This window comes from Rhizobium sp. TBD182, assembly GCF_001950375.1.
GTDB classification, from domain to species: Bacteria; Pseudomonadota; Alphaproteobacteria; order Rhizobiales; family Rhizobiaceae; genus Agrobacterium; species Agrobacterium tumefaciens.
The window spans coordinates 1,180,976-1,228,045 of the sequence record NZ_BDLN01000001.1 but is presented as its reverse complement, the minus strand read 5'-3'; the positions used below and the strand labels follow the sequence as shown (position 1 = coordinate 1,228,045).

42 protein-coding genes and 1 pseudogene are annotated in these 47,070 nt (G+C 59.4%); 22 read left to right on the top strand and 21 right to left on the bottom strand.

Going from position 1 to position 47,070, the window contains the following annotated elements; translation table 11 throughout:
* The 4 genes and pseudogenes from T18_RS06195 to ubiA all read left to right on the top strand — a co-directional run.
* Nucleotides 1-1,781 (top strand): annotated as a pseudogene (locus tag T18_RS06195) (Tex family protein); the annotation flags it as partial.
* Between the two features lie 292 nt (nucleotides 1,782-2,073).
* Nucleotides 2,074-3,330 (top strand): SAM-dependent methyltransferase, encoded by a 1,257-nt coding sequence (locus T18_RS06190; protein WP_038489921.1) that lies wholly within the window; start codon nucleotides 2,074-2,076, stop codon nucleotides 3,328-3,330.
* A gap of 233 nt (nucleotides 3,331-3,563) precedes the next feature.
* On the top strand, nucleotides 3,564-4,364 hold the full coding sequence (locus T18_RS06185; RefSeq protein ID WP_003515199.1) for a MipA/OmpV family protein: 801 nt from the start codon (nucleotides 3,564-3,566) through the stop codon (nucleotides 4,362-4,364).
* A 120-nt stretch (nucleotides 4,365-4,484) separates the two neighbouring features.
* A complete protein-coding gene (gene ubiA / locus T18_RS06180; RefSeq protein ID WP_003515201.1) occupies nucleotides 4,485-5,438 on the top strand; it encodes a 4-hydroxybenzoate octaprenyltransferase in 954 nt (317 codons plus the stop codon).
* 77 nt (nucleotides 5,439-5,515) lie between these two features.
* On the opposite strand, the gene T18_RS06175 is transcribed toward ubiA, so the two are convergent.
* On the bottom strand, nucleotides 5,516-6,082 hold the full coding sequence (locus T18_RS06175) for a DUF6101 family protein (protein ID WP_003515202.1): 567 nt from the start codon (nucleotides 6,080-6,082) through the stop codon (nucleotides 5,516-5,518).
* Nucleotides 6,083-6,448: 366 nt separating this feature from the next.
* On the opposite strand from T18_RS06175, the gene T18_RS06170 reads away from it, so the two are divergent.
* The gene (locus T18_RS06170; RefSeq protein WP_038492691.1) at nucleotides 6,449-8,887 is read left to right on the top strand and encodes a DUF1217 domain-containing protein; all 2,439 of its coding nucleotides are present in this window, start codon (nucleotides 6,449-6,451) and stop codon (nucleotides 8,885-8,887) included.
* Nucleotides 8,888-8,967: 80 nt separating this feature from the next.
* On the opposite strand, the gene T18_RS06165 is transcribed toward T18_RS06170, so the two are convergent.
* The gene (locus T18_RS06165) at nucleotides 8,968-9,918 is read right to left on the bottom strand and encodes a LysR substrate-binding domain-containing protein (protein WP_003515204.1); all 951 of its coding nucleotides are present in this window, start codon (nucleotides 9,916-9,918) and stop codon (nucleotides 8,968-8,970) included.
* A 204-nt stretch (nucleotides 9,919-10,122) separates the two neighbouring features.
* Between T18_RS06165 and T18_RS06160 the strand changes: the two genes are divergently transcribed.
* A complete protein-coding gene (locus tag T18_RS06160; RefSeq protein ID WP_003515205.1) occupies nucleotides 10,123-10,416 on the top strand; it encodes a DUF1127 domain-containing protein in 294 nt (97 codons plus the stop codon).
* A gap of 207 nt (nucleotides 10,417-10,623) precedes the next feature.
* Here T18_RS06160 and T18_RS06155 read toward each other — a convergent pair whose 3' ends face one another.
* From T18_RS06155 to T18_RS06125, 7 genes are all read right to left on the bottom strand, one after another.
* On the bottom strand, nucleotides 10,624-11,997 hold the full coding sequence (locus T18_RS06155; protein WP_038489924.1) for a glutamate--cysteine ligase: 1,374 nt from the start codon (nucleotides 11,995-11,997) through the stop codon (nucleotides 10,624-10,626).
* Nucleotides 11,998-12,170: 173 nt separating this feature from the next.
* A complete protein-coding gene (locus T18_RS06150; protein ID WP_038489928.1) occupies nucleotides 12,171-12,908 on the bottom strand; it encodes a 16S rRNA (uracil(1498)-N(3))-methyltransferase in 738 nt (245 codons plus the stop codon).
* Between the two features lie 20 nt (nucleotides 12,909-12,928).
* The gene (locus T18_RS06145; RefSeq protein ID WP_025592560.1) at nucleotides 12,929-14,434 is read right to left on the bottom strand and encodes an inorganic phosphate transporter; all 1,506 of its coding nucleotides are present in this window, start codon (nucleotides 14,432-14,434) and stop codon (nucleotides 12,929-12,931) included.
* 161 nt (nucleotides 14,435-14,595) lie between these two features.
* Complete coding sequence (locus T18_RS06140) at nucleotides 14,596-15,036, bottom strand: NUDIX hydrolase (RefSeq protein WP_013635535.1); 441 nt, start codon at nucleotides 15,034-15,036, stop codon at nucleotides 14,596-14,598.
* Nucleotides 15,037-15,310: 274 nt separating this feature from the next.
* A complete protein-coding gene (locus T18_RS06135) occupies nucleotides 15,311-16,081 on the bottom strand; it encodes an HAD-IIB family hydrolase (protein WP_038489931.1) in 771 nt (256 codons plus the stop codon).
* Complete coding sequence (locus tag T18_RS06130; protein ID WP_162163071.1) at nucleotides 16,078-17,424, bottom strand: glycosyltransferase family 4 protein; 1,347 nt, start codon at nucleotides 17,422-17,424, stop codon at nucleotides 16,078-16,080. Before T18_RS06130 ends, T18_RS06135 begins: the two co-directional genes overlap by 4 nt.
* A gap of 102 nt (nucleotides 17,425-17,526) precedes the next feature.
* Entirely contained in the window at nucleotides 17,527-18,300 is a 774-nt protein-coding gene (locus T18_RS06125) for a FadR/GntR family transcriptional regulator (RefSeq protein ID WP_004432249.1), read from the bottom strand.
* 290 nt (nucleotides 18,301-18,590) lie between these two features.
* On the opposite strand from T18_RS06125, the gene T18_RS06120 reads away from it, so the two are divergent.
* Nucleotides 18,591-19,865: a DUF3422 family protein gene (locus tag T18_RS06120; protein ID WP_038489941.1), complete on the top strand. Its 1,275-nt coding sequence runs from the start codon at nucleotides 18,591-18,593 to the stop codon at nucleotides 19,863-19,865.
* Nucleotides 19,866-19,874: 9 nt separating this feature from the next.
* On the opposite strand, the gene T18_RS06115 is transcribed toward T18_RS06120, so the two are convergent.
* Complete coding sequence (locus T18_RS06115; protein WP_004432244.1) at nucleotides 19,875-20,774, bottom strand: LysR family transcriptional regulator; 900 nt, start codon at nucleotides 20,772-20,774, stop codon at nucleotides 19,875-19,877.
* A 98-nt stretch (nucleotides 20,775-20,872) separates the two neighbouring features.
* Between T18_RS06115 and T18_RS06110 the strand changes: the two genes are divergently transcribed.
* The 3 genes from T18_RS06110 (at nucleotide 20,873) to glcF (ending at nucleotide 24,920) form a co-directional block, all read left to right on the top strand.
* On the top strand, nucleotides 20,873-22,321 hold the full coding sequence (locus tag T18_RS06110) for an FAD-linked oxidase C-terminal domain-containing protein (protein ID WP_205756712.1): 1,449 nt from the start codon (nucleotides 20,873-20,875) through the stop codon (nucleotides 22,319-22,321).
* 91 nt (nucleotides 22,322-22,412) lie between these two features.
* A complete protein-coding gene (glcE, locus tag T18_RS06105) occupies nucleotides 22,413-23,615 on the top strand; it encodes a glycolate oxidase subunit GlcE (protein WP_038489944.1) in 1,203 nt (400 codons plus the stop codon).
* Nucleotides 23,616-23,618: 3 nt separating this feature from the next.
* On the top strand, nucleotides 23,619-24,920 hold the full coding sequence (glcF, locus tag T18_RS06100; RefSeq protein ID WP_004432239.1) for a glycolate oxidase subunit GlcF: 1,302 nt from the start codon (nucleotides 23,619-23,621) through the stop codon (nucleotides 24,918-24,920).
* A gap of 237 nt (nucleotides 24,921-25,157) precedes the next feature.
* On the opposite strand, the gene T18_RS06095 is transcribed toward glcF, so the two are convergent.
* Nucleotides 25,158-25,817, bottom strand: coding sequence for an outer membrane beta-barrel protein (locus T18_RS06095; RefSeq protein ID WP_013635541.1), 660 nt, complete (start codon nucleotides 25,815-25,817; stop codon nucleotides 25,158-25,160).
* A gap of 263 nt (nucleotides 25,818-26,080) precedes the next feature.
* Nucleotides 26,081-26,854, bottom strand: a complete 774-nt coding sequence (locus T18_RS06090) for a L,D-transpeptidase (protein ID WP_004432233.1) — start codon at nucleotides 26,852-26,854, stop codon at nucleotides 26,081-26,083.
* Between the two features lie 237 nt (nucleotides 26,855-27,091).
* Here T18_RS06090 and T18_RS06085 point away from each other — a divergent pair, with 237 nt between their 5' ends.
* The gene (locus T18_RS06085) at nucleotides 27,092-27,721 is read left to right on the top strand and encodes a DNA-3-methyladenine glycosylase I (protein WP_013635543.1); all 630 of its coding nucleotides are present in this window, start codon (nucleotides 27,092-27,094) and stop codon (nucleotides 27,719-27,721) included.
* Nucleotides 27,718-28,161: a hypothetical protein gene (locus T18_RS06080; RefSeq protein ID WP_038489949.1), complete on the top strand. Its 444-nt coding sequence runs from the start codon at nucleotides 27,718-27,720 to the stop codon at nucleotides 28,159-28,161. Before T18_RS06085 ends, T18_RS06080 begins: the two co-directional genes overlap by 4 nt.
* Nucleotides 28,162-28,176: 15 nt before the next feature.
* Here the strand turns inward: T18_RS06080 and T18_RS06075 are convergent, their stop codons facing one another.
* Nucleotides 28,177-29,220: a YeiH family protein gene (locus tag T18_RS06075; RefSeq protein WP_019564245.1), complete on the bottom strand. Its 1,044-nt coding sequence runs from the start codon at nucleotides 29,218-29,220 to the stop codon at nucleotides 28,177-28,179.
* Between the two features lie 82 nt (nucleotides 29,221-29,302).
* Here T18_RS06075 and T18_RS06070 point away from each other — a divergent pair, with 82 nt between their 5' ends.
* Nucleotides 29,303-30,220 carry a LysR substrate-binding domain-containing protein gene (locus tag T18_RS06070; protein WP_004432220.1) on the top strand — a complete coding sequence of 306 codons (918 nt, stop codon included), beginning with the start codon at nucleotides 29,303-29,305 and terminating at the stop codon, nucleotides 30,218-30,220.
* A gap of 51 nt (nucleotides 30,221-30,271) precedes the next feature.
* Here T18_RS06070 and T18_RS06065 read toward each other — a convergent pair whose 3' ends face one another.
* Genes T18_RS06065 through T18_RS06055 form a run of 3 tightly spaced genes read right to left on the bottom strand, consistent with a single transcriptional unit; the run spans nucleotide 30,272 to nucleotide 31,523 of the window.
* The gene (locus tag T18_RS06065) at nucleotides 30,272-31,036 is read right to left on the bottom strand and encodes a hypothetical protein (protein WP_038489953.1); all 765 of its coding nucleotides are present in this window, start codon (nucleotides 31,034-31,036) and stop codon (nucleotides 30,272-30,274) included.
* 6 nt (nucleotides 31,037-31,042) lie between these two features.
* Nucleotides 31,043-31,312 carry a type II toxin-antitoxin system RelE family toxin gene (locus tag T18_RS06060; protein ID WP_038489955.1) on the bottom strand — a complete coding sequence of 90 codons (270 nt, stop codon included), beginning with the start codon at nucleotides 31,310-31,312 and terminating at the stop codon, nucleotides 31,043-31,045.
* The gene (locus tag T18_RS06055) at nucleotides 31,296-31,523 is read right to left on the bottom strand and encodes a DUF6290 family protein (RefSeq protein ID WP_013635548.1); all 228 of its coding nucleotides are present in this window, start codon (nucleotides 31,521-31,523) and stop codon (nucleotides 31,296-31,298) included. The genes T18_RS06060 and T18_RS06055 overlap by 17 nt, the downstream gene beginning before the upstream one ends.
* Before the next feature lie 156 nt (nucleotides 31,524-31,679).
* Between T18_RS06055 and hisS the strand changes: the two genes are divergently transcribed.
* Genes hisS through hisG form a run of 4 tightly spaced genes read left to right on the top strand, consistent with a single transcriptional unit; the run spans nucleotide 31,680 to nucleotide 35,409 of the window.
* Nucleotides 31,680-33,203, top strand: coding sequence for a histidine--tRNA ligase (gene hisS / locus T18_RS06050; RefSeq protein WP_038489960.1), 1,524 nt, complete (start codon nucleotides 31,680-31,682; stop codon nucleotides 33,201-33,203).
* Between the two features lie 4 nt (nucleotides 33,204-33,207).
* Nucleotides 33,208-33,576, top strand: a complete 369-nt coding sequence (locus tag T18_RS06045) for a VOC family protein (protein ID WP_026330619.1) — start codon at nucleotides 33,208-33,210, stop codon at nucleotides 33,574-33,576.
* Nucleotides 33,577-33,592: 16 nt separating this feature from the next.
* Entirely contained in the window at nucleotides 33,593-34,720 is a 1,128-nt protein-coding gene (locus tag T18_RS06040) for an ATP phosphoribosyltransferase regulatory subunit (protein ID WP_004432209.1), read from the top strand.
* The gene (gene hisG / locus T18_RS06035; protein WP_004432208.1) at nucleotides 34,717-35,409 is read left to right on the top strand and encodes an ATP phosphoribosyltransferase; all 693 of its coding nucleotides are present in this window, start codon (nucleotides 34,717-34,719) and stop codon (nucleotides 35,407-35,409) included. Before T18_RS06040 ends, hisG begins: the two co-directional genes overlap by 4 nt.
* Nucleotides 35,410-35,472: 63 nt before the next feature.
* Here the strand turns inward: hisG and T18_RS06030 are convergent, their stop codons facing one another.
* From T18_RS06030 to groES, 4 genes are all read right to left on the bottom strand, one after another.
* On the bottom strand, nucleotides 35,473-35,919 hold the full coding sequence (locus T18_RS06030) for a DoxX family protein (protein ID WP_038489968.1): 447 nt from the start codon (nucleotides 35,917-35,919) through the stop codon (nucleotides 35,473-35,475).
* A gap of 261 nt (nucleotides 35,920-36,180) precedes the next feature.
* Entirely contained in the window at nucleotides 36,181-36,615 is a 435-nt protein-coding gene (locus T18_RS06025; RefSeq protein ID WP_025592588.1) for a hypothetical protein, read from the bottom strand.
* 501 nt (nucleotides 36,616-37,116) lie between these two features.
* The gene (gene groL, locus T18_RS06020; protein WP_004432205.1) at nucleotides 37,117-38,751 is read right to left on the bottom strand and encodes a chaperonin GroEL; all 1,635 of its coding nucleotides are present in this window, start codon (nucleotides 38,749-38,751) and stop codon (nucleotides 37,117-37,119) included.
* Between the two features lie 74 nt (nucleotides 38,752-38,825).
* A complete protein-coding gene (groES, locus tag T18_RS06015; RefSeq protein ID WP_003494080.1) occupies nucleotides 38,826-39,122 on the bottom strand; it encodes a co-chaperone GroES in 297 nt (98 codons plus the stop codon).
* Between the two features lie 369 nt (nucleotides 39,123-39,491).
* Between groES and T18_RS06010 the strand changes: the two genes are divergently transcribed.
* The 4 genes from T18_RS06010 (at nucleotide 39,492) to T18_RS05995 (ending at nucleotide 45,395) form a co-directional block, all read left to right on the top strand.
* Complete coding sequence (locus T18_RS06010; protein WP_025592593.1) at nucleotides 39,492-40,340, top strand: TIGR01459 family HAD-type hydrolase; 849 nt, start codon at nucleotides 39,492-39,494, stop codon at nucleotides 40,338-40,340.
* Nucleotides 40,341-40,383: 43 nt separating this feature from the next.
* Complete coding sequence (locus T18_RS06005) at nucleotides 40,384-41,364, top strand: bifunctional riboflavin kinase/FAD synthetase (RefSeq protein WP_038489973.1); 981 nt, start codon at nucleotides 40,384-40,386, stop codon at nucleotides 41,362-41,364.
* Between the two features lie 268 nt (nucleotides 41,365-41,632).
* A complete protein-coding gene (ileS, locus tag T18_RS06000; protein ID WP_038489976.1) occupies nucleotides 41,633-44,536 on the top strand; it encodes an isoleucine--tRNA ligase in 2,904 nt (967 codons plus the stop codon).
* 205 nt (nucleotides 44,537-44,741) lie between these two features.
* Nucleotides 44,742-45,395, top strand: a complete 654-nt coding sequence (locus T18_RS05995) for a hypothetical protein (RefSeq protein ID WP_019564237.1) — start codon at nucleotides 44,742-44,744, stop codon at nucleotides 45,393-45,395.
* A gap of 52 nt (nucleotides 45,396-45,447) precedes the next feature.
* Here T18_RS05995 and T18_RS05990 read toward each other — a convergent pair whose 3' ends face one another.
* On the bottom strand, nucleotides 45,448-45,906 hold the full coding sequence (locus tag T18_RS05990; protein ID WP_013635558.1) for a nucleoside deaminase: 459 nt from the start codon (nucleotides 45,904-45,906) through the stop codon (nucleotides 45,448-45,450).
* A gap of 71 nt (nucleotides 45,907-45,977) precedes the next feature.
* On the opposite strand from T18_RS05990, the gene T18_RS27590 reads away from it, so the two are divergent.
* On the top strand, nucleotides 45,978-47,070 hold a 1,093-nt coding region (locus tag T18_RS27590), incomplete at its 3' end, for a pseudouridine synthase (RefSeq protein ID WP_323455201.1).

Here is a 47,070-nt window from a genome sequence, read left to right as displayed (position 1 = left end):
GGCAAAGCTTGGCGAGGCCTATGTGCAGGGCGAGGTGGCGGATGTGAAGGCAGCGCTTGAAGGCGCGCGTGACATCGTGGCGGAAACCATGACGGAAAACGCCGATCTTCTTGGACGCCTGCGCGACTATATGCGCCAGAACGCCATTTTCCGCGCCAAGGTGGTCGACGGCAAGCAGGCGGCAGGCGAAAAATTCTCCGATTATTTCGATCATTTCGAGCGCTGGGCGACAGTGCCGGGACACCGCGCGCTGGCCATGCTGCGCGGCTGGAACGAGGAGATTCTGACGCTGACCATCGATGTCGATGCGGATGATCCCTCTCCGGTCAAACCCGCGCAGCGTACCGTCGCGGCCGCCTTCGATATCCGCAATGCCGGCCCCGCCGATCAATGGTTGATGGAAGTGGCAGGCTGGACCTGGCGTGTGAAGCTCTCCATGTCGCTTTCGCTCGATCTCATGCGCGAATTGCGCGAACGTGCGGAAGAAGAGGCGATCAATGTTTTCGCCCGCAATCTCAAGGATTTACTGCTGGCCGCACCGGCGGGCTCACGCGCCACCATGGGGCTCGATCCGGGCATCCGCACCGGCGTCAAGGTGGCCGTGGTGGATGGCACCGGCAAGCTGCTCGACACCACGACGGTCTATCCCTTCCAGCCGAGGAACGACGTGCGCGGCGCGCAGGCGGAACTCGCCATGCTCATCCGCAAGCACAATGTCGAGCTGATCGCCATCGGCAACGGCACGGGCAGCCGTGAGACGGAAAAGCTGGTCGCCGATCTGCTGACACAGATGCCGGCTTCGGCTTCCGGCGCAAAGCCCACCAAGGTCATCGTTTCGGAGGCGGGCGCATCGGTCTATTCCGCGTCGGAACGGGCGGCGGCGGAATTCCCCAATCTCGACGTGTCCCTGCGTGGCGCGGTGTCCATCGCCCGCCGCCTTCAGGACCCGCTGGCCGAACTGGTGAAGATCGAGCCGAAATCCATCGGCGTCGGGCAGTATCAGCACGATGTCGATCAGGGCCGTCTCAGCCGTTCACTCGACGCGGTCGTGGAAGATGCGGTGAATGCCGTCGGTGTCGATCTCAATACCGCCTCCTCGCCGCTTCTGGCGCGGGTTTCCGGCCTCGGTGCTTCGATTGCCGATGCCATCGTCGCACACCGCGACCAGACCGGGCCCTTTGCCAGCCGCAAGGAGCTGTTGAAGGTGCCGCGCCTTGGCCAGCGCACCTTCGAGCAATGCGCCGGCTTTCTGCGTATTCCCAACGGCAAGGAACCGCTGGATTCGTCCTCCGTGCACCCCGAAGCCTATGGCGTTGCGAAAAAGATCGTTGCCGCCTGCGGTCGCGACCTGCGCACGCTGATGGGTGACAGCGCCACGCTGAAGGGGCTTGATCCGAAGCGCTTCATCGACGAGCAATTCGGCCTGCCCACCGTCAAGGACATCATCGCCGAACTGGAAAAGCCCGGCCGAGACCCGCGCCCAAGCTTCAAGACGGCGACCTTTGCTGACGGCGTGGACGAGATCACCGATCTGAAACCGGGCATGTTGCTGGAAGGTACCGTCACCAATGTCGCCGCCTTCGGCGCTTTCGTGGATATCGGTGTGCATCAGGACGGGCTCGTGCATGTCTCGCAGCTGGCCGACCGTTTCGTGAAAGACCCGCATGAGGTCGTGAAAGCGGGTGATGTCGTCAAGGTCCGTGTCGTGGAAGTGGATGTGAAGCGCAAGCGTATTGCCCTCACCATGCGCAAGGACGGCGGCGAGGCGGCACCCCAGCCAATGCGCGAAAAGGGCAATGCGGGCGCCATGCGCCACGCGAATTCCAAACCGCAGGGACACAACGAAGGGTCGCAATCCGGTGGTGCTCTTGCTGCGGCTATGGCCGAAGCGATGAAGCGACGCTGACCTCCGGTTGAAATAATTTCTATGGAAAAGCCCTGCCGGAAACCCCGGTGGGGCTTTTTGCTTGATGAAATCGTTCAATTTTTTTGAAATAAGACTATCTTGAAACTTGTGCCGAAAGGAATACGGTCAGAAAAATTGATAAGTGAGACTTAGCAATTGGGGGTGCCATGGCGTCGTCTCTGCATGTTCTTCTCGAAAAGATAATCAAGAACGGTAATCTTGTCGTCAATAGCCCGGGTGGTAGCCGTACATTTGGTAACGGTACCGGAACAAGGGTGGTTCTGAATTTCACCGACGAAGCTGCCATGCAGGAGATCGCTGCCGATCCTGCGCTGAAACTCGCCGAAATTTATATGGAAGGCCGTATGCAGGTCGTCGAGGGCGACATCTACGACTTTCTGGCGCTGGTTAAAAGCAACACGCTAAGCGAGGCGCTGTCCTTCGGCATGGTGTGGCGTGGTATGGCCCGCATCATCGCCGCCCGCATCAGGATGCATCTGCCGGTAAACCACAACAAGAGCAACGTCGCCCATCACTATGATCTGAGCGCCAAGCTGTTCGACATCTTCCTTGATGAGGACTGGCAATATTCCTGCGCCTATTTCAATCCGCCGGGCATCAGCCTTTATGAGGCGCAGGTCGCCAAGAAGCGGCACATCGCCGCCAAGCTGATGACGGAGCCGGGCCAGAGCGTACTGGAGATCGGATCCGGCTGGGGCGGCATGGCGATGTATATTGCCGAAAGTGCAGGTGCCGATGTGACCGGCATCACGCTCAGCGAGGAGCAACTGCGCGTTTCCCGCGACCGTGCAGCAAAACGTGGGCTTGCCGGCAATGTTCGTTTCGAATTGCAGGACTACCGTTACCTGCCTGCCTCGAAGAAATTCGACCGTATCGTCTCGGTCGGCATGTTCGAACATGTCGGGCCGACCCATTACCGCGATTATTTCGACAAGGTGGCGGAGGTTCTGGACGACAAGGGCGTAATGGTGCTGCATTCCATCGGCCAGCCCAGTCCGGCACTGGCGACCAATCCCTTCATCGAAAAATATATTTTCCCCGGTGGTTACATCCCCTCGCTTGCCGAGGTGCTGCCGGCCATCCAGAAGTCTGGGCTGCTGGTGAAGGATATCGAAATCCTGCCCATGCATTATGCGCATACGCTGCGGCACTGGCGCGAACGTTTCGTGGCGCGCAAGGCAGAGGCGGTAGCACTTTATGACGAACGTTTCTTCCGCATGTGGGAATTTTATCTGGCGGGGTCCGAAATGGCCTTTACCCACGAAAATTTTCATATTTTCCAGATCCAGCTCGCCAAGGATCGCGACGCCGTTCCGCATAATCGCGATTACATTGCCCGCAACGAGGAAAAGCTGGTGGAGTTCGAAAAGACGCGGCCGCCGCTTGAGAAGGTTATGTTCTAAGGCTTGCGCCTTCTCCGCCGTATGCCGGACCTGATCCGGCCTCCAGTCAGCCCAAGTCCTCGGGCTGAAAGAAGGCTTCCTGCCGCGCAGACGCGCGACTGCTGAATTCCGGCTCAGGGCCGGAATGACGGAAGAGCTAATCGCCGCCTTCTCGCGCTGGTTAATGGAATGGAAACGGAATCCCTCTAATTCTACGCTTACCTGTTTGTATTGCGTTTCCTGGGGTTATTTTCATGTTCAAGCCATCAGCGGCCGTCGCCGCTTGTGTTTTATCGCTTTTTGCCGTCGGTAACGCCCATGCCGATGGCTGGTTTTCCGGCGACTGGTATTTGAAGCTCGGCGGTTCGGGTTTTTCTGCGCCGAAATATCAGGGCGACAACAAGAACGAATTCGGCTTTTCGCCCATCATTTCTCTCGGCCGTCAGGGTCAGGGCGCGCGTTTCACCTCGCGCAACGACAGCGCCTCGATCTCGCTGCTGGACAATGGCCCGATCAGCATGGGTCTTGCGGGAAAGCTGGTGTCTCCGCGTGACCAGAAGGATTCGGCCGATCTGAAAGGCATGACCCGCATCAAGCGCGGCGGCGAGCTTGGCGGTTTCGCCGAGGCTTATCCCACCGACTGGCTGCGTATTCGCGGCGAAGCCCGTCAGGGCATCCGCAGCCATAGCGGCGTGGTCGCCGACCTCTCGGCCGACGTCTTCACCGATATCGCCCCCGGTATCCAGATTTCCGCCGGTCCGCGCGCCACATGGGTCAGCAGCAAATACAATGAACGCTATTACGGCGTAAGCGCCGCGCAGACAGCAGCCGGCGCGCCATCGCCCTACAGCCCCGGCGGCGGCCTGCATTCCGCCGGCGTCGGCGCCGCCATCACCTGGAAGGTCACGGAAGCCGCTGAAGTTGGTTCCTTCGCCGAATATCGCCGCCTGACGGGCGATGCCGCCGACAGCTCGTTGGTGCGTGAGCGCGGCTCCAAGAACCAGTTCGTCGTCGGCGTCCAGGCAAGCTACAAATTCGGCTTCACGCTGCCCTGAGGCGAGGCGAATATGCCCACCCCAAGCCCCGCCGCGAAAGCGTTGCGGGGCTTTTTTGTGTCTGCGGCCAAGTGCTGAAATCGATTCCGATTCGCCTGCCGATGCTGTAGAACCATCCCCATGGTTCACCACAGCGATTTGTCAGACCGCGTCTCCGACGCACCATCCAACAACTGGGTCTATCGGATTTTGCCGAGACCCCTCTGGCCCTATGCGCAGCTGGCAAGATGGGACCGCCCCATCGGCTGGCAATTGCTGATGTGGCCGTGTTTCTGGTCCGCAGCACTCGCGGCCAATGCCGCGGTAGCAAGCGGCGGTTTTTCCTGGGGCACGCTGATCTGGCATCTGGCGCTGTTTTTCATCGGATCGGTGGCGATGCGCGGCGCGGGCTGCACCTATAACGATCTTGCGGACCACAAGATCGACATGGCCGTTGCGCGCACGCGCTCGCGGCCGCTGCCATCTGGTCGCGTGAGCAGGGCGCAGGCGAAGGTCTTCATCGTGTTGCAGGCGCTCGCCGGACTCGTGGTGCTGTTGCAGTTCAACGGATTTGCGATTGCCACCGGCATATTCTCGCTGGTCTTCGTGGCAATCTATCCCTTCGCCAAGCGCTTCACCAACTGGCCGCAATTTTTTCTCGGCCTTGCCTTTTCCTGGGGTGCGCTGATGGGCTGGGCCGGGCAGTTCGGGTCCATCGCCTGGCCGGCTGTCCTGCTTTATGTCGGCTCCATCGCCTGGACGATCGGTTATGATACAATCTACGCCCATCAGGACAAGGAAGACGACACGGCTGTGGGCATCGGTTCAACTGCGCTGCTGTTTGGAGACAACACACATCGCTGGCTGGTTTTTCTTTATGGCACAGCCCTTGTCATGATCGCCCTGTCCTTCTGGGGAGCGGGCGTTAACCTGATCGCCTATAGCGGCCTTGCCGCCGCCGCCATCATGCTTTTCCGGCAGGTCTGGGTGCTCGATATCGACGACGTGGCGCAATGCCTTGTGCTGTTTAAATCCAACAACCGCGTCGGCGTGCTGATTTTCGCCGGTCTCATTCTGCCGCTTCTGTTGGCGTGAGGTTGTTGAAAGGTAGATGCAAAAAAGCCCGGCCGCGATATCCGCGCCGGGCTTTTTATTGTTTTGTCTGAAGATTATCAGCTGCGAGCGATGATTTCCTTGCCCTCGATCTTCATGCTCATGCCGAGAGAACCGGTGGAGCGGCGCACGAGGAAGCGCGGGCGACGATCCGCGAAATAGGAGTGCCGGCGACGGGGGCGGCTGTTCTTGGTGCGCACCTTGCCGAGATGTTCTTCCAGCGGACGGGCGACGCCATCGGCCTCCACCATCAGCATCGGAATGCGGTAGGCTTCCGACCAGCTGCGCCAGTCGGCGGCGATATCGCAAAGATCATGGGCGACGAGAAGTGGAACGCAAAGTTCCGGATCGTCGTGGTGAAGCTCCAGCGTCACCGTCACCTGTCCATCACCATGGTCGATGGCGCGGGCGGCAACGCCCTTGAAAGCGCGGGCTGGCAGGGCGAAGGACAAAGGCAGGCCGGAAGAGGACAGGACCTTTCGCAGAACGGCGCCCCGTTCATCGAGCGTGACGGCAACATCGGTTGCGCCATTGCCCCTGCCATAGGTGACCTGTTGCGGAAAACGTGCCGGGTCGAGTCTGAGTGTGGCGACGGCCCAGTCGGGCTTCAGAACGGTCTTGGTCATGTTTATTCTACCCTTGTTTTACCTGAGAGCCGGTTTCCGGTCTTCTCATCGGGACTTTTCGTCCTCTGATGTCAGGAGAATATCCGCCGCATGTTCGAGACTGCTTAAAAATCGCGGTTAAGAAAACTTTGCATTCCCAAATGGTTAGCAAAACCCACCGTGGCATGGTTTCGCTGAGGTAAAGCCGATTGAGACAATGCGATTTTTCTCAGTCCCGAAACTGTGCTCTTTCAAGCTCCGGGCAAGGCGCGTCATGCACAGTCGCGCCAAGGCCTGCCGTGCGTCCGGATGGAGGTGCGGTGGGCGAATTCAAAACCGGGGCCGGCCGTATCCAGCGTGATGCGCGGTGCTCCAGGGGGCATTCGCATGGTATCGACTTTTCTGAGCTACGACCTCATCAACCGCGATATGAAGGCAAGCATTTCACGCGTGTCGCAGCAGGGGATCGTCGAGCGGCAGACGAAATATTACAAGGAAAACATCGGCAATGTAAAAAGCGTCGACGAGTTCCTCAATAACTACCAGCTCTATTCCTATGCCATGGATGCCTTCGGTCTCGGCGAGATGACCTATGCCAAGGCCTTCATGAAGAAGGTGCTGGAAAGCGACCTGAACGACCAGAACAGCTTTGCCAACAAGCTGACCGATGAACGTTATCGCGAATTTGCCGCATCCTTCAACTTCACGCAGTCCACCACCACGGTGCAGACGGAGGCGCAGCTCGACAAGATGATCGGGCTTTACGACACCTCGATCACCAACCTCGATGACAGCCTGTCCGAAGAAACCCGTTATTATAAGGCGATCATCGGAACGGTCACGAACGTCGCCCAGCTGCTTCAGAACGATAGAACCCGCGCCTACATCTTCGAGGTCTTCAGCATTGATGAGAAGACCTACAGCTATTCCCACATCAAAGGATTGATGACGAGCGATATCGATGACCCGAACAGCTATCTGAACCAGAAGTTCGGCGCGGCCTATTCCGCTGCCGTGGAAAAGCTTACGACCAAGGGCAATATCGAGTTGCATGGGGATGTGACGGATCGGATAAAGGCCATCGATACCGCGCTGGCTGATACCACGCTGACCGCCGAACAGCGAACCGCCCTTGAAACAGAGAAAACCACCCGGCAGGATCAGCTCACCCAGCTTGAAGCCGTGCTGCCGCCGAAGGACCAGTGGGCGGCGACCCTTGCCTCCATCACGGCGGAGCAGACCCAGCTCTCGAATACCGTCTCGCAATATAATACGATGGCGCAGATGGCCCAGGCTTTCGAATTTGCCAATGACGGTACCGTTGCGGCCGGTCAGGCGCAGACGGCCGACAACGTCAAGATCCTGACCCAGGCCTATGTCGGCAGTGCCCCGCGTGTGACCCCGACCGTTGCCACCTTGAACAGGGATTATTTCGAATCGAAGATCGGTTCGATCAAGACCGTCGATGAGTTAATGGCAGACCCGCGTCTGGTGAATTACATCAAGGTCGCATTCGACCTGAATGACTTGACCATAGTCAATGCGACGATCGAGAACATTTTGACCAGCGATCTCAGCGATCCCAACAACTATATCGCCAAGTTCGGCAATGGCGACAAACGTTACATCGCATTGCGTGAAGCGTTCAATTTCAAGGCGGATGGAACGCTGCCGGACGGTACGGCACCACAGACGACGACCCAGACCGTTACCACGACCAACGGGTACATGAACCATTATAACGACAAGGACGAAGCCGCTGACGAAAACGCTTTGAAGCTGTTCAAGAGCGATATTGCCAACGTCAAATCCGTTGCGGACTTCCTGGAAAGCAGCGCGGTTTACACCTATGCGCTCAAGGCGGTCGGCCTCGATCCGACGAAGGTGAATATTGCGGACGTTCGTAGAGCCTTGACCAGCGACCTGCTGGACAAGAAGAGCTACGTTTATGCGCTGAAAGACGACCGTTACGTCAAACTCGCGGAACTCTTCAACTTCAAGTCTGACGGATCGCCAGGCTCTCCGGTTCTTGCGCAGTCCGAACTTGAAATTCAGAGCATGTCGGTCGACTACATCAAGAAGAAATCAGCCTTCGGAACAGACCAGGAAAAGGAAGCCGCCAAGAAGGAGGCGGAATTTTTCCGTTCGGAGCTACAGAAGGTCAAGACGCTCAAGGATTTTCTGGGGAATGATCGCCTGACGAAATTCGCGATGGAATCGCTTGGCATCGACCCGACGAAGGTCACCAAGGACCAGCTGCAAAAAATGTTCACGTCCAATCTGGATGACAAGGACAGCTATCTCAACAAGGAGATGGACCCGGCTTTTCGCCGTCTCGTCACCGCGTTCAATTTCGACACGGACGGTAATATACTGCGCGAGGATCGAAGCTCCATCCAGACTCGTCGCGGCCTCTACGAGACGCTGGACAATTATCTGACGCAGACGCTGGAGACGCAGGCAGGTGAAGAAAATGCGGGCGTGCGTCTGGCGCTCTATTTCAAGCGAATGGCGGCGGGAACAACGTCCTATTACTCCATTCTTGCCGACACCGCGATCCAGAACTTCATCACGACCACCTTTGGCATTCCCGATGAACTCGGCAATGCCGGGGTCGATACGCAGGTGGCGATGATGAAGAAATATTTCGACATCGAGGACTTTCAGGACCCCGATAAGGTCAAGAAGCTGATCGCCCGTTTTACCATCATGTACGACGACAAGCAGAACACCACCAACCCGATCATGATGCTGTTCAACGGCAGCGGCTCGGTGGGCATCAGCGGCGACACGCTGCTGGCTGTCGCATCGCTGCGTGCACGGTAGGCTTGAACGCGAAGACGGACGATGGAAAAGCCTAGCTTACCCGGTTAAGGCGTCTCACACGCCCGCATTTGCGCGCCCATTCACCAGCCCGGCAGCATGTGCCCGGCGCGCAGGCGCGGCATCTTCGGGTAGGTCTTCACATCGTTATCCAGCTCATCGGCGACGTTCATCGGAGAGATGTTGTCGAGGCAGGCGGTGATGTGGTCTGTAATGGCGTTCACCAGCGAGGGCGACAGGCCCGGCCGTTTCATCAGGCCGATCTGGACCGGCGGCAGCGGTGGGAAACCGTCCGAGGCGGTCAAAACCTTCATGCCGGTACGCAGCGCCGATTCCGGCAGCACGGAAACCGCCATGCCTGCCAGCACGGCGGCGGCAACCACGGTGGAAGACCAGCTGGTGAACAGCACCTGATAATCCCGCCCGTCGGCATCGAGCGCCGAGCAGGCAAGTTGGCGCCAGTGACAGTCGCGCCGGCCGACAGCCAGCGGCACTGGCGCATCATCCTTCAGCGGATGGTTCGCGGAGGTGACCCAGCAGAGCGGCTCGGTGCGCACGACATCGGAGGAGCGGGCGCGGGGATTGTGGGTGACGAGTGCTATATCCAGCTCGCCGCGCGCCATTTTTTCGGCAAGGCTCACCGAAGGTTCGCAGACGATGTAAAGCTCGACATTCGGATGCGTCTTGGCGAAACGCCCGATGATCTCTGGCATGTAGCGGTCGGCATAGTCGTCCGGGGTGCCGATACGCAACGTGCCCTCGAGCCTGTTGTCATCGAAGGCCGCAATCGCCTCGTTGTTAAGGCGAATGATGCGGCGGGCATAATTCATCAGTTTCTCGCCCTCGGCCGTCAGGCGGTTGCCGCGCCCGTCCTTTGCAAAGAGCTGTTTGCCGATCCGCTCCTCAAGCCGCCGCATCTGCATGGATACGGCGGATTGCGTCTTGAAAACGCGCTCAGCGGCCTTGGTAAAGCTGCCGGTATCGACAATGGCGATGAAGGTGTGCAGCTGGTCTATGTCGAGAGGTGCGGACATTGATACTCATCCATCAGAATGATTGATGTCTCACATTAGAAACATTCGTTGGACTGATCAATAGTCTTGCGACATTTTGACACCCAGCAAATCAATCTCAACCCCGGGGCGGGCACATCGTCAGGCCCCCAACCCAAGGCAGCTTCCCGCGCACGGTGCGTCGGGAGCGGTGCCGCATCGTGCCGTTACGGAAGGATCATTGTTATGCGCACGGCAGAACGGAAAATGGAACTGGAATTCGCAACCGGCCAGCAGAGCGACACCCTGCGTCGCATCGCTTTCGGCGTTGCTTCCACCGTGAAAACGTTTGTGCAGCGCATCTACAATCGTATCGTCGCAAATGGTCTCACGGAGCTTGACGATCGCCTGCTCGCCGATATCGGGCTGGCGCGCTCGGATGTGACCAACGCGCTCAATACCGGCTTGCTCGAAGATCCGACCGCCCATCTGACCCGCGCCGCGCGCACGCGCTCAGTCACGCGGTTCAAGACGCTCTAGGCTTGTGTTCGTGCAATTCCGGCGTACCTCCAGACGCCGGGATTGCTTGCGAACCGATAAGGTTTTCCCCGCAGGGTGATTTGCCAATAACCCTGCCTTTGCCTGGTGTCAGGCCCCTCGGCCGCACCGGGTTTTTTTATGGCAACGCCTTGCCTGTCTTGCGCATTGTCCGGACGTAAAGCCGCTGCGCAGTTTCAGCGGAATGTTTTAATACTGATATTCATCGAATACTGGCAGCACCGATCCACCCCAGCGGCCGTTATAGAGCGCAAGCAGATCTTCGGCGAGCGTGGTCTTCTTGGCGAGAACCTCGTCCAGCGAGGATAGGAACACGGTTTCGTCCTGGCCTTCGCCGTTCAGCCGGTTGCGGTTCTTGAGGCCGGTGCGGGAAATGTCGAGCACCTCGCGGGCGAAACCGAGAAGCGGCTTGCCAGCGATCTCCGCGGCCAGCCCCTTGGCCGGCACGGTATTGCGAAGGGCGATGACCTCATCGAAACTCCAGCCGGCTGTCAGCGCATCGGCTGCGTCAAGCGCTTCCTGATTATAGAGAAGGCCGACCCAGAAAGCGGGCAGGGCACAGATGCGTCTCCATGGGCCGCCATCGGCACCACGCATTTCCAGAAAGCGCTTCAGGCGCACATCGGGGAACAGCGTGGAGAGATGGTTCGTCCAGTCACCCATGGTCGGTTCCCATTCAGCGATTTCACCCTTTAACGCCCCGTTCATGAACTGGCGGAAGGTGACATGGGTGCAATCGTGATACTTGCCGTCGCGCACGATGAAATACATCGGCACATCCAGCGCCCATTCGACATAATCCTTGAAGCCGAAATCGTCATTGAAGGTAAAGGGCAGCACGCCGGAGCGGCGATTGTCGGTATCGCGCCAGATATCGCCACGCCAGGAAAGCAGGCCGTTCGGCTTGCCTTCGGTAAAGGGCGAGGATGCAAACAGTGCGGTTGCCAGCGACTGGAGCTTCATGGAAACGCGCATCTTCTGGCGCATATCCGCTTCGGAAGAGAAGTCGAGGTTAACCTGAATGGTGCAGGTACGGTACATCATGTCGAGACCCTTGGTCCCGACCTTCGGCATGTAGCGCGTCATGATCGCGTAGCGCGATTTCGGCATGCGCGGTGTTTCGTCATAGCTCCACAGCGGGCTGCCACCAATGCCGAGAAAACGGATGCCCATCGGCTCCGCCACTTCGCGCAGGGTCGCCAGATGCTGGTTGGATTCCTTGCAGGTCTGATGCAGGTTCTCGAGCGGGGCACCTGACAGTTCGAACTGGCCGCCCGGCTCGATCGATATGGCGCCCATGCCGTGCTGTTCGCCAAGTCCGATGATGTTTTCACCATCCATGATCGGCTCCCAGCCGAGCTTTTCCTGCATGCCCTTCAGCAGAGCGGAAATGCTGGCCTCGCCGAAATAGGGAACCGGCCGGTTGCCCTCGCGGAAAAAGGCGAATTTCTCGTGCTCGGTGCCAATGCGGAAGTCGGCTTCAGCTCTGCAACCGCCGGCCAGATAATCTGTAAGCTCCGTGACGGAGGAGAGGGGTGTCTGGTCGGTCGTATCGCGTGCCATGGCTTACCTTGTTATGACGTCTCTGTTGCGGCGAGGCATATGTGTGGCAGATAGAGCCGGATCGTATCCGGAGGCAAATGAATTTCTTTTAAAGATGCATGAAGCGCAATGGTTCAGCGCATGTCGCGTAAAACTGTGCAGCGGTTTTGCGATAAAGACATGTGCCAGATAGGTCAATTCCAGTCGCCGATCGATGCCTGAATGACCGCAAGTGCTGCGACCGCAGCCGTATCGGCCCTGAGGATACGCGGCCCGAGCGGAATGGGGGTGACGAAGGCAAGGCTGCGCAGCAACTCTCTTTCCTCTTCGGAAAACCCGCCTTCCGGGCCGACCAGAAGAGCGATTTTGCGTTCCTTGATGGATTGCAGGACAGGCAGCGGATTTTGGCCCGCGTCGCCCTCGTCGCAATAGATGATCCGTCGATCCTGGGGCCAGGTCTCGAGCATGTCTTTCAGTTTCACCGGCTCGGCCACGTCAGGCAACGACAGGATGCCGCATTGCTCGGCGGCCTCGATGGCATTGGCGCGCAGCTTTTCGGTATTGTGGATCTTGCCCTGCACATGCTGGGTCATCACCGGCTGCAAAAGACCGGCCCCCATTTCGACCGCCTTCTGCACCAGATAATCCATGCGTCCGACTTTCAGCGGCGCAAACAGGTAGTGCAGATCTGATGCCGGCGGCTGGGGCCGTGTCTGTTCCAGAGGGATGAGGGTGATCTTCTTGCGGCTCGGAAAGGAGAGCCTCGCCTTCCATTCCCCGTCGCGACCGTTGAACAGCAGGATTTCCGCGCCATCGGTCATGCGCAGCACATTGGCGAGATAATTGAACTGTTCGGTCGTTGCTTCCTGCGCCGCGCCCGCAACAAGCGGGGTTTCGACGAACAGGCGTTGCATCCGGAAATTTGCTCGCATGGGACTTTTCTGTTTCAGCGTCAGAGAAAGAGGAAGGACATAAGCCAATATAACAGTGCTGCAAGCGTAGCACTTGCGGGAACGGTTACCAGCCAGGCGGCGATGATGGTCATGAAGTGGGATCGCCGGACGAGATAACGGCGGCGTATCTCGGAAGGATTGTCCAGATATCGATCGGCCCGGCGGATTTGACTGGTGCCGGCCTGGACGAGTTCCTGCCGCCGTCGAGACGCCTGCGTGTACCATTCGCGGAAGAAGCCGACGCCGAACACGGCGCCGATCGCCGTATGGGTGGTGCTGACCGGCAGGCCGAAGCGTGAGGCGACGAGAACCGTCAGAGCCGTAGCCACGGAAACGCAGAAAGCGCGCATCGGGTTGAGCTTGGTGATCTGTTCACCGACAAGGCGGATGAGGCGCGGGCCATAGAGAAGAATACCGCAGGAAAGCCCGAATGCGCCGACCAGCATCACCCAGAGCGGCGCGCGGGCGGACGTCTCCACTGCCTCGTCGTGCAGTGCCCGCACGATTGCCACCACCGGGCCGATGGCGTTCGAAACGTCATTTGCCCCATGCGCGAAGGACATGAGGCCAGCCGCAAGAACGAGCGGCCACTGGAACAGGGTTCGAAGCGACTGGTTGCGGTTTTCCAATCCCACCGATTGTTTGCGGATGATCGGCACGCACAGCCGCCAGGCGACGAGGCCGGTCAAAAGCCCGATGCCGCTTGCATGGCCAAGCGAGACATGCACGATCTGCCTCAGCCCCACCCAGATGAGATAAGCGGTGAAGACCCCGGTCATGATGCCGATCAGAACAGGAACCCAACGCTTCGCGGCGTCGATCTTGTCCTCCCGGTAGATGATGAATTCCTTGATGAAGGCAAGGAGGGCGATGGCGATGGCCGCGCTTATAAAGGGCGCTAGAACCCAGGCAAAGGCGATGCTGCCAAGCGACAGCCAGTCGACTGCCCGGATGCCATAGGCCGCCATTCCAGCCCCCGCAACGCCGCCAACCACCGTATGGGTGGTGGAAATCGGCGCTTTCGTCCAGGTCGAGATATTGACGAGAAGACCGGCGGCGAGAAGGGCCGACAACATAGCCCAGGAAAACACGGTGCGGTCGGGAATGGTCTGGATGTTGATGATGCCGCTGGAAATGGTCTCGACGACGTTGCCGCCGGTGATCAAGGCACCCGCGATCTCGCAGATGGCGGCGATGATGAGTGCCGCTGCAAGCGGCATCGCCTTGGCGCCGACCGCCGGGCCGACATTGTTTGTCACATCGTTCGCGCCGATGTTGATTGCCATATAGGCGCCGATGGCAACGGCTGCGATGATGATGACGGCGCCCGCCGTACCCGTGACGAAGGCGCCGGCAAATATCGCCGCCAGAACAACGAACATCACCCCCGCACCAAGGCCGGCAAGCTGCTGCGTGACGTGCAGCGTCGCCTCTTCGACACGGGTGATCTTCTCGAGATCCTTGTCGAGCGTCGGCTTCATGTTCGGTGGCGGCTTTATTGCCATTCAGACCTCGTTCGCCAGCATTCCCATTCGTCCGGCAATGTCGCGGGCTGAAGGCAATTTACAGAAAGACTGTTACATCTCGCACATCTTTCCAAAATGAAAGACAGTAAAAGCCATGTTGGAAAAACAAACTGCAGATTGCCACTATTCGGGCGTGGACGCTATTTCGAAAGCGCCATCCGCTTGTCGAAAGTGAGCATGAGCGCTTTCAGTTCCGGCTCGTTAACCCGTTTGGCGGCCTCTTCGGGAGTGACCCATTCAAGTCGTCTGGAATCCTTCTCGGGAAAGCTGTCCTGCAGCTCCGCCACTTCGAGCAGATGTACCTGAACCTTGCACAGCACATTGATGCCGCTGTTCAGCTTTTTCTCATACTCATAAAAGCCGAAGGGGGCCTTATCCACCCTGCCTTTGACACCGGCTTCCTCGTAGGCTTCCTGTTCGGCAACGGCATGCGCCTTCTTGTTGGCCATGGGCCAGCCTTTGGGAATGACCCAGCGCCCCGTATCCCTGCTTGTCAGCAACAGGACTTCCGGCTCATGATGTTTTTTGGACGATCGATAGCACAGCGCTGCATATTGCTGTCGCGGCGGTCTGCGCAACATCAAGCCTACATCTGTCGCCAATCGATTCAAAATCTTCAATCCGTGTGGATCCTTCTTCGCCTGTTAGTCATAACTGCTAATATAGATATCCTTTATGTCCCGCCAATCCCCTCTCACGCATAACCCACGATTGTCTTCATGCCGTTGAAGATCGTAGGCAGCAGGGTATGTGGCAGGGGTGCGAACGAAGGCTTTGCCCGGTACGTAACCGTCAGCGACCGATCGCGGAAATACTGCATTTTTTCTGTTTTACGCTATTCAGAACGCAAAACCGCTATGAATTATTGCCGGAACTGCGTTGGCCAGTGTGCAATCCCCAATTCTGGAGACCTTCGATCACACCGTCAGCTTCGGTCGCGCGCGAGAGGAAAAAACGGCTGTCATGGTTCGCCAGCGAAAGAAGCTCCGGCAAGGCATTGCCAACGATCACACCGCGAATACCATTCAACTCGAACATCGCCCGATCGTTGCCAGTATCGCCCGCAACCACTGATTCGTCGAGACCAATGTGCAGTTGTCCACATAACCACGCCAATGCCGCACCCTTGTCTGCGGCCTTGGGTAATATGTCGAGGTCGCGGTTGCTGGAATAGACGATCCGGGCATCGATATCCGCCGCAACGAGTGTGGCTTCGATATCACTGAGCGTCTTCTCATCCGCACCATGCAAGAACCAGCTGGATTTGAGGCCATGCTGATAGCGTTCCGCCTGCATGGTCACACCCGGCAGGCCGGCCATGACATCGGCGATCTTTTGCCGGTCGAAACCCGTACCGAGCGAATGCATATAGGCGCTTTCAAGCTCGCCCCGCTCTCTTGCGTGCAGCATGGTGCCGACCCCGCCGATAATGTAGTCGGGCCTCGGCAAAGGGACGTCTTCCAAGAGGGCGAGCTGGTCATCGACCAGCCTGCCGCTATTGAAGACCAAAACCGGGCGAAGATCGTCCGGCAGCGAATACCAGAAATCGCGGAACCGGCGTGTAGCGGCGTTATCGCCGACGACGGTTCCGTCGAGATCGGTGGAAAACAGGCGAAGCGGTTTCAATCGCCGTCGTTCCATGGCTCTGCCCAATCGGATTCTTCCAGAACCGGCATCAGCGGCCTGCCCTCCACCAGCGCCAGCAATTGCTGCGCGATTCCCGTCCAGGTGAAAAGGCTGCGCGCCTTGTGGGCCCCCATGCGGGAAAGCCGCCCATACAGCCGCTCGTGCTTGAACGGCTTCATCATGGTGATGCCGAGGTCTTCCTTATCGAAAGGATCGGCAAACAGCGCGTGGCGGCCGTAGCTGACGGCGCGGAACAGCCCGCCGTGGATGGTTACCACGGTCGGAGTTCCGCTCGCCATCGCCTCGATTGCGGTCATGCCGAATGGCTCGTAACGGCTCGACAGAACGAAAAGATCGGCTGCCCGGTAGATATCAGGCAAATCCTCGTCCTCGACATAGCCGGAAAACGCCACCTTGTCCTCCAGCCCGAGCGATTTGACCCGCTCTTTCAGCTGATTGAGAATGGTGGTCTCCTGCTCGTCCATATTCTCGCCGCCGACGGCCAGATGAAGGCGGGCTTCCGGTTCGCGCGCCGCAAGAACCGAGAAGCCGTCGATCAAAAGGTCGTAACCCTTGTTGGTGGCAAGGCGTCCAAGCGCCAGCACCACCTTGCCCTCGAAACCGAAACGCTGCCGGATCATTTTTCGCGTCGCATCCGAGACGGGGAAGAATCGGTTGTCGTCATAACCCGGCGGGATCATGTGGATGTGCTTGCGCTTCAGACCGTAATCTTCGATCAGGACGTCGAGTTGCACCGGCGTCGTCGCAATCACCATGTCGCAACTGCGATAGATGATGAGTTCGTGCTGGATACGTTCCTTGAAATTGAACTCAAGTTCGAAGGTATCGGCCTTTTCCGGGTAATCGGTTTCCATCTGGCGTTTTTTCCAGAGGCCGAGCGAATGCGGCGTGTGCAGATGCGGGACTTTCAGCGCCTCGGAAAGCCGCTGCCCGGCAACGCCCGCATCCCAGTAGTGGCTGTTGATGAAAGAGTAGTTGAGGTTGTTTTTCTTGATGAAGCGCAACGCGTTTTCGCACCATTCCATCAGGTGGCGGTGCAGATATTCCTTGGGAATGAAATCGCGCCCGCCGCAGGGAATGCGCACCACACGGACGCGCTCGTCAACCTCGTCGAATTCCGGCTGGTCTTCGAAGCGGCGGGTATAGAGATCAACGGTGTAACCGAGCTGGCCGAGTTTGCGTGCAAGCTCAAGCACATAAACCACTTGTCCCCCGGTGTCCGCTGCGCCGAGTGGCGGGTGCGCGGCGACATAGCCATGCGTCGATATGAGAGCTATCCTTGGATAGCGTTCAGTTTCGCTCGTGGTCGTCATGGGTCCCATCTTGGTAAATTTTTCCAATTAACCCCAGAAAAAGACCAAAGAGGACAAAAGGTTCCATAAAATCTGAAGAAAAGCGATGCCGCATTTCGTCTGAAGCTGTTTTCAGGCGTTGCGCTGCTGTTGTCGCAGGCGTGAAATCCGGTCCCATTCCCTTGCCTGATGCGCCTTTGATGTGGTGTCCACGATGAAATCGATATGGGTTTCCGCCGCAGCCCTTGCCCCTGCCGCATTACCGCCCGCAATGGCCTCGTGGATGGCGATATGCTGTCTCAGCACTTCGTCATGCGCACCTGCGACACTGAATATGAGATGGCGGTTATAGAAGATGTCGTCGCTCAGGAGCCGGTAGCAGGACCGCAATGTGTGCATCAGCACGATATTATGTGCCGCCTCGCCGATGGCGTTGTGAAATTCCACATCGCTTGCAAGTTCTTCTTCGAAGCGGCCAGCCTCATGCGCCTCCCGCATTTTTTCGACGATAGCCGCAAGGTTGCGCCTGTCCGGTTCCGTCGCCCGCTGTGCCGCAAGTTCGGCGGTCATGCCTTCGATATATCGGCGATACTCTAGAAAATCCCGCGTGGCGCGGCTGTGGCGTGTGATCAGCGCGCTCAAGGGATCGGAAAAGACCGGACCGACAATATCGGCCACATAAGTCCCACCGCCGTGCCGGCTGGTGAGAAGGCCGCGCGTTTCGAGTTCCTTCAGCGCTTCCCGCAGGATTGGCCGCGAGACATCGAGCTTCTGCGCCAGTTCACGCTCGCCGGGCAGCCGGTCGCCATCCCGCAATATGCCGTCGAGGATGAGCTCCTCGAAACGTAAGATCACCTCCTGCGATGTGCGGCTGTGCTCTATTCGGGCGAACAGTGTTTCGTCCATCGCAACATTCTCCGGCGAAGTCCCGCCCCGTATTCGATGGGGCAAATTATCAGCGAAGCATCGCACTGGTCAAATATTCTGTCCAGTTCTGCCGTAAGCTCTGCGCCATGCCTGCGGCAACACGGCACCTGCCTTTTTAAACTGGCTTTTGTTAAAGCACCCGCACAGGGTGGTAATGGCGGGTTTTCTCCGTCAGGTGCATCAAAACAATTACATCTGCTTCGATTGCGGTGTCGTCATCGCGATGGATGTTCTAGAAAACCGGCGAAACAGGCGGGGACGATATCGCTATGGCCAAGGGTAGATTTGCTTTCGCAAGCGCGCCGGAAAGATCGCTGGCTCTCGGCGAGGTTCATGCGCGGCCGACCGTGCTTCTTGCGCCGTCGCGCATCATCGTCCAGCTTGCCTTCATGATGGATGGCGGTTCTGCCGTGCATCACTCGGTCATTGCGGAAATGTCGCGCAGCCGGGGTGTCGCGCCGCCGGAACTCGATGCCCGCCACCATGCCATGCCCTGGGGGCAGGGTACGCTGCGCTGGGAGCGGCATACCGAATTCTCGACATGGTTCTGGGATGGCCCCGCGCCGGAAAAATTCGGCGGCGATATTGTCGGCGATCCGTTCGGCGACGGTTTTTCACCACCCGGCTCCCTGATATCAGGCATACGGCTGGAAATCCGTCCAGAGGGCGCAACGGCCCCCAATGCGGAGACCATGTTCGAGCCGACGAGCCTCTGTTACAGCGACGTGCGCGACGGGCAGGCGGCGATCCTCACCGATTTCCGTCAGGATCGCGACGGGTTGACGCAGATATTGGTGATCGACCGTGGCTTGAGCGATTACAGCCGCGGTGCGCTGGTGCAGCGGCTGCTGGATATCGAGACCTATCGCACGCTCGCCATGCTCGGACTGCCGATGGCGCAGACGCTGTCGCCGGAAATCCGTCGCATCGAAGATGGCCTGACGGGAATCACCCAGCGCATGAAAAACGGCGCGCGCGACGAGGCCGATGCGCTGCTGGCGGAGATGACCCGGCTTGCGGCGGAACTGGAAGCCAATGCCGCGCTCAGCCTCTATCGTTTTGGCGCCAGCCGCGCCTATGACGGCATCGTGCGTGAACGTATTCGCGCGCTTGCGGAAACGCCGGTTCAGGGGCACGAGACCATGGGCAGCTTTCTGGAAAGGCGTCTGGCGCCCGCCATGCGCACCTGCCAGTCGGTCGAGGAGCGGCAGGCCAACCTGTCGCGCAAGCTCTATCGCGCCACGGCACTCGTCAGAAGCTGGATCGACGTGGAACTGGAACGGCAGAACACGGTGCTCCTGAACACCATGAACAAGCGCGCCGCCATGCAGCTTCGCCTGCAGCAGACGGTGGAAGGCCTGTCGGTCGCCGCCATCTCCTATTACGTCGTCGGATTGATCGGTTATCTCACCAAGGCGATCAGCCACGACGTGCTGCCGGTTGATCCAGCCGTGGTCACCGGCCTTTCCGTTCCCTTGGCCGTCTTTGGCGTCTGGTGGGTGGTGCGCCGAATTCGCCGCTCCCATGTCGAGGGCGGGCACTGAATACCGGCGTCAATCATGCTCCCAATAGGGTGAGGGGCCGTAAAGTCCGGCGAGATAGTCGATGAACAGCCGCACCTTCGCGGGCAGGAACTGGCGGCTTGGATAGACCGCCGACAGCGTGACGTTTCGCGATCCCTCATAGCTGGGTAGAACCTGCACCAGTCGGCCGGCGCGCAATTCGTGGCCGATATCCCAGGTGGAGCGCAACGCAATTCCCAGTCCCGATATCACCGCCTCGCGGATCACTTCGCTGGAATTGGTGACCAGCATGCCTTCCGGGCGGATGCTGAGCGCCCCGCCCGGTCCTTCCAATCGCCAGATATCGTTATTGTGGGCCGGCAGGCAGCGGTGCTTCTTAAGGTCCTCGATCGTCGCCGGCATGCCGTGGGCAGTGACATATTCCGCCGAGGCGCATAGCACGCGGCGCACCGGCGCCAGCCGGCGGGCGACGAGGCTGGAGGAATTGAGATCGGCGATGCGGATCGCCAGATCGTAACCACCTTCGATAATATCGATGAATTCGTCGCTGAGCACCAGATTGACCGACAGGTCCGGGTGGCGCTCCATGAACGTCTTCAGATGCGGCGCAATATGCATGCGACCGAAGGAGGTGGGAGCTGAGATTTTCAGCGTGCCGTTGACGGTGTTGGCGCGCCCAGACACGAAATCCTCGGCATCCTCCAGCCCTTCCAGCACGGCAAGTACCCGTTCGTAAAAGCCCTGGCCCGCTTCGGTCAGTGAGATCTGCCTTGTCGTGCGCTGGAACAGCCGTGCGCCGAGCTTTTCTTCCAGCCGCTTGATACGCTTGGAAATAACAGCGGGCGAATAACCAAGCTCCTTGGCGGCAAGCGACATGCTGCCGGAGGCGGCAACGGTTGCGAAGACCTCCAGATCGCCCAGATTTGTCACAGTTGCCTCCCGACTATTTCCAGAACGGAAAAAATCCTTAGCATTTGATTGCGCTCCTTCAAAGTGGTAAAGAAACAATACCACTTGGCAAGACGTGCATGGAGGAGGGGGCGGTGACGCAGCCAATCAAGTTTCTGGAGCCGCGTGCGGCGGTTTTATCGAGCCGTGACCGCATCATATCCGATCTGAAGGATATCCTGGCCGAGGACTGTCTCGTGCACGAGCCGCGTGAGCTCGTGCCTTTCGAGACCGACGCTTTCGTCTCCTACCGCCACCTGCCGCTGGCCGTCGCCTTGCCGAAGACCACCGAAGAGGTCGCAGCGGTGCTGAAATATTGTCACCGTTACGGCATTCCTGTCGTGCCGCGCGGCGCGGGCACCTCGCTTTCCGGCGGCGCCATTCCGCAGGAAGATGCGGTGGTGATCGGCCTTTCGAAGATGTCCGCGATCCTCGAACTCGATTTTTACAATCGCACGGCAAGGGTACAGGCGGGCGTCACCAATCTCTCCATTTCCGATGCGGCCGGTGCGGAAGGCTTCTTTTATGCGCCGGACCCAAGCTCCCAGCTTGCCTGCACCATCGGCGGCAATGTCGGCATGAATTCCGGCGGTGCGCACTGCCTGAAATACGGTGTCACCACCAATAATCTGCTCGGCGTAAAAATGGTGCTTGTCGATGGCACGGTGATGGAGCTGGGCGGCCAGCATCTTGACGCCGCCGGTTACGATCTTCTCGCCCTCGTTTGTGGTTCGGAAGGCCAGCTCGGCATCGTCACCGAGGCGACGGTGCGGCTGATTGCCAAGCCGGAGGGCGCGCGCCCGGTGCTGTTTGGTTTCGAAACCTCCGAAGAAGCTGGCTCCTGCGTGGCCGATATCATCGGCGCGGGCATCATTCCTGTCGCCATCGAATTCATGGACAAGCCGGCAATCGAGATTTGCGAGGCCTTCGCCAAGGCCGGATATCCGCTGGATGTCGGCGCGCTGCTGATCGTCGAGGTCGAAGGCTCGGAGGCGGAAATGGACGCCATGCTGGCCGATATTGTCGCCATTGCGAAAAAACACAGCGTGAAGACGGTCAGGGAATGCCAGTCGGCCATGGAGGCCGCGGCGATCTGGAAGGGCCGGAAATCCGCTTTCGGCGCAACGGGCCGCATCGCGGACTATATCTGCATGGATGGCACGGTGCCGCTTTCCCAGCTTTCCTATGTGCTGAAAAAAACAAGCGAAATCACCGACCGCCTCGGCCTTCGCGTCGCGAATGTCTTTCATGCGGGCGATGGCAACATGCATCCGCTGATCCTGTTCAACGCCAACGATCCGCAAGACGCCGCCCGGGCCGAAGAGGCGGGCAATGAAATCCTGAAGCTCTGCGTCGATGCGGGCGGTTGCCTCACCGGCGAACACGGTGTCGGCATCGAAAAACGCGACCTGATGCGGCACCAATATGCCGAGGCTGATCTTGCCCAGCAGATGGCGGTTCGCGCTGCTTTTGACGAGGGCTGGTTGATGAACCCTTCCAAGGTGTTCCCGCTGGAGGGGAGGGGATGATGTACTTTAGCTTTGTAGCCTTGGTGGGTGCGGCTCACCCCTCCGTGTCCGGCAGGGCAGAGGAGGGTATCTCTTGCTCGGAGCGCACCCCATGCTGACCCCCTATGCAGAAACCCAGGTCGCCGACATCATCCGCGACCACACAACCCGAAAAACCCCGCTGAAAATCATCGGCGGCAACACCCGCTCCGGTTTCGGCAATGCGGTCGAGGCAGATGAAACGCTTTCCTCCCGCGCAATGTCTGGCATCATCGCCTACAACCCTGCCGAAATGGTCATGACGGTCAAAGCAGGCACACCGCTCGCCACCGTCGAGGCCGCCCTTGCCGAAAACCGGCAGATGATGGCCTTCGAGCCGATGGACCACCGCCCGATCATGGGAACCACAGGCGAGCCGACCATCGGCGGCGTCTTTGCTGCCAATGTTTCCGGCCCGCGCCGTTATGTGGCTGGTGCGGCGCGTGACAGCCTGCTCGGCATTCGTTTCGTCAATGGAAAGGCGGAAGTCATCAAGGCTGGTGGCCGGGTGATGAAGAATGTCACCGGGCTAGATCTTTCGAAGCTTCTGGCGGGTTCACACGGCACGCTCGGTTTTCTCACGGAAGTAACCTTCCGCGTGTTGCCGAAACCGCCAGCGGAAAAAACCGTGGTTGTCTCCGGTCTGGACGACGAGGCCGCGACGCGGATTATGGCGGCGGCGATGGCGATGAGCGTCGAGGTTTCCGGTGCGGCCCATCTGCCGGAAAGCGTTCGCTCCCATTTCATCGCAGGCGCGCTGCCGGAAGGTCCGGCGACAATCCTGCGGCTGGAAGGGCTCGGGGCTTCCGTCGAGGCGCGCGCGGCGAAACTCCTTTCCGTCATGGATCGGGTTGGCCCATGGGCGCTGCTGGAAGGCGAGGAGAGTGCTGTTTTATGGCGGCAGGTGCGGAATGTCGCGCCCTATGCCGGGCAAGATGCCAAACCGCTCTGGAAAGTCTCGGTCGCGCCGAGCGAAGGCCACAGGCTGGTTGCTGCCTTGCGCATGGAAGCGGGCATCGATGCCTTTTATGACTGGCAGGGTGGTCTCATCTGGATGCAGATGGAGGCGGACCCGGAAGCGGAATTGCTGCGCGGTGCCATCCGCGCGCTCGGCGGCGGGCACGCCACCTTGATGCGGGCGAGCGACGCGGTGCGCGCCACCGTGCCGGCATTCGAACCGCGCCCGGCGGCGGAGGCCATATTGTCTGCGCGCATCAGGGAAAAGCTCGATCCAGCGGGCATCTTCAATCCTGGCAAGATGGGAAGGGCCGTCTGAACCATGCAAACATCCTTCACGCCCGAGCAACTGGCTGATCCGCATGTGGCGGAATCCGAAAAAATCCTTCGCAAATGTGTGCATTGCGGCTTCTGCACCGCCACCTGTCCCACCTATGTCACGCTTGGCAATGAGCTGGACAGTCCGCGCGGCCGCATCTACCTCATCAAGGACATGCTGGAAAATAGCCGCCCGGCGGACCGCGAAGTCGTCACCCATATCGACCGCTGCCTGTCCTGCCTTGCCTGCACCACCACCTGTCCGTCCGGCGTCGACTACATGCATCTGGTCGATCACGCCCGCGCCCATATCGAACAAACCTATAAACGTCCCTTCATGGACCGCCTGACCCGCAATCTTCTGGCTGCGGTTCTGCCTTATCCCGGTCGCTTCCGGCTGGCCTTGCATCTGGCACGGATCACGCGACCCTTCGCCGGTGTGCTCGCGAAGTTTCCCGCGCTGAAACCGCTGCAATCCATGCTCGCTCTCGCCCCGGCTTCCGTGCCCGCCGTTTCAGCTTCTGCCCGTCCGGGTGAACGGTCAGCCGAAGGTGAAAAGCGTGGACGTGTCGCCATTCTTACCGGCTGCGCCCAGCCGGTGCTTGACCCTGGTATCAACGAGGCGACGCTGCGTCTTCTGGCGCGGCTTGGCGTGGAGGTTGTCGTGCCGAAGGGGGAAGGCTGCTGCGGATCGTTGGTGCACCATATGGGGCGCGAGGCCGAGGCGCTCGCCGCCGCCCGCCGCAATGTCGATGTATGGATGCGTGAAATGGAAAATGGCGGCCTCGATGCCGTCATCATCACCGCATCCGGCTGCGGCACGACCATCAAGGACTACGGCCATATGCTACGGCTTGATCCGGCCTATGCGGACAAAGCCGCACGGGTATCGGCACTCGCGAAGGACATCACCGAATATCTTGCCACGCTCGACCTGCCGCAAAAGGAAAGCCAGGGCCTAACGGTTGCCTATCATTCGGCCTGCTCCATGCAGCATGGCCAGAAGATCACCATGGCACCGAAGCAATTGCTGAAAGCGGCTGGTTTTACCGTCCGCGATCCGGCGGAAGGGCACCTCTGCTGCGGGTCGGCCGGAACCTACAACATCATGCAGCCGGAGATCTCAGGAAAGCTGAAGGCGCGCAAGGTGAGGAACATCGAGGCCACACGCGCGGATGTCATTGCCACCGGCAATATCGGCTGCATCACGCAGATCGCGACTGGCACGGAAATGCCGATCCTGCACACGGTCGAGCTGCTGGACTGGGCTTATGGCGGACCGAAACCCGCGAGGCTTTTGGCTTAGAGCGCCGTTCGCTTGTAAGGGCCATGGGACCCGACACAAGGTTCGGGCCGGTGCGTCGTTCGCTCTCCTCATCCCTGTGCTTGTCGAAGGGATCCAGTCAGCCCAGGTCCTTGGGCTTGAATGTCTCTTCTCGAAGCGCAGACGCGCGTCGGATGTATTCCTGTGACAAGCACAGGAGTGAGGTTTGAGGGTAGCTTGGCACCCTGTCGGAAAGCGCCCTCTATTTCCATCCCAGCTTTAGAACTTGTAGGCCACGCCGAAGTTCACCGCATTGGTCATGATATCGGTTTTCAGCTTGCCGCCATTGTCGATATCCACGTCGATAAAGGAGTAGGTGCCTTTATATTCCACGAAGGTCGACCAGTTGTCGGTTATGCGGTAGCTAAGGCCGGCCTGCGCCTGCAGGGTTGCGCCACCGAACTGGTATTCGAAGGTTTTGCCGGAAGCCCGGGTAACCTCCACATGCGGCACGTTGATGCCAACGCCCGCGCCCACGTAAGGCGTCAGGCGCCAGGTCTCCAGCGGGAAACGATAGAGCGCGTTCAGCGTCAAAAGGTTCAGGCCGTCGGTGAACTCGAAATGCGACCAGCCGGAACGCGCCAGCGTCTGGTCGTCGGCATAGACCTTGTCGTGGGTGTAATCGAGCGAGATGCCGAGATTGTTGAGCTGGCCTTCCTCGAACCAGTAGGTGCCGCGCACCCCCCAATAGGCAGGGCTCGAAAATGACTTGCCTTCCCACCCCGCCCGGAAGTCCGTTCCGTCCGAAACCGTGACATCGCTGTGCGGGGCGCTTTGCCAGCCGCCGTAACCGGAAAATTCAAATTCCCCCGCGATTGCGGAAGAGAAGGAAACGCCGCTGAGCAGCAGGGCGCAAAGAATGGAAACGTGGCGCAGCATGGGGAGAATCCAGTTTGGTGTTGAGGACACACCAAACCGCTTTTTAGTAACATTTAAATGACAGAAACGAAAAACGGGCGGTCAGTTGACCACCCGTTTCAAGGCCGTTCCATCATCCCCCTGAGAGAGGTCCGGCGCCTGGCGTCCCCCGCCAAGTCTCCTTCAATCAATCTAGTAGCGATTGTACCGCTGCGGGACATCAATTCAAGCGCGATCTGCCGTGGTGTCGGCTGCAAGTCCGCGTATTAGCGGCACCGTTGCCGTCATATCACAATGACGGTTGTTCCGACGTTCACACGCTCGTAAAGATCGGTGACATCCTCGTTGCGCATGCGGATGCAGCCTGAGGAGTTGTTGCTGCCGATCGTCCAGGGCTGATTGGTACCGTGGATGCGGTAAAGCGTGGAGCCGAGATACATGGCGCGCGCGCCCATCGGATTGGCAGGGCCGCCTTCCATGAAGGCCGGAAGGTAGTGTCCCTTCGTCGCTTCGCGGCTGATCATTTCTTTCGGGGGCGTCCAGCTCGGCCATTCCGCCTTGCGGGTCACCTTGTGTGTTCCGGCCCATTCGAAACCGGGCTTGCCGACGCCGACGCCATAACGGCGGGCCTTGCCATCCGCCATGACGAGATAGAGGAAGCGGTTCGGCGTATCGATGACGATGGTGCCGGGCTTCTGGGTGGTCTGGTAGCTCACGATCTGGGGCAGGAATTGCGGGGCGATCTGCGTGCGCACCGGCGCATTCGGGCGAACGGCGGCGTTCTGTACCCGGGCCGGGCGCTGCGAGGTGACGCCGGAGCTTGGGCGCTGTGGCATGGCGGCCTGGCGCTGCTGGAAGAAAGGCTGGCGGGCTGCTGGCGCGCGCGGGTAAACCACTGGCCGCACATTGCCGCCACCAAGCTGCGTTACCCAGGGGGCGGAAAGGTCTGGACTGACGACGACAGGCGGGCGCTCCCGGTAACGCTCACCAGCTGCGGCGGCAGGGGCGGCGAAGGTGGAAACGAGGCTCAGCGCCAGAAAAACGGACTTCATCGTCATCGGGTGGACTCTCTCTGCGGTATGTCGCAACAATAGCAATTGCGGGATCATTCGCCCGCCTTGCCGGCTACGTTCGCACCTTGACGCCAGCGAATCGTAAATGGCTGTTCATTAAAAAGCGCTTGATTAGAAAAAGCTGGATTTAAGGTTAGCGACCCGTTTTGAAACGTGGTGAATGAGTGGTAAGTGCGCGCATCACGCCGGTCACGGGCGGGAGCGAAAAAGGGTGGTTGCGGTATGAACGAGGCGGGACTTGAAACGGGCGCGGATGGCCGCGTGCGGTGTTTCTGGCAGCAGGGACTTGAGGATTACAGCCGCTACCATGACAGAGAATGGGGTTATCCCGTCACCGACGATCGCCGCCTGTTCGAGAAGATATGTCTCGAGGGCTTCCAGTCCGGGCTCTCTTGGCTGACGGTGTTGCGCAAGCGCGAGGCTTTCCGTCTTGCCTTTGCCAATTTCGAATTCGAAAAAGTGGCGCAGTTCGGTGAAGCCGACATTGAGCGCTGTGTTGCGGACAAGGGCATCATCCGTCATCGCGGCAAGATCGTGTCGACCATCAACAATGCCCGTCGCGCCATAGCGCTCCGGGACGAATTCGGTTCGCTTGCCCATTATTTCTGGGGGTTCGAGCCTTCCGCCGCAGAAAGGCCGCAAAGGCTGGACTATGCGACGTTAAGGGCCAACCCCACCAGCGACGCGTCCATTCGTCTTTCCAGGGATTTGAAAAAGCGCGGCTGGACCTTCGTCGGCCCGACGACCGTCTATGCATTCATGCAGGCCATGGGTATGGTCAACGATCATATCGAAGGCTGTCATTGCCGTGAGCCGATCGAGGCCATGCGGCGGGAGTTTGTACGTCCATGAAAGCAAAGTCCCTTTTTCTGGCTTTTGCCATGGCCGTGGCGGCCGTGCCGCATCCATCCTCTGCGGAAAGCCGCAACGTCGACGGCATCTGGCTGGACGACGGCGAAAGGCTCAAGGAAGTTGCCCTGCCGCCCACCGGGCCGCTGAAACTAGATGGCTGGACACGGCGCGGCCGTGGCGATGTCTACCGCCTGAAGGTCAAGGCCGGGCAGACGATGAAGGTCGAGCTTACCTCTTCCAGCGAATTTGTCCTGATGGCGATCTTTGATTTTTCGACGCCGGATCAGGACGCGATCTTTTTCAGCGACTCCGAAGGTAAAATCGCCACGTTGACGCCGAAGGCGGATACCGAATGGCTGATCCGCCCGACGCTTATCCTGGGATCACCGCGTCGCGGGCTCGGCGCGCATTATATCCTGACGGTCAGCACTCAGAAATAACGGCCCGCCGCACATTCAGGCCGTTTGCGTCAGCGCGATCAGGCCGAAGCTCAAGATTCCAAGCAGCACGAGCGAGAGGCTGGCGGCGACGATGACCTTGCCGCCGGCATGGCGAAGGCTGCGAATATCGACCGACAGACCAAGTGCCGCCATCGACATGATGGTGAGGATGTTGGAGAGCGAGGCGAGGGGGCCTAGCAGAACCTCGGGAATAAGGCCGAAGGAACGGGCCATGATCATCAGCACGAAGCAGATGATGAACCACGGAACCATCTGCTGCAACTTCAGCCGGCCCTTGCCGGACTGGCCGTGGATGACGGAGAGGGCAGCAATGACCGGCCCCAGCATCAGGACGCGTATGAGCTTGACGATTGTCCCGGTCTGCACCGCAACGGCGCCGAGCGGGGCGGTGGCAGCTAGCACCTGCGGTACGGCATAGACCGTCAGGCCCGCGAAGATGCCATACTGGGTGGCATCAAGACCGAGAAGCTGCGGCAGAAACGGCATCAGCAGAACGGCGGCGACACCGAGAACGGCTGTAAAAGCAATCGAGGCGGCGACATCTTCTGGCTTGGCGCCAATGGCGGGCGCTGCCGCCGCGATGGCCGAATTGCCGCAGATGGAATTGCCGCAGGCGATAAGGGTTGCGAGTTTGGGTGGCAGCCCCAGCATCCGCCCGGCGGCATAGCTGAAGATCAGCGACAGGGCGACGATGACAGCGATGCCGCCGATCAGCAAACCGCCGGCGCCTTTGAGAATGGCAAGGCTCAAGGATGCGCCAAGAAGCGCCACCGCTATCTCGAGCAGGGTCTTGGCACTGAACTTGATGCCGGCCGAAGCAACCGCTGGCAGCGACACGAGCGAACGCAAAAGTGTACCGATCAGAATAGCCAGCACCAGATCGCCGAGCCATGCATGTCCGGCAAGCCGCACCTGAAAGCGTTCCGCCAGAATGGCAGCGCAACTGACCGCCGCGCAAAGCAGAATGCCCGGCAGAAGCGGGGTCAGCGAACGAAAAGAAGACTGGAAGGGATGAGTGAGGGTGCGATGCTGTGCCATGGCCAGACAATGCCGGAATGGCATGTTTTATTCTATCAAATAATATGGCATATATTATTCGATAAAATCGAATGAAAAAGCCATGACCTTTGAACAACTCCGCATTTTCATCGCCGTCGCCGAACGCGAGCACCTGACAAGGGCCGCGCAGGCGATCGGTCTGACCGCTTCCGCCGTCAGTTCCGCGATCAAGAATCTCGAGGCCTTTTATAATGTCGAGCTGTTTCATCGCGTCGGCCGCAATATCGAATTGACCGAAAGCGGACGGGTGTTTCTGGGTGAGGCCAGGGCGACGCTGGCGCGTGTGCGCAGCGCCGAACTGATTCTCTCCGAAATGGGCGGTCTGACGCGCGGCGAAATCACCGTATGCGCCAGCCAGACCATTGCCAGCTACTGGCTGCCGCCGATCCTGATGCAATTCAAGAAGCTCTATCCGGGTGTGACGCTGAAACTCGATATCGGCAATACGAAAACGGTAACGCAGGCCGTGCTCGATGGGCTGGCTGAGGTCGGCTTCATCGAGGGCAAGATCGACGAGCCGGCGCTGATGGTGCAGCCCGTGGTATCCGACAAGCTTCTGGTCGTCACCGGCTCCGCCCACCCCTTCGCCGACGGCCGTTATCTCACCGCCCTCGATATTCTATACGGAACGTCCTGGGTGTTGCGCGAACAGGGCTCCGGCACCCGCTCCGCCTTCGAGGCGGCGGTGCGGCAGATGGGTGTCGACCCTGCAGATCTTTCCGTGATGCTGGAACTGCCCTCCAACGAGGCCGTGGTGATGGCGGCACGCTCCGGCGGCGCGGCGACAGCGGTTTCCGCTTCCGTCGCTTCCCTCTTCTTACGCCAGGGATTGTTGGTCCGCGCCGGCATCGATCTGCCCGCCCGCAATTTTGCTCTGTTGCGCCACAAGGAACGTCACACCAGCCGTGCCGCCATGGAACTGGAACGCCTCAGCCGTGCCGCCTCGGAGGACTACAAGGCCGGTCTTGCCGGTTTGTAGGTCGAAAGGCCGCGCGGCATTATCGGGATCGCGGTGCGCGGGCAGAGCCTATCACGTTAACTCATGCGCAACGACGTGATGAACGATTCGATAGTCCCTGCTTTCCTCTCCCAACGGAGCGAGTGGCCATTCCCATGCGGCGGCCGGCGCGGACAGATCAACGCCGTGCAGCAAGTCCTCGTGCTGGTGCAGGCTGCCGTCTTTGCCGATAACGTCAAAGGATGTGTCCGTTACCAGGCACACCTTGCAGGGAAGGGCGGCCAGCGCATCCAGATGCGTCTGAATGAGCCTCGGCAAAAGGTCATCAGGCGCGCCGGCAATCTTCTCCCGCTCCAGCCGATGCCGCGCGCCGGTGCCGATCTGTGACAGGAGGTTGGCCGAGACGACGAAATCCAGATAGGGCACCCGCCGCAGGAACTCGAGCGGTTCCGGTTCTTTACCGGCAACGATATCGTCAAAACCGGAAAGATCGCGGTTGACGATGCGCACATTCTTTTTGGAATTGAAGCGTAGCTTCGCCTGCACGCTGGCAAGATGCACCAGATCGACCAGAACCACGGTATCGAACATCGCCACCAGCGCATCGTATGGCACGTCGCGCAGCAGACCCGACCCGAGCACCACCGCCGTCCGTCTCTGTTTGAGTTTTCTCACCGATTGCAGCACAAATTGCTGGCTGTTGTTTTCATGCTCCGCCCATGCTGTTGCGCAGCGATTGGCGCGCGCCCATAGATTGACGGAATAGCGGATATGCGGCCGGAATGGTTTCGGCGTGGCCGCACGCGTGGCGGCATATTGCAGGGCTTCGAGGATCATTGATGCCTAACGGTAAATTTCGCGGCGATGGCCAATTTCCACCACCAGCACGACAAGCTTGTGGTCCTGTATATCGCAGATGATACGGTAATCGCCTACCCGGTAACGCCAGAAGCTGCCGAGTTCTGAGCCTTGCAGGGCGGCACCTGTCTGGCGGGGATTGTCGAGCGCAGCTACTCTCTCTTGAAGGAAAGCGCGGATACGCTGACGCGTCTGCGGATCGATTTTCCGCATCTCTTTCTGGACAAGAACATCGTATTCAATTGTCCAGATCACGCCAGAACTCCTCGGCGCTTACCACCTTTGATTCACCGCGCTGGATGCGCCGCGTCGCCTCTTCGGCTAGATAGAGATCTTCCATATCCTCAATATGTTTCTCAATCGCTTCGCGGATATAGTATGCGGACGTACGGCCCGTGCGCTCGGAAAGCGCTTTCAGCCGTTCATAGGTCTCGTCCGGCAGGCGGATGGCAGTCTGTTTGCTCATTGCTAGCGCCCTTTTCGACTAAAATGGGATACATGCATCCCATATAGCATTGTTTGCCCCGTGCGGCCAGTAGAACCAGAGGCTTTGCGGCTTGCCGCACCGGGCTTCATCATCTAATACACCGGCATAATTTCAGGAAAATATCGGATTGGCATCATGAGCGAAAAAGCAAAAAAGCCTCAGAAACTGAAAGCCCGCCTGCCGCGCGGCTTCGTGGACCGTTCTGCTGCCGATATCCATGCCACCAATGAAATGATCGACAAGATCCGCAAGGTCTACGAGCTTTACGGCTTCGATCCGGTGGAAACACCGCTGTTTGAATATACCGATGCGCTCGGCAAATTCCTGCCTGATAGCGACCGTCCGAACGAGGGCGTATTTTCGCTGCAGGATGACGACGACCAGTGGATGAGCCTGCGTTACGATCTCACTGCACCGCTTGCCCGCCATGTCGCGGAAAATTTCAACGAAATCCAGCTACCCTACCGTACCTATCGCGCCGGTTATGTGTTTCGCAATGAAAAGCCCGGCCCCGGCCGCTTCCGCCAGTTCATGCAGTTCGATGCCGATACGGTCGGTGCTGCCGGTGTGCAGGCCGATGCCGAAATGTGCATGATGATGGCCGATACGCTGGAAGCGCTTGGCATTGCGCGCGGTGACTATGTCATCCGCGTCAACAACCGCAAGGTGCTGGACGGCGTCATGGAGGCCATCGGCCTTGGTGGAGAGGAAAATGCCGGTCGTCGCCTGAACGTGCTGCGCGCCATCGACAAGCTCGACAAGTTCGGCCCTGATGGTGTGAAGCTGCTGCTCGGTCCTGGCCGTAAGGATGAGTCCGGCGATTTCACCAAGGGTGCGGGTCTCGGTGAAGAGCAGATCGAAAAGGTTCTGTTTTTCGTCGGCATCAAGGATTATGCGGAAAGCGCCGATGATCTCGCACAACTGGTTGCGGGCACATCCAAAGGCGCGGAAGGCGTCGATGAACTGAACATCATCGGCTCTCTGGTTTCCGGTGCCGGTTACGATGCGACGCGTATCAAGATCGATCCCTCCGTCGTGCGCGGTCTCGAATATTACACCGGCCCTGTCTATGAGGCCGAACTGACCTTCGACGTCACCAACGAAAAGGGCGAAAAGGTCGTCTTTGGCTCGGTCGGCGGTGGCGGCCGTTATGATGGTCTCGTCTCTCGCTTCATGGGTCAGCCAGTTCCGGCAACAGGCTTCTCCATCGGTGTTTCCCGTCTGATGACGGCCTTGAAGAACCTCGGCAAACTCGGTCAGGTCAAGCCGCTCGCCCCGGTTCTCATCACCGTCATGGATGGCGATGTGGACAGCATGGGCCGTTACCAGCGCTTCACACAGGCGCTGCGTGCAGAGGGCATCCGCGCCGAAATGTACCAGGGCAACTGGAAGAAATTCGGCAATCAGTTGAAATATGCCGACCGTCTCGGCTCTCCCATCGCCATCATCCAGGGTGGTGACGAGCGCGCCGAAGGCGTGGTGCAGATCAAGGACCTGATCGAAGGCAAGCGCCTCTCCGGCGAGATTGAGGACAATGCCAGCTGGCGCGAAGCGCGGGTGGCACAGATCACCGCGCCAGAAGCCGAACTGGTGGCGAAGGTTCGCGAGATTCTGGAGCACCACGCAGAGGACGTTCGCCGCGCCGCTGAAGGGCGCTGAGGCGATGGCGATCCTCGCGCTCGATCACCTTCAACTGGCGATGCCCGTCGGCCGGGAAGACGAGGCGCGCGCCTTTTATGGCGACCTGCTCGGCTTTGCGGAGCAGGCAAAACCCGCCAATCTGGCGGCGCGCGGCGGATGCTGGTTCTCATCTGGACCGATAAAACTCCACCTCGGCATCGATCAGGATTTCAGACCTGCCAGAAAAGCCCATCCTGCCTTTCTGGTAGACGATCTCAGTATCTTGCGAAAAACACTTGAAACTGCAGGCTACCATGTGGTTGAGGATGAGCCGCTCGAAGGATATCACCGGTTTTATGTCCTTGATCCCTTCGGAAACCGCATCGAAATGATGCAGCCGCTCGAACCGTGACGAAAAGTACCGTTCCATGCCCCTGATCGACATGCCGGAATTTTCCGGAGAGCTACTGGAAGAATTCGCCGCGCGCCGCACAAGTCGTGTGAACACGCCTGTCATCCAGCCTGCCGAACCGTTTCTGGATATGGCGGGCGAGGATTTGCGTCGGCGTATTTTCATGACGGAGAGCGAGACAGGTGAAAGCCTGTGCCTGCGCCCGGAATTCACTATTCCCGTCTGCCTGCGCCATATCGAGACGGCGACGGGTACGCCGAAGCGTTACTCCTATCTGGGCGAGGTCTTCCGCCAGCGCCGGGAGGGTGCGAACGAGTTTTATCAGGCCGGCATCGAGGATCTTGGCGATACCGATATCGCCGCCGCCGATGCCCGCGCCGTGATTGATGCAACCGCCATCCTGAAACGCCTTCTGCCTGGCCGTTCGCTCGCCGTCACGCTGGGCGACCAGCAGGTGTTCGAGGCGGTCGTTGCAGCGCTCGGCCTGCCGCTCGGTTGGCAGAAACGGCTGGTGCAGGCTTTCGGCGATATGGCGCAGCTCGACGCGCTGCTGGAAAGCCTCGTGCACCCCAAGCCCATGACCGGCCTTGACGCGCGGGTCGCTGGACTTCTGGCAACGGGCGAAGAGGCGGTGCTGGTCGATTATCTCGACACGGTAATGCAGGAAACCGGCTATTCCACCAATGCCAGCCGCTCGCCGCAGGAAATCGCCCGCCGTCTGCGGGAAAAGCTGGCGCTTGCCGCCACGCGTCTGCCGGATGAGAGTTTCGAACTGCTCAAGCAGTTTCTGGCCCTGCAGGCGCCCTTGCCGCAGGCCTCCCAAGTTCTGGCCGATTTTGCCGCAAAGGCTAAGCTGAAACTGGACGGTGCGCTTTCCGCTTTCGATAAGCGTGTCGCGGCCCTTGCGAATGCCGGGGTCGATCTCGAAACAGTCAGCTACGGCGCGGCCTTCGGCCGTCCGCTCGATTATTATACTGGCCTCGTTTTCGAGGTGATGGAAGAAGGTAGCGATAGCGTTCTGGCCGGTGGTGGCCGTTTTGACCGACTGCTGACGCTGCTTGGCGCGCAGGAAAAAATACCGGCCGTGGGCTTTTCCCTCTGGCTGGATCGCATCGAAACGGTGCGCGGGAGCGATAAGCCATGATCACCATTGCCTTGCCCTCCAAGGGCCGGATGAAGGAAGACGCCTCCGCCGTTCTGGAACGCGCCGGGCTGAAGGTCGCAGCTGTCGGTAACGACCGGTCCTATCGCGGCCGCATCGAAGGGCGCGACGATATCGAGATTGCCTATCTCTCAGCCTCCGAGATCGCCCGCGAAATTGGTGCTGGCAGCGTGGATTTCGGCGTGACGGGTGAAGACCTAGTGCGAGAGGGGCTGACCAACGCCGATGCGCAGGTGGAATTCTGCGCCCGCCTCGGTTTCGGCCATGCCGATGTCGTTGTCGCCGTGCCGGAAATCTGGCTGGATGTGGACAGCATGGCCGATCTCGGCGATGTGGCCTCGGAATTCCGTGCCCGTCATGGTCGCCGTTTGGCAATCGCAACCAAATACTGGCGGCTGACGCAGCAGTTCTTTTCGCGCCAGCACGGCATTCAGCTTTACCGTATTGTCGAAAGCCTTGGCGCCACCGAAGGTGCGCCGGCGGCAGGGCAGGCGGATATCATCGTCGATATCACCTCCACCGGCTCGACGCTGAAAGCTAACCACCTGAAAATCCTCTCCGACGGCATCATCGTCCGCTCGGAAGCCTGTTTCGTGCGCGCCCGCAAGCCGGAGCACGAAGGTGATCCGGCGGTTCAGGAGATCGCGGCGCGAATAAAAGCGGCTGTCTGAAAGCACAAAAGAAAAAAGCCGCCGGATCGCTCCGGCGGCTTTTTTCTTGGTCAGCCTATGGGTTCAGGCGCGGGCGGCAACTAAGCCGCGCTTTGCGTCGACGGAATAGGCGCCTGCACCGAAGGTTGCGAGCAGGATATAGGCGCCGGCAAGGGTGATGTTCTTCATCAGCATGATGCCGTTCAGCGTGTTGATCCAGCCGAGAGCAGGCTCAGGCCAGCCGGGAACGGCAACGGTGCCGCTGTGGAATACGAGGCCGGTGAACACGCAGAATGCTGCAAGCGCCCATGCGGCGATCTTCGTCTGGAAACCGGCGAGAATGGCAAGACCGGCAACGAGTTCGAACAGGCCGGCAAGATAGGCAAGCGCGGTTGCGGCAGGCATGCCGGCGCCCGAGATCATGCCAGCAGTGCCAGCCGGATCGGTGAGTTTGCCGAAGCCGGAATAGATGAAGATGAAGGAAAGCAGAATGCGGGCGATGAGAACGAGAGCGTTCTGGCTGCTGGACATGGAGTATCTCCGGTAAGTGATCGGCGTGTCGCCGGTTAAACTGCAAGGTGATGTCTGGAGATATCAATGACCGAAAATCATGCATCTATAAAGATGAACAATAGAAGACAAATTGTCTTCATTTTGTGAACGACCAACAATGTCGTTCAATGACATTGAGCGCGCATCCCCGTTTGAACGGGACCATTCGACTCGATCTATCCATTTGTTTTAAAAAAATTTCCTGACATAAAGCCGCTGCGCAGTTTCACTGGAAACGCGCTAGGCGGCGAAGCGCATATCCTCGAAACGCGGAAACAGGAAGAGCCCCGAAATGCGCCCTTGCTGGCCGATCTCGAAACCCGAGGATTCGCCCATGCAAATAAGCGGCTGCCGCATTGCCGGCAGGGTGAACAGGCCGGTGGAAAAGCAGAAGCGTGAGGGTGCGGCGGAAGCCTGTTCGAAAATTTCGAGCACGCGGTCGTGGTGACCCCGATCGTAACACCGGATCAGGCTGAGCAGGCCGCACTCACCCTGCGGCAGCCCATGCATGAAAGATGCATGTTCGCCAAGCTTGATGACGCCGCTCGAAAGATCGCCGCTCCATTCCTCCGAAATAAAGAAATGCGACAGGGTCTGAGTATCCGGCATGGTTGTCGCGGCCGCAGGCAGAGCATCGTTGCGTCTTGATATTTCGAACAAATCGCGCCCCCGCATGAACATCGTACCAGCGCTGCAATCTCAAGCGTCGCTGCCAAGTTGATTTTTCATCGCCATCCGCATTCGAGCGTGCTTGCCAAGCATCGAACCCCTTCAATGCTTGCATCCCGCCGCGGCACCCTCACGGGCGCTGACTTATAGTTTATTTTCTTCTACCCACAACAACCTGTCAGAGAGAAAATCAAAAATAATATGTATTCCTTCATCGTAATCGCGAAATATATGAAAAAAAGACAACTAAATGTCGTGCTTATAAACTGGAGAGGGCGAAAATCCGCCCCATCGGCAATTGTGATTCGCCTCTATCGGCACCCGATTATTGCACGCGCTGCCAAAAACAAGCCGACTAAAGTTATCGCTGTTTCAAAAAGAGACAATATTTTTTAAGCCCGATCCCGGCAAGTGAAGATATCGCGCCAGCTCTCACAAGGGGCATGGGCGCCAACGAAAAAAGGGCGATCCGAAGACCGCCCTTTCGTATTCCAGTGACAGGACTGATTAGAAGTCCATGCCGCCCATGCCGCCGCCAGGCATCTGGGGCATTGCCGATTCCTTCTTAGGAAGTTCGGCGATCATGGCTTCGGTGGTGATCAGCAGCGAAGCAACCGAAGCTGCGTTCTGCAGGGCCGTGCGAACAACCTTGACCGGGTCGACGATGCCGAGCTGGATCAGGTCGCCATATTCGCCGGTCTGGGCGTTGTAGCCGTAGTTGTCTTCGTTCCGGTCGAGGATCTTGCCAACAACGATGGAAGCTTCGTCACCTGCGTTTTCTGCAATCTGGCGAACCAGAGACTGCAGAGCCTTGCGGACGATGTTGATGCCGGCTTCCTGGTCGTCGTTCTCACCCTTGACGGTGATCTTCGTGGAAGAACGCAGCAGGGCAACGCCGCCGCCCGGTACGATGCCTTCCTGAACAGCAGCGCGCGTCGCGTTGAGAGCGTCGTCGATGCGGTCCTTCTTTTCCTTCACTTCAACTTCCGTCGAACCGCCAACGCGGATCACGGCAACGCCGCCAGCGAGCTTGGCAAGACGTTCCTGCAGCTTTTCGCGGTCGTAGTCGGAAGTGGTTTCTTCGATCTGCGCCTTGATCTGGGCAACACGGCCTTCGATGTCGGACTTCTGGCCAGCACCGTCAACGATCGTGGTGTTTTCCTTGGAGATCGAAACCTTCTTCGACTTGCCGAGCATGTCGAGGGTAACGCTTTCGAGCTTGATGCCGAGGTCTTCGGAAATGACGGTACCACCGGTCAGGATGGCGATGTCTTCCAGCATGGCCTTGCGGCGGTCGCCGAAGCCAGGAGCCTTGACGGCAGCGATCTTGAGGCCGCCACGCAGCTTGTTGACGACGAGCGTTGCAAGGGCTTCGCCTTCTACGTCTTCAGCGATGATGACGAGCGGCTTGCCGGTCTGAACGACAGCTTCGAGAACAGGCAGCATGGCCTGGAGGTTCGAAAGCTTCTTTTCGTGCAGAAGGATGTATGCGTCTTCGAGGTCCGCAACCATCTTTTCCGGGTTGGTCACGAAGTAAGGCGACAGGTAGCCGCGGTCGAACTGCATGCCTTCGACGACTTCGAGTTCGGTTTCAGCGGTCTTGGCTTCTTCAACGGTGATCACGCCTTCGTTGCCGACGCGCTGCATTGCTTCAGCAATGTCGAGACCGATCTGACGCTCGCCGTTTGCAGAGATCGTGCCGACCTGTGCAACTTCTTCCGAAGTGTTGATCTTCTTGGCCTTGGCCTGAAGGTCCTTGACGACTTCAGCAACGGCCAGATCGATACCGCGCTTGAGGTCCATCGGGTTCATGCCGGCAGCAACTGCCTTTGCACCTTCGCGAACGATGGCCTGGGCCAGAACCGTTGCGGTGGTGGTGCCGTCACCGGCGATGTCGTTGGTCTTGGAGGCAACTTCGCGAACGAGCTGTGCGCCCATGTTCTCGAACTTGTCTTCGAGTTCGATTTCCTTGGCGACAGAAACGCCGTCCTTGGTGATGCGCGGTGCGCCGAAGGACTTGTCGATAACGACGTTACGACCCTTCGGGCCGAGGGTGACCTTCACTGCATCAGCGAGAATGTCGACGCCCTTGAGCATCTTTTCGCGCGCTGTGCGGCCGAATTTGACTTCTTTGGCTGCCATTTTCAAAACTCCTGGTTTCGAATGGCCGGACGGGGTCCGGCTTGAAATTTAAGGAAACGATGGGTGCGGCGAAATCAGCCGATGATACCCATGATGTCGGCTTCCTTCATGATCAGAAGGTCTTCGCCGTCGAGCTTGACTTCGGTGCCCGACCACTTGCCGAACAGGACGCGATCGCCAACCTTGACGTCGAGAGCGACGACCTTGCCGGCCTCATCGCGAGCGCCGGAACCGACGGCGACGATTTCGCCTTCCTGCGGCTTTTCCTTGGCGGTATCGGGAATGATGATGCCGCCCTTGGTCTTTGCTTCGGACTCAACGCGACGAACGACGACGCGATCATGAAGCGGGCGGAAATTGGTGCTTGTCATTGCCTAATCCCTCGATCAAATGACTTCAGGAACCTTTTGCAGGTTCACGTGATGGGTGTTAGCACTCCTCTTGTTGGAGTGCCAGCAAAGCCGAGATAAGGAGGCGTCCCCCCGGAGTCAAGAACGCATTGCCGGAAAAATTTCACGGCCTATGGTTACCAGCGTTCCATGACAGAAAATTTCCACGCTATGACGGACGAGGACAAATCGCTCTTTTTCAGGCAGCCTTCGTTTTCGGCGTAGAGGGGTTTTATGTTCGGATGGTGGCCGGTGGTCCGGAGGCAGGCCTGGCGCCGCTTTTTTCCTTGCCATCGGCGTCCTGCTTTGCCATGTGACGCACACCCTTTTTTCGCACCCGGAAAGCATATCATGGCCCATCGCATTCTCACCCTCGGCGAAATCACTGATGGGTTCGACGTTGTTCTTTCGGATGTCTGGGGCGTGCTGCATAATGGCGTTAGCGCTTTCCCGGATGCGGCGGTTGCGCTGCACGACGCGCGCAAGGCCGGCAAGACCGTGGTGCTCATCACCAATTCGCCGCGTCCGGCCCCCGGTGTCATCGCCCAGCTTCGCGTTCTCGGCGTGCCGGATGAGGCCTATGACCGCATCATCACATCGGGAGACGTCACCCGGGGCCTGATCGCGGAAGGCCCAAGAAAAGTCTTTCTGCTCGGCCCCGAGCGGGACATGCCGCTGCTGGAAGGTCTCGATGTCGAACGGGTCGGCGAGGTGGAAGCGGAATCCGTCGTCTGCACCGGTTTCTTCGATGACGAGACGGAAACGCCGGAAGACTATACGGAAATGCTGAAAGGCTTCATCGCCCGCAAGGCGCCGATGATCTGCGCCAACCCCGATCTGGTGGTAGAGCGCGGCGAGCGCATCATTCCCTGCGCCGGCGCCATGGCAGCATATTACGAACAGCTTGGCGGCGAAGTCCGTATTGCCGGCAAACCGCACGCACCGATCTATGAAGCCTGCCTTGCGGCGGCGAAAGAAGTGCGCGGCGATTTCCCGAAGGATCGCGTGCTCGCCATTGGCGATGGCATGCCGACGGATGTGAAGGGCGCAATTGCGAGCGGCCTCAACCTTCTTTATATCAGCGGCGGCATTCACGCCGCCGAATATACGCTGAATGGCCAGACGGACGAGGCGCTTCTGAACGCCTATCTGAAGGGGCAGGGCGCGGCTCCCGGCTGGTGGATGCCCCGCCTTGCCTAGGAAACGTCTGGCGTAAGCCGGCGTAAACAATGGATCGACTGCAATGACCGTCTTTCATCGCAATGAAAAAAAGGAGCCGCTGCCTGAAGGCTTGCGCAGCGGCGTCATCGCGATCGGCAATTTCGACGGTGTGCATCGCGGCCACCGTGCCGTTCTGGACCGTGCGCTGGAACTGGCCGAGGCGCGTGGCGTACCGGCACTGGTGCTGACCTTCGAACCGCATCCCCGTTCCGTCTTCCGCCCTGACACGCCGGTCTTCCGTCTGACGCCTGCGCCGTTGAAGGCACGTATTCTCGAGGCCATCGGTTTCCGCTCGGTCATCGAATACCCCTTCGACCGCGAGTTTTCGCAGCGCTCGGCGGAAGAGTTCGTCAATTCCATTCTGGTCGACTGGCTGGGCGCCAGCGCCGTCGTCACCGGCTTTGATTTCCATTTCGGCAAGGGCCGCGAAGGTGGTCCGGCATTTCTGATGGCGGCCGGCAAGCGCAACGGCTTCGACGTGACGCTCGTGGATGCCTTTCGCGACGAGGGCGCGGATGTCGTCTCCTCGAGCCGTATCCGCTCGCTTCTGTGCGAAGGAGATGTGGCAGGTGCCGCCGGACAACTCGGGTATCGTTTCACGGTGGAAAGTGAAGTCATAGGCGGCCAGAAGCTGGGGCGAACTCTGGGTTACCCAACGGCCAACATGGCGCTTTCACCCGAAACGGAGCTGAAAGCCGGCATCTATGCCGTGCGGTTCCGCCGCCCCGACGGGGCGATTTACGATGGCGTTGCAAGCTTCGGTTACCGCCCGACGGTCACCGATAACGGTGCGGCCCTTCTGGAAACCTACGTCTTCGATTTTTCCGGTGATCTCTACGGTGAGGTGTGTTCGGTATCCTTCTTCGGGCACCTGCGTGACGAGCTGAAATTTGACGGCTTGGACCCGCTGGTCGCGCAGATCAGGCGGGATGAGGAAGAGGCGCGGGCGATGCTGTCAGGCGTGCGGCCGCTCAGTGAATTGGATGCGAAGATAGCATTTTGAGCGGGCAGATAATCCTGTCCCGGATTGTCGTCGCTTTTCACTTCCTTTTTGCCGGAAAACCGCATAAACAACCGGCCATGTCCCAATACCGGTTGCTGTTTAAAGTTCAGATAGGCCGAATTATTGGCCCGGCCTTCCGCCCGCTCTGAAGAGCCGGAAGGTCCGGGATTTTGGCGCTCGTCATGGCATTTGACATGGCGCTTTCCGTATTTGCCCTCTTTGAAATTGAGACGGCGCGACCGACACGGCGCGCAACAACGGTACAATTATGAGCGACACCGCAGAAAAATTCGACTATTCCTCGACCCTCTATTTGCCGCAGACGGATTTCCCGATGCGTGCCGGCCTGCCGCAGAAAGAACCGGAAACGGTGAAGCGCTGGCAGGAAATGGGCCTTTATAAAAAGCTCCGCGCCTCCGCCGCCGGTCGCGAGAAATTCGTGCTGCATGATGGCCCGCCCTATGCCAACGGCAACATCCACATCGGCCATGCGCTGAACAAGATCCTGAAAGACGTCATCACCCGCTCGTTCCAGATGCGCGGTTTCGACGCCAATTACGTGCCCGGCTGGGATTGCCACGGCCTGCCGATCGAATGGAAGATCGAGGAAGCCTACCGCGCCAAGGGCAAGAACAAGGACGAGGTTCCGGTCAACGAGTTCCGCAGGGAATGCCGTGACTTCGCGGCTGGCTGGATCAAGGTTCAGTCGGAAGAGTTCAAGCGCCTCGGCATCGAGGGTGACTTCGAAAACCCCTACACAACCATGAACTTCCACGCGGAAGCCCGCATCGCCGGCGAACTGCTGAAGATCGCCAAGAGCGGCCAGCTCTATCGCGGTTCCAAGCCGATCATGTGGTCGGTTGTCGAGCGCACGGCGCTGGCGGAAGCCGAGGTCGAGTATCACGACGTTGAAAGCGACATGATCTGGGTGAAGTTCCCGGTGAAGGACGCTGCGCCAGCTCTTTCCGGCGTCTCTGTCGTCATCTGGACAACCACGCCGTGGACCATCCCCGGCAACCGCGCCATCGCCTTCTCCTCGCGGGTCGAATATGGCCTGTTCGAAGTCGAAAGCGCGCAGAACGATTTCGGTCCGCAGCCGGGTGAAAAGCTGATCTTCGCCAGAAAGCTTGCCGATGAGGCTGCTGCCAAGGCGAAGGTGACCTTCAAGTTCGTGCGCGATGTGAAAGCTGAAGAACTGGCCGCCATCACCTGCGCCCATCCTTTGGCGTCGCTTGGCTACGATTTCCCGGTTCCGCTTCTCGATGGCGACCACGTCACCGACGATGCAGGCACGGGCTTCGTGCACACTGCGCCGAGCCATGGCCGCGAGGACTTTGACGTCTGGACCGCGCATCAGCGTGAGCTGGAAGCGCGCGGCGTTTCGCCGGCCATCCCGTTCCCCGTTGGCGATGACGGGTTCTACACCGAGGACGCACCCGGTTTCGGCCCGTCTGCCGAAGGCGGCGCGGCCCGCGTCATGGATGATAACGGCAAGAAGGGCGATGCCAACGAGCGCGTCATCAAGGCGCTGATCGCTGCCAACAACCTGTTCGCGCGCGGCCGTCTGAAGCACAGCTATCCGCATAGCTGGCGCTCCAAGAAGCCGGTGATCTTCCGCAACACGCCGCAGTGGTTTGTCTATATGGACAAGGAACTGGGCGACGGGACGACGCTGCGCTCGCGTTCGCTTGATGCCATCGACCAGACCCGTTTCGTTCCGGCATCCGGCCAGAACCGCCTGCGCGCCATGATCGAAGGTCGGCCCGACTGGGTTCTGTCGCGCCAGCGCAGCTGGGGCGTGCCGATCGCGGTCTTCGCCGACGAGCAAGGTGAGGTTCTGGTCGACGAGGCTGTCAACGCCCGCATCCTCGAGGCCTTCGAGGCTGAAGGTGCGGATGCCTGGTTCGCCGAAGGCGCCAAGGAACGTTTCCTCGGCAATGACCATGACCACGCCAAATGGCAGCAGGTCATGGACATCCTCGATGTGTGGTTCGATAGCGGCTGCACTCATACCTTCACGCTGGAAGACCGCCCGGACATGAAGTGGCCGGCGGATGTCTATCTCGAAGGATCGGACCAGCATCGCGGCTGGTTCCATTCGTCGCTGCTGGAAAGCTGCGCGACGCGCGGCCGCGCGCCCTATAACGCCGTCGTCACCCATGGCTTCACCATGGACGAGCAGGGCCGCAAGCAGTCCAAGTCTCTCGGCAACGTTGTTGCACCACAGGACGTGATGAAAGAGTCCGGCGCGGATATCCTGCGCCTGTGGGTCATGACGACCGATTACTGGGAAGACCAGCGTCTGGGCAAGGCCATCATCCAGACCAATATCGACGCGTATCGCAAGCTGCGCAACACCGTGCGCTGGATGCTCGGCACGCTTGCCCACGACAAGGGCGAGGAGATCGCCTATGCCGATCTGCCTGAACTGGAAAAGCTGGTGCTGCACCGCCTGTCCGAGCTGGATAAGGTCGTGCGCGACGGGTACGACGCCTTCGACTTCAAGAAGATCGCCCGCGCCCTGATCGATTTCGCAAATGTGGAGCTGTCGGCTTTCTACTTCGACATCCGCAAGGACACGCTTTATTGTGACGCGCCGTCGTCGCTGAAGCGCCGTGCATCGCTGTCGGTCATCGCCAAGCTGTTCGATTGCCTCGTCACATGGCTTGCGCCCATGCTGCCCTTCACCACTGAAGAAGCATGGCTTTCGCGCTATCCGGATGCGGAATCGGTGCATCTCGCCCAGTTCCCGGAAATTCCGGCGGAGTGGAACAACGACGCGCTGGAAGCGAAGTGGGAGAAAATCCGCAAGGTCCGCACGGTCGTCACCGGTGCGCTCGAAGTGGAACGCCGTGAAAAGCGTATCGGCTCCTCGCTTGAGGCAGCGCCCATCGTGCACATTGCCGACGCCGATCTTCTGGCGGCTCTCTCCGGGCAGGATTTTGCCGAAATCTGCATCACCTCGGCCATTTCGGTGGTCGGCGATGAAGGCCCTGCCGATGGCTTCCGCTTGCCGGAGGTCGCAAAGGTCGTGGTCGAGCAGAAGCTGGCGGAAGGCGCAAAATGCGCACGCTCCTGGCGCATCACCACCGATGTCGGTTCCGATCCGGACTATCCGGAGGTTTCGGCCCGTGATGCGGCGGCACTGCGCGAGCTTGCCGCGTTGGGATGATTTAAAGCTGCTGCGCATCGTTCCTGTCGAAAAATCGATTTCGAGTTTCGGGCCGATGCGCGAGGAAAATGGCCGGATGAATTGCGCTTTAGCTCTTCATCCGGTACACCTGCCTGAAAATGGCCGGATTTGCACGGCAATGCGGGCTACCGCCTGCCGAAAGACGATGTCTGGCGCAATGGGACGGACGGCTGGAAGGGTTTTTATGAAGACGATGAAGGCTTTTGGGCAGGATAACGCGCAGGGTTTGAGCATGTTCCGCACGGTTGCAGGTATCACGGCGATAGGCGTGCTGCTCAGCGCCTGCACGAGCCCGACCTATGGTACGGGCAAGACTGCGGCAGAACAGCTTGTAGACGACCTCGGCAACGCGACTTCGATCACCGGCAACGATCAGGAAAAACGTAACCTGAAGTACAGCCCGCGTCCCGGTCTCGTTGTCCCCGCCCAGTCCCGCGCCGAGCAATTGACGACGCCGCAGCAGAACATGGCCAGCCGCGAAAACAACCCGCAATGGGTCGAATCGCCGGAAGAGACCCGTGAACGCCTGCGCGACGAGGCGGATGCCAATAAGAACAATCCGCATTACCGCTCACCGCTGCTTGCCGGCAACGGCACGGCCGGCCAGATGACCGAAAGCCAGAAATGGGAAGCCTTCCGCAAGGCCAAGGCAGATGCCCAGGGTGGCTCTGTCGTCAACGCCCAGCGCAAGTTCCTGACCGATCCGCCGCAGGAATATCGTAGCGTTCCGCAGGATCAGCTGACTGACCTCGGTGAGCCGGAGCAGAAGAAGGAAAAGCGCCGTAAGAAAGAAGCGGCGATGGCAAACACCGGCAAACCCTGGTGGAACCCCTTCTGATAAAATGAAGGGCTTATGGCCTGCGGGAAAGATTGCATCTCCCGCCGGCTGCTTATTCGTCGAGACGTTTCTCGCGAAAGAATTTCCGCAGAATTTCAGCACTTTCGCTTTCCGCCAGCCCCGAATACACATCAGGCGCGTGGTGGCATGTCGGCTGGCTGAAGAAGCGCACGCCACTATGCACCGCGCCGCCCTTCGGGTCTTCCGCACCGTAATAGAGACGACGGATGCGGGCAAACGAGATCGCCGCCGCGCACATGGTGCAGGGTTCCAGCGTTACATAGAGATCGGCACCGGGCAGGCGTTCCTGTTCCAGCGCCTCGCAGGCCATGCGGATCACGGCGATTTCGGCATGCGCCGTCACATCGTTCAATTCACGGGTGCGATTGCCGGAACGGGCGATGACGCGACCGTCCATAACCAGGACTGCGCCGATCGGAACCTCCTGCCGCTCACCGGCGGCACGGGCTTCCGCCAGCGCCAGTTCCATGAAATGCGTCCTTTCGGCCATTGCGTTTCAATTTCCTCTTAACCCTTGTGCTTGGACCTGATAGGACAGCCCAAACAACAGGCAAACAGCAAATGACTTTTAAAGACAAGCCGAAGCGTGACGGTGGCAAGACTTTTAGCCGCGACAAGAAGCCGAAAGGCCCCGGCAAGCCCGCCGCAGAGCGTGAAAAGAAACCGGTAGAAGCCAAGGCGGCTCCGGTGCAGGAAGCCGTTATGGGCACCAAGCCAGAGCGCATTTCCAAGATCATGGCGCGCGCCGGCGTTGCCTCGCGCCGCGATATCGAGCGCATGATCATGGAAGGCCGCGTGTCGCTGAACGGCGTCAAGCTGGACACTCCGGTGATGAACGCGACTCTTTCCGACAAGATCGAAGTGGATGGCATGCCCATCCGCGGGGCTGAGCGCACGCGCCTGTGGCTTTACCACAAGCCCGCTGGCCTGGTGACGACCAATTCCGACCCGGAAGGCCGCCCGACCGTTTTCGACAATCTGCCGGGTGAATTGCCGCGTGTGCTCTCTATCGGCCGCCTCGACATCAATACCGAAGGCCTGCTGCTGTTGACCAATGATGGCGGTCTCTCGCGCGTGCTGGAACTGCCGACGACCGGCTGGCTGCGCCGCTACCGCGTGCGCGCCCATGGCGAGGTCGATCAGGCAGCGCTCGACAAGCTGAAGGAAGGCATTGCCGTCGACGGCGTGCTTTATGGCGCTATCGACGCGACGCTCGACCGCACCCAGGGTCACAACGTCTGGATCACCATGGGTCTGCGCGAAGGCAAGAACCGCGAGATCAAGAACGTGCTCGGCGCGCTCGGCCTTGAGGTCAACCGCCTGATCCGTATCTCCTACGGCCCGTTCCAGCTTGGCGATCTGCCTGAAGGCAAGGTGCTTGAAGTGCGTGGCCGCATGCTGCGTGACCAGCTTGGTCCGCGCCTCATCGAACAATCCGGCGCCAATTTCGACGCGCCGATCTACGATGCGCCTGTCGCCGAAGATGAAGAAGAAAACACGCCCAAGCGCGCGCCCCGGTCCGAATGGGCAAAGAGCGACGCGCCGGAAGGCAAGCCGCGTTTCGACAGGGCTGCCGGCAAACCGGAAGATCGCCGCGAAAAGGCGCTCGGCCGTCTCGACACCAAGCGCGGTGACAAGCCAGCCGGCAAGTTCG

What these genes read in the sequence shown, in the direction of transcription:
- T18_RS06125 (WP_004432249.1), bottom strand. Translation starts at nt 18,300, where the DNA reads ATGGACGAAACACTGTTCGCCCGAATAGAGCACAGCCGCACATCGCAG.
- glcE (WP_038489944.1), top strand. Translation starts at nt 22,413, where the DNA reads ATGCTGACCCCCTATGCAGAAACCCAGGTCGCCGACATCATCCGCGAC.
- groL (WP_004432205.1), bottom strand. Translation starts at nt 38,751, where the DNA reads ATGGCAGCCAAAGAAGTCAAATTCGGCCGCACAGCGCGCGAAAAGATG.
- T18_RS06110 (WP_205756712.1), top strand. Translation starts at nt 20,873, where the DNA reads ATGGAGGAGGGGGCGGTGACGCAGCCAATCAAGTTTCTGGAGCCGCGT.
- T18_RS06045 (WP_026330619.1), top strand. Translation starts at nt 33,208, where the DNA reads ATGGCGATCCTCGCGCTCGATCACCTTCAACTGGCGATGCCCGTCGGC.
- T18_RS06090 (WP_004432233.1), bottom strand. Translation starts at nt 26,854, where the DNA reads ATGACGATGAAGTCCGTTTTTCTGGCGCTGAGCCTCGTTTCCACCTTC.
- T18_RS06160 (WP_003515205.1), top strand. Translation starts at nt 10,123, where the DNA reads ATGCGCACGGCAGAACGGAAAATGGAACTGGAATTCGCAACCGGCCAG.
- T18_RS06170 (WP_038492691.1), top strand. Translation starts at nt 6,449, where the DNA reads ATGGTATCGACTTTTCTGAGCTACGACCTCATCAACCGCGATATGAAG.
- T18_RS06130 (WP_162163071.1), bottom strand. Translation starts at nt 17,424, where the DNA reads ATGGGACCCATGACGACCACGAGCGAAACTGAACGCTATCCAAGGATA.
- T18_RS05995 (WP_019564237.1), top strand. Translation starts at nt 44,742, where the DNA reads ATGAAGACGATGAAGGCTTTTGGGCAGGATAACGCGCAGGGTTTGAGC.
- T18_RS06055 (WP_013635548.1), bottom strand. Translation starts at nt 31,523, where the DNA reads ATGAGCAAACAGACTGCCATCCGCCTGCCGGACGAGACCTATGAACGG.
- T18_RS06190 (WP_038489921.1), top strand. Translation starts at nt 2,074, where the DNA reads ATGGCGTCGTCTCTGCATGTTCTTCTCGAAAAGATAATCAAGAACGGT.
- T18_RS06165 (WP_003515204.1), bottom strand. Translation starts at nt 9,918, where the DNA reads ATGTCCGCACCTCTCGACATAGACCAGCTGCACACCTTCATCGCCATT.
- T18_RS06025 (WP_025592588.1), bottom strand. Translation starts at nt 36,615, where the DNA reads ATGCGGGGGCGCGATTTGTTCGAAATATCAAGACGCAACGATGCTCTG.
- T18_RS05990 (WP_013635558.1), bottom strand. Translation starts at nt 45,906, where the DNA reads ATGGCCGAAAGGACGCATTTCATGGAACTGGCGCTGGCGGAAGCCCGT.
- T18_RS06070 (WP_004432220.1), top strand. Translation starts at nt 29,303, where the DNA reads ATGACCTTTGAACAACTCCGCATTTTCATCGCCGTCGCCGAACGCGAG.
- hisS (WP_038489960.1), top strand. Translation starts at nt 31,680, where the DNA reads ATGAGCGAAAAAGCAAAAAAGCCTCAGAAACTGAAAGCCCGCCTGCCG.
- T18_RS06065 (WP_038489953.1), bottom strand. Translation starts at nt 31,036, where the DNA reads ATGATCCTCGAAGCCCTGCAATATGCCGCCACGCGTGCGGCCACGCCG.
- T18_RS06140 (WP_013635535.1), bottom strand. Translation starts at nt 15,036, where the DNA reads ATGTTGCGCAGACCGCCGCGACAGCAATATGCAGCGCTGTGCTATCGA.
- T18_RS06175 (WP_003515202.1), bottom strand. Translation starts at nt 6,082, where the DNA reads ATGACCAAGACCGTTCTGAAGCCCGACTGGGCCGTCGCCACACTCAGA.
- T18_RS06010 (WP_025592593.1), top strand. Translation starts at nt 39,492, where the DNA reads ATGGCCCATCGCATTCTCACCCTCGGCGAAATCACTGATGGGTTCGAC.
- ubiA (WP_003515201.1), top strand. Translation starts at nt 4,485, where the DNA reads ATGGTTCACCACAGCGATTTGTCAGACCGCGTCTCCGACGCACCATCC.
- T18_RS06030 (WP_038489968.1), bottom strand. Translation starts at nt 35,919, where the DNA reads ATGTCCAGCAGCCAGAACGCTCTCGTTCTCATCGCCCGCATTCTGCTT.
- T18_RS06150 (WP_038489928.1), bottom strand. Translation starts at nt 12,908, where the DNA reads ATGCGAGCAAATTTCCGGATGCAACGCCTGTTCGTCGAAACCCCGCTT.
- T18_RS06095 (WP_013635541.1), bottom strand. Translation starts at nt 25,817, where the DNA reads ATGCTGCGCCACGTTTCCATTCTTTGCGCCCTGCTGCTCAGCGGCGTT.
- T18_RS06145 (WP_025592560.1), bottom strand. Translation starts at nt 14,434, where the DNA reads ATGGCAATAAAGCCGCCACCGAACATGAAGCCGACGCTCGACAAGGAT.
- T18_RS06185 (WP_003515199.1), top strand. Translation starts at nt 3,564, where the DNA reads ATGTTCAAGCCATCAGCGGCCGTCGCCGCTTGTGTTTTATCGCTTTTT.
- groES (WP_003494080.1), bottom strand. Translation starts at nt 39,122, where the DNA reads ATGACAAGCACCAATTTCCGCCCGCTTCATGATCGCGTCGTCGTTCGT.
- hisG (WP_004432208.1), top strand. Translation starts at nt 34,717, where the DNA reads ATGATCACCATTGCCTTGCCCTCCAAGGGCCGGATGAAGGAAGACGCC.
- T18_RS06155 (WP_038489924.1), bottom strand. Translation starts at nt 11,997, where the DNA reads ATGGCACGCGATACGACCGACCAGACACCCCTCTCCTCCGTCACGGAG.
- T18_RS06080 (WP_038489949.1), top strand. Translation starts at nt 27,718, where the DNA reads ATGAAAGCAAAGTCCCTTTTTCTGGCTTTTGCCATGGCCGTGGCGGCC.
- T18_RS06085 (WP_013635543.1), top strand. Translation starts at nt 27,092, where the DNA reads ATGAACGAGGCGGGACTTGAAACGGGCGCGGATGGCCGCGTGCGGTGT.
- T18_RS06005 (WP_038489973.1), top strand. Translation starts at nt 40,384, where the DNA reads ATGACCGTCTTTCATCGCAATGAAAAAAAGGAGCCGCTGCCTGAAGGC.
- T18_RS06040 (WP_004432209.1), top strand. Translation starts at nt 33,593, where the DNA reads ATGCCCCTGATCGACATGCCGGAATTTTCCGGAGAGCTACTGGAAGAA.
- T18_RS06120 (WP_038489941.1), top strand. Translation starts at nt 18,591, where the DNA reads ATGGCCAAGGGTAGATTTGCTTTCGCAAGCGCGCCGGAAAGATCGCTG.
- glcF (WP_004432239.1), top strand. Translation starts at nt 23,619, where the DNA reads ATGCAAACATCCTTCACGCCCGAGCAACTGGCTGATCCGCATGTGGCG.
- ileS (WP_038489976.1), top strand. Translation starts at nt 41,633, where the DNA reads ATGAGCGACACCGCAGAAAAATTCGACTATTCCTCGACCCTCTATTTG.
- T18_RS06075 (WP_019564245.1), bottom strand. Translation starts at nt 29,220, where the DNA reads ATGGCACAGCATCGCACCCTCACTCATCCCTTCCAGTCTTCTTTTCGT.